The organism is Actinomadura sp. J1-007 (genome assembly GCF_009793335.1).
Taxonomy (GTDB): domain Bacteria; phylum Actinomycetota; class Actinomycetes; order Streptosporangiales; family Streptosporangiaceae; genus Spirillospora; species Spirillospora yumaensis.
This window is the reverse complement of the sequence record NZ_WING01000001.1, coordinates 1,594,082-1,651,752: the sequence shown is the minus strand read 5'-3', so window position 1 is coordinate 1,651,752 and position 57,671 is coordinate 1,594,082. Positions and strand designations below refer to the sequence as shown.

Sequence of the window (57,671 nt, the reverse complement as noted above, 5' to 3'; positions counted from 1 at the left end):
CGCCTTGTCCTTGGCGCCCGCGGCCACGACGGTCACCTTCACCTTGGCCGGTTCGAGCGCCTTCGGCTCCTGCTTCGCAGGGGCGGCGGGCTCGGCGGGCAGGTCGTTGTCGTGCCGGATCGCCTCGAATAGCGGCTTCGCCCGAGCCTGGTCCCACTGGACGCGGTTCGGGTCCGGCGCGTACCCCTCCACCGGAACGGTCACGAAGCGCACCTGCCCGGCGCTCATCCCCTTCAGCCCCTCGGCGAGTTTCCGCATCGCCGACAGGTCGAGGTCGTCGTCCGTCGTCACCGACTTGCTCGTGGCTTTCAGGAACTTGTAGAGCTTGGCGGGGTCGGACAGCACCTTTCCGCTGGTGGCCTTGTTGACGACCGAGGCCATGAACTTCTGCTGCCGTTCGATCCGTTCGAGGTCGGAGCCATCGCCGAGCGAGTAGCGGGCGCGGACGTAGCCGAGCGCGTCCTCGCCCTTGACCGACTGCTTTCCGGCCTTGAGGAACAGTTCGGCGCGCGGGTCGTTGACGGGTTTGTCGACGCAGATGTCCACGCCGCCGAGCGCGTCCACCATCCGTTTGAAACCCGAGAAGTCGACCTGGACGAAATGGTCGATGTGGATGCCGGTGAGCGACTCCAGCATCTTCCACGTGCAGGTCGGGCCCGCGTAGGCGAACGCGGCGTTCAGCATCCCGAACTGCGCCGGGACCGTTCCGCCCTTCTCCTTCTTGCACTCGGGGATCTTGACCATCGAGTCGCGCGGGAAGCTGATCCCGACGGCCTGGTCGCGGTTCGGGGAGAGGTGCAGCAGGATCGCCGTGTCGGAACGCGCTCCGCTCATCCCGGCGGACGCGCCGTATCGCGCGTTGTCGCCGTCCCGCGTGTCGGACCCGATCAGCAGGACGTTGAGCGACTTGTTCAGCTTCTTCGGACGGTTCGAGCCGAGCTGGCCGCTGGCGTCCTTGTGCTTGATGCCTCCGACGAGGTCGTAATAGAGGCCGACGGCGCCCGCAGTTCCGAGGAGGACGACGGCGGCGGCGCCCACGGCCGTCCAGCGAAGCACTTTACGGCGACGAGTGCGTGCCTTTCGCGGCTCGCCATTCTTCCCCGCCTCCCCGGATTTCTCCGGGTCTTCGGCGCCGCCCTCGTTGTTCTCCGTGCCTGCGTCGCCCTTGTTGTTCTCCGCGTCGGTCTCGTTCGGCTCGGGCTTCGCTTCGGGCGGTCCGGCCTTGCCCGCCTCGGCGCTGTCGGCGCCGGCGTCCTTCGGGGCGGGGTCCTCCGCGCGGTCGGCGCGGCCGGGGGTGTCGTCGCTCATCCGGTCCCGTCTCGGGCGGGCCCTGTCCAGGGCACGTGGTCTACGTGGTTTGTCAGTTTATGCAGGGTCTGCCGCCGGGTGATCAGGAGCAGCCGAACCCTCGGAACCCGCTGTGCGGGCATCGGCCCCCATCTTGGTGGATTTCCGTACGATCGTGGGCGTGCGAGCGGGGTGGGTGATCGGCGAGCGGTTCACCATGCTGGACCGCATCGGGACGGGCGGGACGAGCCGGGTGTGGCGCGCCTACGACCACGGGGAACGGGTGTACTGCGCGGCGAAGCTGGTGCGGCGGAACGGGCCGACGTCCGTGCAGCGAGTGGTGCGCGAACGGGCGCTCAGGCTGGCGCACCCGAACGTCCTCACGCCGTACGCGTCGTGCCTGGCAGGCGACGACGTTCTCCTCGCGATGGGGCTCGTACGGGGAGGGTCGCTGGAGACGTTGCTGGGCGATTACGGGCGGCTGCCTCCGGAGTACGCGGCGGAGGTGCTCGACCAACTGCTCGCGGCGTTGAGCCACATCCACGGCGCGGGCGTGGTGCATCGGGACGTGAAACCGGCGAATCTGCTGCTTGAGCCGAGCGCGCAAGGCGCGCCGCACGTCCGCGTGGCGGATTTCGGGATCGCGCTGGGCGAGGACAGGATGCGCCTCACGACGACCGGATTCACGGTCGGAACACCCGGATACCTGGCTCCGGAGGTGCTGGAGTGGAACCGGCCCGGCCCGCGACAGGACCTCTACGCGGCGGGCATGGTGGCCTGGCGGATGCTGACCGGCGCCGCGGACCCCGAGCCCCGGCAGCAGCTCGGAACGCCGCCGCCGGACGTTCCGCCGCCGCTGTGGCGAGTCGTCGCGCGGTTGTGCGCGGACGACCCGGAGCGGCGGCCGGCCAACGCGGACGTGGCGCGGCACGCCCTCGCCGCCTGCGGCCTGCGACTGCGCCTCCCCGCGCGCACGCTGGACGGCGAGCCGCTCCAGATCTTCGACCACCTCGGCCCCGCCCCCGCCCCGGTACCTCCGCCTCTGGTACCTCCGGCGCGTCCGGCCTGACCGTCGAGAACGTGTCGTCCGGCGCATACGGCCCGCCCGGCGCGTACGGCCCGTCCGGCACGTGCAGTCCGCCCGGCCTGAACGGGCCGCTCGGGCCGCCTGATCTGGATGGGCCGCCGGTTACTTCTGGAAGGTGATGTCGACGCGGCGGTTCTTGGCGCGGCCCTCGGGGTCGTCCTTGTCGCCCTTCTTGTTCGGCGCGACGGGTTTGGTCTCGCCGAAGCCCTCGGCCTTGACGGTGACGTTCGCGCCGTTCAGCGTGCGCAGCAGCTCGGCCTTGACGGCTTCGGCGCGCCGTTTCGACAGCCGCAGGTTGTAGCCGTCGTCGCCGACGGCGTCGGAGTGCCCGGACACCTCGACGGTGCCGGTGGCCTGCCGCAGCCTCGGCGCGAGGTCGCCGATGCGGCGCCGCGCGGCGTCGGTGAGGTCCGCCTTGCCGAAGTCGAACAGCACGTCCGCCGAGATCCGCACCGTGACCTCGGAGCCCTGCGCTTCCTCGGTCTCCAGCGGCTTGATCGAGGACGCGATGTCGATGCCGCGGACCGAGCCGGCGGCGTCCAGACCGCGGACGGCCCCGGAGGCGTCGAGGCCGCGTACGGCCGCGGTGAGATTGCCGTCTGGAACGTTCGGAGCGTTCAGGACGTTCGGGGCGCTCGGGGAAGGGGTCGGGCCCGCGGCGGACGCCGCGCAGGGCGTTCCGGCGGCGAGCGCGAGGACGGCCGCGGCGATCGTGGCGCGCCGCACCGGCCTCACCGCTCCACCGGAACGTTGCGGAACGTCGGCCACGAGCCGATCTGCACGTCCATGGCCTTCACGTTCTCCGGCGGGGCGGCGAAGGTGTAGTAGAAGTTCCCGGCCTGGTTGTTGGCGACGTGGGCGAAGATGTCGTCGGTCTGGAGCGGCTTGCCGTTGGAGTCGGACACCACGACGTAGCGCTTGAGGTTGACCGGGTCGATCAGCGAGGTGCCGAGGTTGTTGCCGCCGTTCAGGTTGTACGGGTTGGGGTTGCCGTCGCCGCCCGGCGGGATGTGCGGGGTGTACCGCACCGTCAGCGTCGCGAGCTTGCCGCGCGCCTTCAGCCCGAAGATCGCGATGTCGACCGTCGCGCCGCTGGAGATGGCGCTCGGGAACGTGCCCTGGACGACGGGCTTGCCGGCGCCGTCCACGCTGGGCTTGCCCTTCGCCACGTCGGCGCCCTCGGCGACGACGGACTTCGCCTGGCCGTGGCCTTCGGAGTCGGACCCGCCGAACACCGAGCAGCCGGTCAGGGCGCCGGTGAGCGCGAGGGCGACGGCCGCGAGCGCGGCGCGGTGGTACGTCGGGCGGTGCGTCGGGCGCGTCATGGCGTCCTCCTGGTCGGGGGGAGATCGCCGGTGTGAACCGGCGCATCGCATATGCAAACGCTGATGTCCGTGGCACGATGGAGCCACTGGCACCAACGCCTGTGCAGACGAGAAGGTAGCGTTTGCATTTGCGAATAGTCAAGGGGGTGACGGCGTGAGCGTGGCCGAGGAGACGGTCGTCCGGAACCGGGCGCTCCAGGCCGAGTGGTACGGCGAGCCGCTGGGGGAACGGGTCCGCCCCCTCCTCGAACGGCTCGGGCTCTCGCAGTCCGGCCTCGCCGGGGTGCTCGGGCTGTCGCCGCCGATGCTCTCCCAGCTCATGTCCGGCCATCGCGCGAAGATCAGCAACCCGGCCGTGCTGCACCGGCTGCTCGCCGTCGAGGAGCTCGCCGCCGCGCCCGAGTACGACGCGCTGCCCGCCGCCGAGGTGAAGGAGCGGCTGCGGCGGATCCGGGCCGAGTCGCCCACCACCACGTCCGGCCTGCGCCTCGGCACCGCCGAACGGTCCGCCGCCGCAGAACGGTCCGCCGCCGAACGGTCCGCCGCCGCGGGCGACCGTGCATCAGGCGCGGCCGACCGTTCGCCCGGCGGGGGCGAGGCGGGCGCTACGGGACGGGTGCCCGCCGGGTCGCCCGCGCGCGTGCTCCAGGCGCTGCTGCGCGAGGTCGCGTCCGCCGCCGAGATCGAGGACGCGGCGCGGCTGATCGAGGCCGGGCATCCGGGCCTCGCCGAGGTGCTGCGCGTCTACGGTACGGGCCGGACGGGCGACGCCGAGGCGCACCTCGACCGGACCCTCGGCCGTCACGGAGGGTGACGGCGGGCCGTCCGGCGGCGGCGCCCGCGGGGCCGCGAACCCCTCATGCCCGTTGGCGCTCGTCTCGATTCTGCTCTGCCATAACAACTGGTTATGGGAGAACTCTGCCTCCGGTACGGGTTTGCGGGGACAAACTCTGTGGTCAGCGTCACAGGCGCCGCCGCCTGTTATGTATGTCACAGTGCCTCCCGGGTGGCGTAGGGTCGCCTCGCTGGAAGCGCACACGAGGCGTCACCGTCCGGATGCGGCGCCCGTCTGAGGCCGGGGCGCGACGGCCGCATGAGTGCGCTCGCCCGTGGTACGGGGACCCGATGACCCGAGCTCAGGAGAGCGATCGATGAGCACTGTGGAGGCGCCCGCCAAGGCTCGCGCCCAGATCAAGGAACGCACGCTCCGCAAGGACAACTGGCGGCTGTATCCGATCACCACTTTCGTGATCTTCACGGCGTGGGTGGTGTACGCGACCGTGCGCGCGTTCTGGGGTTCGGCCTTCTACGTCCCCGAGTTCCACTACCTGACGCCGTTCTACTCGCCCTGCTTCAACGAGATCTGCAACAACGTCACGGTCGACGGGCACACGGGCGACGCGGCCGAGTTCGGCACGTTCCTGCCGTCCGGCCTGCGCGGCTGGATCCCGTTCGCGGTGATCTCGCTGCCGTTCCTGCTGCTGTTCCGCCTGACCTGCTACTACTACCGCAAGGCGTACTACCGGTCGTACTGGGCGTCGCCGCCCGCGTGCGCGGTCCAGGAGCCGCACAAGAAGTACACGGGCGAACGGCGCTTCCCCCTGATCGGCCAGAACCTGCACCGCTACTTCTGGATGGCCGCGTTCCTCATCTCCGTCGTCAACACCTGGGACGCCGTCCGCGCGTTCCACGGCAAGGACGGCGGGTTCGGCGTCGGCCTCGGCACGCTGATCCTGCTCGCCAACGTGATCCTGCTGTGGGGCTACACGCTGTCGTGCCACTCCTGCCGGCACATCGTCGGCGGCCGGCTGAAGAACTTCTCCAAGCATCCCGTCCGCTACTGGATGTGGGGGCAGGTCTCCAAGCTCAACCAGCGGCACGGCCAGTTCGCGCTCATCACGCTCGGCTCGCTCGTGGCAGCCGACCTGTACGTCGCGCTGGTCGCCAGCAACACCATCTCCGACCTGCGAATCTTCAACTAGGACCGGCGGATCATGACTGAGATCGAAAGGCACTCGTACGACGTCGTCGTGATCGGCGCGGGCGGCGCCGGACTGCGCGCGGCGATCGAGGCGCGCCTCCAGGGCAAGAGGACGGCGATCATCTCCAAGTCGCTGTTCGGCAAGGCCCACACCGTCATGGCCGAGGGCGGCGCCGCGGCCGCGATGGGGAACGTCAACCCCAACGACAACTGGCAGGTCCACTTCCGCGACACCATGCGCGGCGGGAAGTTCCTCAACAACTGGCGGATGGCGGAGCTGCACGCCAAGGAGGCCCCCGACCGGGTCTGGGAGCTGGAGCACTGGGGCGCGCTGTTCGACCGCACCAAGGACGGCAAGATCAGCCAGCGCAACTTCGGCGGGCACGAGTACCCCCGCCTCGCGCACGTCGGCGACCGCACCGGCCTGGAGCTGATCCGCACCGCCCAGCAGAAGATCGTCGCGCTCCAGCAGCAGGACCACGCGGAGACCGGCGACTACGAGTCGAACCTCAAGGTGTGGGCCGAGACGACGGTCACCCGGCTGCTGCTCGACGGCGAACGGATCTGCGGCGCGTTCGCCTACGTGCGCGAGACCGGCAGGTTCGTGGTGTTCGAGGCGCCCGCGGTGGTGCTCGCGACCGGCGGGATCGGCAAGGCGTTCAAGGTCACCTCGAACTCCTGGGAGTACACCGGCGACGGGCACTCCCTCGCCCTGCTCGCGGGCGCGACGCTGCTCAACATGGAGTTCGTCCAGTTCCACCCGACCGGGATGGTCTGGCCGCCGTCGGTGAAGGGCATCCTCGTCACCGAGTCCGTCCGCGGCGACCGGGGCGTGCTGAAGAACTCCGACGGCGAGCGCTTCATGTTCGACTACATCCCCGAGGTGTTCAAGTCCCAGTACGCGACCTCCCCGGAGGAGGGCGACCGCTGGTACGACGACCCCGACAACAACCGGCGCCCGCCCGAGCTGCTGCCCCGCGACGAGGTCGCCCGCGCGATCAACTCCGAGGTCAAGGCCGGGCGCGGCTCCCCGCACGGCGGCGTGTTCCTCACCGTCGTCGACCGGATGCCGGGCGGCGCCGCCGAGATCGTCCGGCGGCTCCCGTCGATGCACCACCAGTTCAAGGAGCTGGCCGACGTCGACATCACCACCGAGCCGATGGAGGTCGGCCCGACCTGCCACTACGTGATGGGCGGCGTGGAGGTCGACCCGGACACCGCGGCGGCGCTCGTGCCGGGGCTGTTCGCGGCGGGCGAGGTCGCGGGCGGCATGCACGGCTCCAATCGGCTCGGCGGCAACTCCCTCACCGACCTGCTGGTCTTCGGCCGCCGCGCCGGGCTCGGCGCGTCCGAGTACGTGGACGCCCTGGACGCCCGCCCGGCCGTTCCGGAGACCGAGGTCGAGGCGGCGACCGCCGAGGCCCTCGCCCGTTCGAGCGCGAGAACGGCGAGAACCCCTACGCCGTCCACGCCGAGCTCCAGCAGACGATGAACGAGCTCGTCGGCATCATCCGCAAGGAAGAGGAGCTCGAACAGGCGCTGGAGACCCTCGGCAAGATCCGCGAGCGGGTCGCGAACGTCAGCGTCGAGCCCGTCGCGGTGAACGACGGCCGCGGCTACCACCCCGGCTGGCACCTCGCGCTCGACCTGCGCAACATGCTCATCGTGTCGGAGGCGATCGCCCGCGCCGCGCTCGAACGGCAGGAGAGCCGCGGCGGCCACACCCGCGACGACTATCCGCAGATGTCGCCCGACTGGCGCAAGGTCAACCTGGTCTGCCGCCTCGCCGGCGACCCCGACTCCCCGCGGGTGGAGCTGAGGCGCCAGCCGATGGAGCCGATGCGGCCCGACCTGATCGGCCTGTTCGAGACCGACGAGCTGAAGAAGTACCTCACCGCCGAGGAACTGCCCGGCGGAGCCGGAGCGGGCGCCGCGGCCGGGGACGAGGACGCGACCGCCGAGACCGAGGAGGGCGACCGATGAGCTACGAGGCCAAGTTCCAGGTCTGGCGCGGCGACGAGGGCGAGGGCGAGCTGCGCGACTACGCCGTCGAGGTGAACGAGGGCGAGGTCGTCCTCGACATCATCCACCGCCTCCAGGCGACGCAGGCCCCCGACCTCGCCGTCCGGTGGAACTGCAAGGCCGGCAAGTGCGGCTCGTGCTCCGCCGAGATCAACGGCATGCCGCGGCTGATGTGCATGACGCGGATGTCGACGTTCGAACCGGAGGAGACCATCACGGTCACCCCGATCCGCACGTTCCCGGTGATCCGCGACCTGGTCACCGACGTGTCGTTCAACTACGAGAAGGCGCGGCAGATCCCGTCGTTCGACCCGGGCGGCGTCGAGCCCGGCGAGTTCCGCATGCAGCAGGTGGACGTCGAGCGCTCGCAGGAGTTCCGCAAGTGCATCGAGTGCTTCCTGTGCAACAACGTCTGCCACGTCATCCGCGACCACGAGGAGAACAAGCCGGGCTTCGCCGGCCCCCGCTTCCTCATGCGGATCGCCGAGCTGGAGATGCACCCGGCCGACGCCGCCGACCGCCGCGAGATCGCGCAGGAGGACCACGGCCTCGGCTTCTGCAACATCACCAAGTGCTGCACCGAGGTCTGCCCCGAGCACATCAAGATCACCGACAACGCCCTGATCCCCATGAAGGAGCGCGTCGTCGGCCGCCGCTACGACCCCGTCGTCTGGCTCGGCAGCAAGCTCGGCATCGTCAAGAAGGGCCAGGACACCCCATCCGCCTGAGAAACGTCGGATGTGGGCCCCCGCCTGGAGGACGTCGGATGTGAGCCCACCTGAGGAACGGCGCCCCTGTCGCTGGTGCGGCGGGGGCGTCGCCGTGGTCGGGGGGCGGATGACGGCGGGCGGCGTGTCCCCGTCACCGCCGCCCGCCGTACCGCCGTTCCCCAGAACGCCGTGGCCGCTGGGCGGCCTCTCGGCCGCGCACGCCGTAGTCCACGATCGCCCGGTCCCCGGCGGGCGTATAGGGAGAAGTTCACAGAACGCGTGATGCATTCGTAATTCTCGTGCGGGCCTCCATGCCGCGCGTTCCCTTTAGCGTTGAACGCATGAGCGCCCTCGAACCGGGCTCGTTCCTCTCCGAGCTCACGCCCGCGGAACGGGAGGACCTCCAGAGGAGGGGGAACGTCCGCGACTACGACCGGGGGCGGACGCTGTTCAACGAGGGGGAGGAGTCGGGCTGGGTCGCGGTCCTGCTGAAGGGGCGCGTGAAGGCGTTCTCCTACCGCGAGCAGGGCGGGGAGGCGATGCTCGCGGTCCGGGGGCCGGGCGCGCTGCTCGGGGAGGTCGCCGCGATCGACGGGCTGCCGCGGTCGGCGAGCGTGGCCGCGCTCGAACCCGCGCGGGTCCTCGCGGTGTCCTCCGGCGACTTCATGGCGTTCCTGCACGCGCACGGCCGGGTCAGCGTGCTGATCATGCAGACGCTCTGCCAGCGGTGGCGGGACGCCGACCGCAAGCGGATCGAGTTCGGCATGTTCGACGCGACCGGACGGGTCGCGCAGCGGCTCGTGGAGCTGGCCGAACGGTTCGGCGTGCGGCGCGAGGGCGAGGACAGCGTGCGGATCACCCTGCACCTGTCGCAGGAGGAGCTGGCCGGCTGGGTCGGCGCGTCGCGGGAGGCCGTGAGCAAGGCCCTGCGGACGCTGCGCAACGAGGGCTGGATCGAGACCGGCCGCCGCCGCGTGATCGTCCACGACCTCCAGGCGCTGCGCCGCCACGCCCACTGACCGCGGGGGGCGGCGACCCGGGGCCGGGGCGGGGGAGGCCCGGCCCGTACGCTGTGCAGGATGCAGTTGCAGCAGCTCGCGTACTTCGTCGCGGTGGCGGAGGTCCGGCACTTCACCCAGGCGGCGGAGATCCTCCGCGTGGCGCAGCCGTCCCTGTCCAAGCAGATCCGCGCGCTGGAGACCGAGCTCGGCGCGTCGCTGTTCAGCCGGGCGCGCGGCAACATCACGATGACCCCGGCCGGTGAGGCGCTGCTGCCGCTGGCCAAGCGCATACTGGCCGACGTCGACACCGCCCGGCTGGAGGTGCAGGAGCTCGCGGGCCTGCGGCGGGGCCGGGTACGGCTCGGCGCGACGCCGTCGCTGTGCGCGGGGCTGCTGGGGGACGTGCTGCGCCGGTTCCACGACGCCTATCCGGGCATCCGGCTCCTGGTGGAGGAGGGCGGCTCGCGCGACCTCGTCCGGGACCTGGTGCGGGGGTCGCTCGACCTCGCGCTGGTGATCCTCCCGCTGCACGGCGACCCGCCGCTCGACACGACCCCGATCCTGCGCGAGCACCTGGTGGTCGCGTCGCCGGCCGGGACGCCTGGGCGGGTACCGCGCCGTTCGCACCTGCGGATCGAGGACCTGCGCAACCGGCCGCTGGTGATGTTCCGGTCGGGCTACGACCTGCGGGAGGCGACGATCGGGGCGTGCCGCGCGGCGGGCTTCGAGCCGCGCTTCGCGGTCGAGGGCGGCGAGATGGACGCGGTGCTGCGGTTCGTGGAGGCGGGGCTCGGCATCGCGGTGGTGCCGAGCATGGTCCTCGCGGGACGGCCGGGACTGCGGGGGACGCCGCTCGTCCTGGCCGAGCAGGCCGCCGTCCACGACGTCCACGCGCGGGGCGGGCATCCGGGGCTGCTGCGGACGATCGCGCTCGCGCACCGCAAGGACGTCGACCTGACGCACGCGGCCCGCGCGTTCCAGGAGACGCTGCTCGCGTTCCTGGTCGAGGCGGGCGAGAAGGACAGCCTGCCCGCCGGGGTGGAGACGCTGGTCACGCCGTGACGCACGCGCACCGCGGAGTTGGAGCAGCCCCGCCCGGCTGAGGCCGAGCGGGGCTGGAACGGGGGGAGCGGCGGCTCCTCAGGCGGTCACTTCTTCCTGCCGCCCGCGGACGCCTTCAGGTAGTCGTGGTTCAGGCGGCCGATCACGTCGAGCGGGATCCCCTTCGGGCAGGCCACGGTGCACTCGCCGGTGTTGGTGCAGCCGCCGAAGCCCTCCTCGTCGTGGGTGTCGAGCATCCCGACGACGCGGTCCCAGCGCTCGGGCTGGCCCTGCGGCATCAGCCCGAGGTGGGTGATCTTCGCGCCGAGGAACAGCGCGGCCGAGCCGTTCGGGCAGGCCGCGACGCACGCGCCGCAGCCGATGCACTCGGCGGCCTCGAACGCGGCGTCGGCGTCCGGCTTCGGCACCGGCACCGAGTGCGCCTCGGGCGCGGTGCCGGTCGGCGCGGAGATGAACCCGCCCGAACGGATGATCCGGTCGAACGCGGAGCGGTCCACGACCAGGTCCTTGACCACCGGGAACGCCTTGGCGCGCCACGGCTCGACGTCGATGACCTCGCCGTCGCGGAACTTGCGCATGTGGAGCTGGCAGGTGGTGGTGCGCTGCTCGGGGCCGTGCGGCGTCCCGTTGATCACCAGGGAGCACATGCCGCAGATGCCCTCGCGGCAGTCGTGGTCGAACGCCACGGGGTCCTCGCCGTCGGCGATCAGCTTCTCGTTGAGGACGTCCAGCATCTCCAGGAACGAGGCGTCGGGGGAGATGTCGTCGAGCTCGTACCCGACCATGGCGCCCGAGTCCTCGGGGCCCTTCTGGCGCCAGACGCGCAGTGTGAGCTTCATGATTACTTGTACGACCTCTGAGTCGGGTGGACGTATTCGAACTCCAGGGCCTCCTTGTGGAGGACGGGCTGCTCGCCTTCCCCGGCCCACTCCCACGCGGCGGCGTAGGCGAAGTTGGCGTCGTCGCGCTTGGCCTCGCCGTCCTCGTCCTGGCTCTCGGCCCGGAAGTGGCCGCCGCAGGACTCGGTGCGGTGCAGCGCGTCGATCACCATGAGCTCGGCCAGCTCGAAGAAGTCGGCGACGCGGCCGGCCTTCTCCAGCTGCTGGTTGAGCTCCTCGCCCTTGCCGGTGACCTTGACCCGCGTCCAGAACTCCGCGCGGAGGGCCGGGATCAGCTCCAGGGCCTTGCGCAGCCCCTCCTCGGTACGTTCCATGCCGCAGTACTCCCACATGATGTGGCCGAGTTCGCGGTGGAACGAGTCGACGGAGCGGTCGCCGTCGATCGACAGGAACCGGTCGATCTGGGACCGCACCCGCTCCTCGGCCTCGGCGACCGAGGCGTCCTGGACGGGGGCGAGGTCGGTGCGGGCGATGTAGTCGCCGATGGTGTTCGGCAGGACGAAGTAGCCGTCGGCGAGGCCCTGCATCAGCGCGGACGCGCCGAGCCGGTTCGCGCCGTGGTCGGAGAAGTTCGCCTCGCCGATCACGAACAGGCCCGGGACGTTGGACTGGAGGTCGTAGTCGACCCACAGCCCGCCCATCGTGTAGTGGACGGCGGGGTAGATGCGCATCGGGACCTTGTACGGGTCCTCGCCCGTGATCCGCTCGTACATCTCGAAGAGGTTGCCGTACTTGGCCTCGACGGCCTTCAGGCCGAGCCGCTCGATCGCGTCGGCGAAGTCGAGGTAGACGCCGAGCCCGCCGGGGCCGACGCCGCGGCCCTCGTCGCAGACGTTCTTGGCGGCGCGGGAGGCGATGTCGCGGGGACCAGGTTGCCGAACGAGGGGTAGATGCGCTCCAGGTAGTAGTCGCGCTCGTCCTCGGGGATGTCGTACGGCTTGCGGGTGTCGCCGGCCTTCACCGGCACCCACACGCGGCCGTCGTTGCGCAGCGACTCCGACATCAGCGTCAGCTTCGACTGGTGGTCGCCGCTGACCGGGATGCAGGTCGGGTGGATCTGGGTGTAGCAGGGGTTGGCGAAGTACGCCCCGTGCTTGTGGGCCCGCCACGACGCGGTGACGTTCGAGCCCATCGCGTTGGTGGACAGGAAGTACACGTTGCCGTAGCCGCCGGAGGCGAGCACGACCGCGTCGGCGGTGTAGTGCTTGATCTCGCCGTTCAGCAGGTCGCGGACGACGACGCCGCGGGCCCGCCCGTCCTCCATGATCAGGTCGAGCATCTCGTGCCGCGCGTACAGCTCGACGTTGCCGAGCTCGACCTGCCGCATCAGGGCCTGGTACGCGCCGAGCAGGAGCTGCTGCCCCGTCTGGCCGCGGGCGTAGAACGTGCGGGAGACCTGGGTGCCGCCGAACGAGCGGTTGTCGAGCAGGCCGCCGTACTCGCGGGCGAACGGGACGCCCTGCGCGACGCACTGGTCGATGATCTGGGTGGAGATCTCGGCGAGGCGGTGCACGTTCGACTCGCGGGCGCGGAAGTCGCCGCCCTTCACCGTGTCGTAGAACAGGCGGTACACGCTGTCGCCGTCGTTGCGGTAGTTCTTGGCGGCGTTGATGCCGCCCTGCGCGGCGATCGAGTGGGCGCGGCGCGGGCTGTCCTGGAAGCAGAACTGCTGGACGTGGTAGCCGGCCTCGCCGAGCGTCGCGCCGGCCGAGCCGCCCGCCAGGCCGGTCCCGATGATGATGATCTTCTTCTTGCGCTTGTTGGCCGGGTTGACGAGCTTGGCCTCGAACTTGCGCGTGGTCCAGCGGTCCTCGATCGGTCCCTTGGGGGCCTTCTCGTCGGCGATCGGCTCGCCGGACTTGTAGAAGCTGTCGCTCATGTTCAGCTCACCCATCCGAAGGTGATGGAGACGGGCACGGAGATGAAGCCCGCGGTGATGACCACGGCGACCGCCAGGGCCAGCCCCCGCAGGAGGCCCTCGCTGCGCTTGCTGCGCAGGCCGAGCGTCTGGAACGCGCTCCAGATGCCGTGGTGCAGGTGCAGGCCGACCAGCAGCAGCGCCACGACGTACCAGACCGTGATGTACCAGCGGGACGGGTCGAAGTCGGCGACCATCCGGTCGTACGGGCTGGCGTCCGAGCCCTTCGGGTTCACCACGTAGAACGTCAGGTCCAGCAGGTGCCAGACCACGTAGAGCGCGATGATGATCCCGCCGTACCGCATGGTGTGCGTGGCGTAGCCCTGCGCGTGCGACTTCTTCTTCGACTGGTACTTCACCGGCCGCGCGGCGCGGGCCCGGCGGGCCAGCGACACCGCCGACCACATGTGCAGGACGACCGAGACGCCCAGCACGACCTCGATGACCGTCAGCACCGTCCGGTACGGCACCGCGGGCTCGCCCATCGTGCGCAGCCAGTGCGCGTAGTGGTTGAAGTCGTCCTCGCCGAGGAAGATCTTCAGGTTCCCGATCATGTGCGCGACCAGGTACAGCACGAGGATGCCGCCGGTCACGGCCATGACGGCCTTCTTGCCGACGGTCGATCGGTAGATCGCAGGTATCGCTATAGCCACATCGCGGACCGTACGTCCGCCTGGGACGAGAGCGCCAAGTCATGGCGGCACTCGTTGCGATAGCCGCAGGCTATGAACCGTGCAGCGGGGCCCTTTGCGTCCGACGAGTCAGGGGCTGGAGGTGAGGGAGTTCACAGCATGATCGGGAACTCGCGCTTCGGGTGATCCAGGGCACAGGACCGGGTCAGGAACGCCCGGTCAGGGCCCTTCCAGAAGTCTCCCATCCATCCCCGCCGACCCCGATCCGGGGTGGGCGCAGAGACCCCGGAACGGAGCGTCAGACCTCCGCCGGGCGCCGGGAGAGCAGGACCACCGCGAGGTCGTCGGTGAGCGCGTCGCCGTTGAGGTGCTCGACCTCGGTGACCAGGTCGTCGATCAGGGCGCGCCCGGCGGTGCCGCGGGCGCGCGCCCGCCGCGCCAGCCCGACCAGGCCGTCGGTGCCGAGGCGGGCCGAGCCCGCGCCGATGCGGCCCTCGATCAGCCCGTCGGTGTAGAGCATCAGGCCCCACGACTCGCCGAGGTCGATCTCGGTGGTCGGCCACTCGGCGCCGGGAACGAGCCCGAGCGCGGGCCCGTGCGCGTACTCGGGGAGCGCGTTCACCTGCCGGCCGTCCGGCCCGTCGCCCTCGCGGAACAGCAGCGGCGCGGGGTGCCCGGCCAGGTGCATCCGCGCCGTCCGCATGGACGGCGCGATGGTGATCATGCAGAGCGTGGTGAAGATCTCCTCGCTGCGCCGCTCGTGCCCGAGCACGGTGTCCAGGGTGCCGAGGAGCTGCTCGCCGGTGTGCCCGGCCAGCACCAGCGTGCGCCACGCCATGCGGAGCTGGACGCCGAGCGCGGCCTCGTCCGGCCCGTGCCCGGACACGTCGCCGATCATCATGTGGACCGCGCCGCCCTCGGTCTGCACGGTGTCGTAGAAGTCGCCGCCGAGCAGCGCCCGCCGCCGTCCGGGCCGGTAGCGGGCGTCGTGCCGCAGCGTCGGGTCGTCGATGATCGGGACGGGCAGCAGGCCGCGTTCGAGCCGGGCGTTCTCGCGGCCGAGGATGCGGGCCTCGACGAGGCGGCGCTCGGTCTCCTCGGCGTGCTTGCGCTCGATCGCGTAGCGGATGGCGCGGGCCAGCAGCGGCCCGTCCACCTCCTGCTTGACCAGGTAGTCCTCGGCGCCGAGCGCGACCGCCCGCACCCCGAGCTGGGTGTCGTCCAGGCCGGTCAGGACGATCACCGCGGCCCGCCCGGACATGGCGAGGACCTCGCGCAGCCCGGCGAGCCGGTCGGCCTCGGGCGCCGAGAGGTCGACGATGATGCACTGGGTACGGCGCGTCAGCCTCCGCCGCGCGGCGTCCAGCCCCTCCGCGACGGTCATCGCGATGTCCAGGCCGCTGTCGGCGAGCATCTTCTCGACGAGGAACACGTCGGACGGGTCGTCGTCGATGAGGAGCAGGTCGATCCTGTCCTCGACCGCATGGGAGAGGGCGTTGGTCTGGTAACTGGTAGCGCTCACAAAGCTTCCGGACTGTCGGCTGGGTGGCGGCACTGGCAACGACCGTGCCGTCCCGGGTATTCCCGCGCGAACGCGGGGCGGAAAGGCCGGACCGCGCCGGGGCAGCGGCATCTGCCTAGCCGCCTGGGTCCCGGCTCCTGGAGCATCGGAACTTCGCTCCGTACGCTCCCGACCCTAGCGCCTCCGATCGCGGTCACGCATCCCCGCGATCATCCTCTGAGCGGGTCGGGAGGGTGCGTCCAGCGGCCGTCCAGGTTGCGCGACGGGGGTCCGGAACGTTCCCGGCCCGCGCTCGGCGGGCCGCCGCCCGGCCAAGATCACCGCTTCGGCGCGGGCGGGCGCGCCGCGAAAAATCGGTCGAGATTCTCAGCGGCGCCTGCATAACCTTCGGCCGTGAAGTCGCTGCCGGTCAAAGATCCCGGGAGGCCGGACCATCGATCCCCGACACGGTACCTGGCCTGGCTGACGCGCGCCCAGGCGCGCAGCGTCGCGGCCGGCGCCGGCCTCGGCGTGCTCTGGATGCTCAGCCAGGCGCTGATGCCCGCCGTGATCGGCCGCGCCATCGACCAGGGGGTGGCGGCCAAGGACACCGGCGCGCTCGCCGCCTGGTCCGCGGTGCTGCTCGGCCTCGGCGCGGTGCAGACGGTGAGCGGCGTGACGCGGCACCGGCTCGCCGTCTACAACTGGCTGTCCGCCGCGTACCGCACCGTGCAGGTCGTCACCCGGCAGTCCACCCGCCTCGGCGGGACGCTGCCGAAGCGGCTGAGCGCGGGCGAGGTGGTCAGCGTCGGGATCTCCGACGTCGCCCACATCGGCGACGCCCTCGACATCGTCTCGCGCGGGTCGGGCGCGGTCGTCGCCGTCGTGGCCGTCGCGGGGATCATGCTCTACACCTCGCCGCAGCTCGGCCTGGTCGTGCTGGTCGGCGTCCCGCTGATCCTGCTGGCCGCCGCCCCGCTGCTGCGCCCGTACCACCGGCGCGAGGAGCGCCACCGCGAGCTGGTCGGCGAGCTCAACACGCACGCGACCGACCTGGTCACCGGGCTGCGGGTGCTGCGCGGCGTCGGCGGCGAGCGGCTGTTCGCCGACCGCTACCGGGCCGAGTCGCAGCGGGTGCGGCGCGCGGGCGTCGCGACCGCGCGGGCCGAGTCGCTGCTGAGCGGCGCCGAGGTGCTGCTGCCCGGCCTGCTGGTCGCCGTGGTGACGTGGGTCGGGGCGCGGTTCGCGGCGGACGGCGCGATCACGGTCGGCCAGCTCGTGTCGTTCTACGCGTACGCGGTGTTCCTGATCGGCCCGCTGAAGACGTTCGGGGAGGCCGCCGGGAAGATCACCAAGGCGCACGTGTCGGCGGGCCGGGTGGTGCGGCTGCTGGACATCGAGCCCGAGCTGCCCGAGACCGGCACGGCCCGTCCGGATGGCCCCGCGCCGCTCGTGGACCTGGAGTCCGGGCTGGTCGTACGGCCCGGACGGCTCACCGCGATCGCCGCCGCCGACCCGCGCGACGCCCAGGCGATCGCCGACCGGCTCGGCCGCTACGCCGACGGTGACGTCGACTTCGGCGGCGTGCCCCTGCGCGACGTCGCGGACGTGCGGCGCAGGGTGCTCGTCGCGGTCAACGAGGACCGGCTGTTCTCCGGCCCGCTCACCGCGTCGCTCGCGCCGCCGGGCGGGGCCGACGGCGAGACCATGGCCGGCGCGCTCCGCACGGCGTGCGCCGAGGACATCGTCGCCTCCGTCGGCGCGGACGCCCACGTCGCCGAGGCGGGCCGCGAGTTCTCCGGCGGGCAGCGGCAGCGGCTGCGCCTCGCGCGGGCCCTCGCCGCCGACCCGGAGGTGCTGGTCCTGGTCGAGCCGACGAGCGCGGTGGACGCGCACACCGAGGCCCGCATCGCGGGCCGGCTCGGGCCCGCCAGGCGGGGCCGGACGACGGTGGTCTGCACGACCAGCCCGCTCGTCCTCGACCGCGCCGACCACGTCGCGTTCGTGGCGGACGGCCGGGTCGTCGCCGAGGGCGCGCACCGCGACCTGCTGGACGCCGAGTCCCGCTACGCGGCGGTCGTCACCCGCGGCGAGGCGGCGGCCCAGCCCTGACGGCGTCCCGGCCCCGGCGGCGCCACCGCCCACCGCGCGACCGGCACGACCGCACGCACGAACGCACGAACACACGAACGAACCGTACGACCGGGTACGGCCGGATGGCCGGATGGCCGGATGGCCGGCATGACGAGGTGGGGGAGCAGTGAGCACGGAGATCCTGCCGGTGGCGTCGGCCGCGCAGGTGCGCGCCTACGCGCGGCGGCTGACGCTGCGGCATCCGCGCGCCCTCGCGGGGGCGCTCGGGCTGCACGCGATGGCGGCCCTGACCGGCCTCGTCACGCCGCGCCTGCTCGGCGACCTGGTCGAGGGCGTCCGCGACGGCACCGCGCACATCGACTCGGTCGGCCTCGCCATCGCCGCGTTCGTGATCGCGCAGGGCGTGCTGACCCGCTACGCCTACTACCTGTCGGCGCGGCTCGGCGAGCGCGTCCTCGCCGAGCTGCGCGAGGAGTTCGTCGAACGGGTCCTCGCGCTGCCGCTGTCCACCGTCGAGCGGGCGGGCACCGGCGACCTCGTCGCGCGGACGTCCCGCGACGTGGACATGCTGGCCACCTCCGTCCGGTACGCGGTGCCCGAGACGCTGATCGCGTTCGTCGTCACCGGGTTCACCGTCGGCGCGCTCGTGGTGACCGGGCCGCTCGTCGCGCTGCCGTGCCTGGTCGCCGTACCGCTGCTGTGGGGCGTGATGCGCTGGTACCTGCGCCGCGCCCGCGACGGCTACCTGCGCGAGAACGCGGCGTGGGCCGAGCTCACCGACGGCCTCGCCGAGACCGTGGGCGGCGCCCGCACCGTCGAGGCGTTCGGGCTCGCGGAGCGGCGGCACCGGCGCGGCGACCGGGACATCGCGGGCAGCTACGCCGCCGAGCGCTACACGCTCGGCCTGCGCACGGTGCTGTACCCGGTGATCGAGATCAGCTTCGTGCTGCCGGTCGCGGCGACGCTGCTCGCGGGCGGGTTCCTCTACGCCCACGGCATGGCCTCGCTGGCGCAGGTGACCGCCGCCACGCTGTACGTCCAGCAGCTCATCGGCCCGGTCGAGATGCTGCTGAGCTGGCTGGACGAGCTCCAGCTCGGCGGCGCGTCGCTCGCCCGCCTGCTCGGCGTCGGCGAGGTCCCGCCCGATCGCGCGCCGAACGGCCGCCGTCCCGAGGGCGAACGGCTCACCGCCCGCGGCGTCCGCTACGCGTACCGTCCGGGCAAGGACGTCCTGCACGGCGTGGACCTCGACCTGCGGCCCGGCGAGCGGCTCGCCGTGGTCGGGCCGAGCGGCGCCGGGAAGTCCACCCTCGGCCGCCTGCTCGCCGGGGTGGACGGCCCCGGCTCGGGCGAGATCACGGTCGGCGAGGGCGACGGCCGCGTGCCGCTGGTCGGGCTGCCGCTGGACGAGCTGCGCGGCCACGTCGCCCTGGTCACCCAGGAGCACCACGTGTTCCGGGGGACGCTCCGCGACAACCTCGTGATGGCCCGCGCCGGCGCGTCCGACGAAACGATCGCCGCCGTGCTGGAGGCCGTCGACTGGGACGGCCCCGGGCTGGACGCGGTCGTCGGCTCGGGCGGCGAGACGCTGTCGCCCGCGCAGGCGCAGCAGCTCGCGCTGGCCCGGCTCGTCCTCGCCGACCCGCACACCCTCGTCCTGGACGAGGCGACGTCGCTGCTCGACCCGCGCGCCGCGCGCCGCCTCGAACGGTCCCTGGCCGCCGCCCTGGACGGCCGCACGGTCGTGGCGATCGCGCACCGCCTGCACACCGCGCACGACGCCGACCGCGTCGCCGTGGTCGAGGACGGCCGCATCACCGAGCTCGGCACCCACGACGAGCTGATCGCCGCGGACGGCTCGTACGCCGCCCTCTGGTCGTCCTGGCACGGCTCCGGCGCCCCGGCCCAGGCCGACCGCTGAACGCCCCGGCCGCGAGTCGGCCCCGGCCCCGGCCGCACGTTCGCGGCCGGGGCCAGGGGCGCGGGGGCGCGGGGGCGCGCCTCAGCGGTCGGTGAGGTTGGCCTTGAGGAAGTCGACCTGGAGGACGAGGAGGTTCTCGGCGACGACCTCCTGCGGCGTCATGTGGGTGACGCCGGAGAGCGGCAGCACGGTGTGCGGGCGCCCCTGCGCCACCAGCGCGGACGAGAACCGCAGGGTGTGGGCCGCCACCACGTTGTCGTCGGCGAGGCCGTGGATCAGCAGCAGCGGGCGTTCCAGCCGTCCGGCCAGGCCGATGAGCGAGTTGGCGTCATAGACCTCCGGCTCCTCGTCGGGGTGGCCGAGGTAGCGCTCGGTGTAGTGGGTGTCGTACAGCCGCCAGTCCGTCGGCGGGGCGCCCGCGACGCCCGCGTGGAACACGTCCGGGCGGCACAGCACGGCGAGGGCGGCGAGCCAGCCGCCGAACGACCAGCCGCGGATGCCGACCCGGTCGAGGTCGAGCGCCGCCGGGTGCAGGCGCGCCGCCTCCATCAGCGCGGTGATCTGGTCCTGGAGGACGGGCTCGACGAAGTCGCGGTGCACGGCCCGCTCCCACGCGGGGCCCCGGCCGGGCGTGCCGCGGCCGTCGCCGATCACGACGGCGAACCCCTGGTCGGCGAGCCACTGCGCCTCGCAGTAGGCGCGCTGGACGGCCAGGACCCGCTGGGCGCCCGGCCCCCGTACGGGTCGAGCAGCACGGGCAGCCGGCCGTCGCCGGGCTCCCAGCCGGTGGGCAGCACCACGGCGGTGCGGATCTCGCGGTCCCCGGCGTTCAGCAGCTCCACCCGCGGCGTGATCACGGGCGTCTCGGCGAGGGAGGCGACCGGGTGGACGCCGGACGGCGCGCGCACCTCGGCGGCGGCGCCCGCGCTGTCGAGCCGGGAGCCGGTGATCACGGTGACGTCGCCGGACCGTACGCCGCCGAACACCCCGCGCCCCTCGGTGAGGCGGGTGAGGCCCTCCGGCGAGTGGTGCCAGACGTGCACCTCGGTCGGCTCCTCCGACGCGGTGAACAGGATCGCGTCGCCCTCCACGCCGAGCACCGAACGGACCTGGAGGCCGCCCGGGGTGACGGGCTCCCCGCCGACGGTGATCCGGCGGGTGTCGGTCTCGCGGTCCTCGACGAACCAGACCAGGTCGCCCTTGGCGGTACGGGCCGGGAGGCCGGGGACGATCTCCGACCACACCGCGTCGTGCGCGTTGTGCAGCAGGGCCGTCTCGCCGTTGGACGGGTCGACCTTGAGGACGCGCTGGGAGCGCTGGTCGCGGGACTGGACGACGATCAGCAGGCCGTGCTTGTCCCACACGGCGGTCACCACGTACGGGAACTCCCCCTTGTCCCAGGCGATCGCGGTGCGGCGGCCGTCCACCTTGAGCAGGACGAGCGACACGATCGCGTTGGGCGTCCCGGCGGCGGGGTAGGCGACCTCGGCCGGGGTGCGGTCGGGGTTGGCGGGGTCGGCGATGTGCCAGCGCAGCACGGGCGTCTCGTCCACCCGGGCGGCGAGCAGCGTGCCGCCGTCCGGCGACCACCAGTGGCCGCGCATCCGGCCCATCTCCTCGGCCGCGATGAACTCGGCGAGGCCGTAGGAGATCTGCTCGGTCTCGGGCTGGACGAGCGCCCGGTCGTCCGCGCCGTCCGGCAGGTCGATCACGCGGAGCGTCCGGCCCGACACGTACGCGACGCGGCGTCCCGCGGGTCGAGGCGCGGGTCGAAGACGGGCGCCCGCGCGGGCAGGTCGCGGACGCGCCCGGTCTCCAGGTCGGCGACGTACAGCCGCCCGCCGAGGGTGAACGCGGCGTTGCGCAGGTCGCGGTCCCCGGCGTAGCCGACGATGCCGCCGGCCTGCTCGCGGGCCCGCTCGCGGCGGGCGCGCTCCTCGGCGGGCAGGTTCTCCTCGCCGGGCACGTCCAGCGCCCCGGGGTCGGCGACGAGGCGCTCCTCGCCGGTCGCCGGGTCCAGCGTCCACAGGCAGGTGACCGGGTCGTCGCCCGCCTTGGTGCGCAGGAAGGCCACCCGCGAGCCGTCGGGCGCGATCTGGAAGGCGCGCGGGACGCCAAGGGTGAACCGGCGGGTACGGGCGCTCTGCCGCGGATAGCTGATGCTCATGGAAGCCGAGTCTGCCAGGGGTGGGCCTATGCTTCCCGTTCGTGCGCGCGGCTTCGGGGAAGGTGTCGCGGCCGGGACGCGCCGGTCGGGCTCTTGATCGACCGGATCGCCTCCGGGGCCGGGAACGGCCGGTGATCGGGTGCGCGCTCGCGTAAGCTCAAAGCTTCCCCAAGACTTGTCGCCGCGCTAAGGAGTGTCCATGCCGGAGCTGCAGCCGGGAGATCCCCGGCGGCTGGGGTCGTACGAGATCCTCGAACGGCTCGGTGAGGGCGGCCAGGGCGTCGTCTACCTGGGCGTGGACGCCTCCGGGAACCAGGCCGCGATCAAGCTGCTGCGGGCCGACCTCGCGGGGGACGCCTCGGCGCGCAACCGGTTCGTCCGCGAGGCGCAGGCGGCCAAGCAGGTCGCGCGGTTCTGCACGGCGCAGGTGCTGGAGGCCGACGTCGCCGGCGACCAGCCGTACATCGCGAGCGAGTACGTCCCGGGGCCGTCGCTGTACCGGCAGGTCACCGAGCAGGGGCCGATCACCGGGGCGACGCTGGACCGGCTCGCGATCGGCTCGCTGACCGCGCTGGTCGCGATCCACCGGGCCGGGATCGTGCACCGCGACTTCAAGCCGCACAACGTGATCATGGCGCCGGACGGGCCGCGGGTGATCGACTTCGGCATCGCGCGGGCCCTGGACACCGGGCAGACGGCGGCGACCAAGGCGATCGGCACCCCCTCGTACATGGCGCCCGAGCAGGTCGCGGGCGCGACGCTCACCGAGGCCGTGGACGTGTGGGCGTGGGCGACCACGATGGTGTTCGCGGCGACGGGCCGCCCGCCGTTCGGCGACGACACCGTGGTCGCGGTGATCAACCGGGTGATGCACGAGCCGCCGACGCTCCAGGGCGTCCCGGAGAACATGCAGCGGCTGATCGCGGCGTGCCTGGTCAAGGAGCCGGAGCGGCGGCCGAAGGCCGAGCAGCTCATGAGCGCGATGATGGGCGGCGGCACGGGCCAGGCGGCGCAGACCCGCATGGACGACCCGGCGCAGGCGACCGCGCTGCTGTCGCAGGGCGAGCACATGGCGCACGGCACCCAGGCGATGCCCGCGCACGGCACGCAGCCGGTCGGGGCGACGCGCCGGGTGTCGCCCGCGCAGTACGAGGGGGCGCTGCCGCCCGCGCCCGGCTACGCCGACCAGAGGCGCGGCGGCGGTGGCGGCGGCCACCGGGGGTACGAGCCGGAGCGCAAGTCCAAGTGGCCGATCTTCGCGGCGATCGCGGCGATCGCCGTGCTGGCGCTCGTGGTCGGGATCGCGATGGCCAACACGGGCGGCGACTCGCCGAACGCGCCGACCACGCCCACCACGAGCGAGTCCGACAGCGAGAGCCCGACCGACACGCCCTCGACCTCGGAGGAGGAGCCCTCCAACGAGCCGCCGAGCATCCCGACGCGGACCCGCACACCGCGGTCCGAGCGGCCGGAGCCCCCGCCGTCGACCAGGCACACGCCCCCGCCGACCAAGGACACCCCGTCCGGCGACCCGGGCTCCAGCCCGCCCGACACCGGCGGCGGCGGCAACAACGGCGGCGGCAACAACGGCGGCGGTGGCGGCGGCAACGGCGGAGGCGGCCAGCGCCCCGAGGACTGACCGACGGTTCGCTCGGCGGGACGGGGGGGCAGGGCGGCCAACCGTCGCGGTCCGGTCCGTTAGTAGGCTCGCTGTCTATGAAGGAGCCGCGGATCCTGTTCGTCCACGCCCATCCGGACGACGAGTCCATCGGGACCGGGGCCGTGATGGCCAAGTACGCAGCCGAGGGCGCCCACGTCTGCCTGGTCACGTGCACGCTCGGCGAGGAGGGCGAGATCATCCCCGCCGAGCTGGCGCACCTGGCCTCCGACAAGGAGGACCGGCTCGGCGAGTACCGGATCGGTGAGCTCGCCGAGGCGTGCGCGGCGCTCGGCGTCCGCGACCACCGGTTCCTCGGCGGGGCCGGGCGGTGGCGCGACTCGGGCATGATGGGCGCGCCCACCAACGACGACCCGCGCTGCTTCTGGCGCGCGGACGTGGACGAGGCCGCCGGGGCGCTGGTCGAGGTGGTCCGGGAGGTGCGCCCGCAGGTGATCGTCACCTACGACGAGCGCGGCAACTACGGCCATCCCGACCACATCCAGGCGCACCGGATCGCGCGCCGCGCGTTCGAGCTGGCGGCCGACCCGGCCTACGAGGGCGCGGGCGGCGCCGAGCCCTGGCGGGCCGCGAAGTTCTACGCCTACGCGACGCCCCGCACGGTGCTGGCGCGCGCGATCGCCGTGATGCGGGAGGCGCGGCTGCCGTTCGCCCGCGTCGCCGGGCTGGACGAGCTCGGCTCCGGCGTGCCGGACGGGCAGGTCACGACGGCCGTGGACGCCCGGCCGTACCTGCCGGCCAAGCTCGCCGCGCTGCGGGCGCACCGCACGCAGATCGTGGTGGCGCCCGAGCAGGTCGGGCCGTTCTTCGCGCTGTCCAACAACCTCGGCCAGCAGGCGTTCGGCACGGAGTACTTCATCCTCCAGACGGGCGAGGCGGCCCCGGCGGGGCCCGGCCGCCGCGAGAACGACCTGTTCGCCGGGCTGCCGGACACGCCCGCCTGAACGCCTGGATACGCTGACCTTCGTGGACAAGGACGACGACACCCCGCCGAAGGCGGCCCTCGCGAAGCAGGCTCCCGCCGAGGACGCCCCGGCGAAGGGCGCCGCGGCCGGCGACTCGGCGGACGCCGGCGCGACCGCGGGCGCGACCGCCGCGGCGCCCGCGGGGAGGGGCCGTTCGAGGCGTTCGTGGCCGGCGCGGCGTACGCGGCGCTCGGGCTGCTCGGCGGCGTCGTGGGGCTGCTCGGATCGTTCGCCCTCAACTGGTCCACCGGCGACGTGCCGGTCGCGGCGGTCCTGCTCGTGCTGCTGGTGTTCGCGATGGTGCGGCTGGCCGGATGGGGCATGGCCGGACGGCTCGGCGCGGCGGTCCCCGCGGTGGTGTGGGGCGTGGTCGTGATGGTGCTGTCGATGCAGCGGCCCGAGGGCGACCTGGTCGTCCCGGGCACGGCGGCCGGGTACGTCTACATCATCGGCGGGCTGGTCGCGGCCGTGCTCGCGGTGTCGCGGGTGCCGTCCAACCGCCCGCCGGGCGAGTGGCTGACGGTCGGGGCGGGCCGTAGCCGCGGGTAGCCGCCCGGGTACAGTGGTCGCGTTGTGAACGCCGAGCCAGCGCCGTCCGGGCACTCCGCCGCGCACGACCGGCGGGACGCCGACCGGCGGGACGCCGCTCGCGACGCCCGGCGAGGCACCGGCGGCGGCGTCGATCCGGCCCTCTACCGCGACGTGGCCGGACGGTTCGCGACCGGCGTCGCGATCGTCACCACCGTGGCGGACGGCTCCGACCACGCGATGACGGTCAACGCGTTCACCTCCGTGTCGCTCGACCCCCTGCTCGTGATGTTCTGCGCCGAGAAGGCCGCGCGGTTCCACGCCGTGGTGCTGGACAGCGGCGTCTGGGCGGTCTCGGTGCTCGGCGAGGAGCAGCGCGGCGCGTCCGACTGGTTCGCGACGCGCGGGCGGGCTCTGGACGGCCGGCTCGACGCGTTCGAGCACACCAGGGGCCCCGCGACGGGCGCCCCGGTCCTGGCCGGCGCCGTGGCCGCGCTCGAATGCCGCACGTACGCGGTGCACGACGGCGGCGACCACAGCATCGTGGTCGGCGAGGTCCTGAGCCTCGACGTGCCCGATCCCGACGCGCGCCCCCTGGTCTACTACCGGGGCGGCTACCGCTCCCTCGCCTGAACCGCCGGGACCGGCCCGAACGAGCCCGTACGGGACGAGCCGCCGTCCTCGTTCGGGAGGGCGGCGGCTCGTCGGGACGGTCGGCGGGGTCAGCCGGCGACGGGAGCGGGAGTGGGATCGTTCGCGTCGGTGGGAGCCGCCGGAGCGCGGTAGCTCTTCACCCCGAGGCAGGCGGCGGCGCCGACGAACATCAGCACGACGGGCAGGATCATCGTCGGCTTCATCGCGTGGACGAACCCGTGGCTGAACACCTGCCCGGCGATCTCCTGCACGCGGTGCGCGACGGCCGTCGGGGTGCCCGGCGGGAGCTTCTGCGCGCCCGCGTGCTGGCTCGCGCCGACCTCCAGGCCGCCCTTGGCGGCGCCGGAGAAGCCCTCCACGAACTTTTCGCGCATGCCCGGCGGCAGCGCCGCGGACCGCGAGGCCGCCTCGCTCTTCAGCGACTCGGCGAGCTGGTTCTGGAGCAGCGCGCCGACGGCCGCGCTGCCGAGCACCGACCCGACCTGCCGGGTCGTGTTGTTGACGCCGGACGCGGCGCCGGCCAGGCGCGGCGGGACGTTGCGGGTCGCCTCGGTCGCCATCGGCGCGAACACCCCGCCGACGCCGAGTCCGGCGACCACCAGCGGCGCGATGAACGCCGTCCAGGACGTGCCCGGCTCGACGATCAGCACGATCCACGCCATCGCGACGCCGTACAGGGTGAGCCCCGCCATCAGGATGAACTTGCCGCCGATCCGGTCCGACAGCTTCCCGGCGACCGGCGCGAGGAACATCGAGACCGCCGAGGACGGCGCCATCACCAGGCCGGCCTTCAGCGCGCTGAAGCCGAGCACCGACTGCATGTAGATCGTCATCGGCAGGAACATGCCGATCATGCCGATCGACACGATCGCGCCGACGAGGTTGAGGATCGTGAAGTTGCGGTCCTTGAACAGCGCGAACGGCACCAGCGGCTCGCCGGACTGCTGCGTCCGCTGGTGTGCGAGGAACGTTCCGAACAGCACGAGCGCGGCCGCGATCAGGGTCCAGATCCAGACGTTCCACTCGTACTTCTGGCCCTCGGTGAGGGCGAACGTCAGGCAGAACAGCGACGCGCTCACCAGCGCGACGCCGACGACGTCGAAGCGGTGCCGGACGGTGCGGGCGTTGGCGGGCAGGATCGGCACCGCGAGGGCCAGCACGAGCACGCCGATCGGCAGGTTCACGAAGAAGATCCACCGCCAGTCGAGGCTGGTCACCAGCAGGCCGCCGATGGTCGGCCCGGCGATGGTGGACACGCCCGCGACCGCGCCCCAGATGCCGAGCGCCGCGCCGCGCCGTTCGGCCGGGAACGTGTCGATGATGATCGACATGGTCTGCGGCATCAGCATCGCGGCGCCGAGGCCCTGCACGGCGCGCGCGGCGATGAGCTGGGTCGGGTCCTGCGAGATCCCGCACGCGAGGCTGGCGAGGGTGAACAGCGCGACGCCCGCGATGAACAGGTTGCGCTTGCCCCACAGGTCGCCGAGTCGGCCGGCGGTGATCAGCAGGACGGCCAGCACCAGGATGTAGGAGTTGTTCACCCACAGCACCTCGTCCAGCGAGGCGTCCAGCTTGTCGATCATGTTGGGGATCGCGATGTTCACGATCGTCAGGTCGAGCAGGGTCATGAAGAACCCCAGGGACAGGGTGATCAGGATCGCCCAGGGGTTGCCACGCCATCTGGTCATGGTCTCGTCGTCTCCTCAGCGACGGGCTCGTCGCGTTCGTGGTCGGGATGGCAGGCGGTCACGCTGTCGTCGTCCTCCCAGGTCAGCCGGCCCGCCTCCAGGTCGCCCGCCAGGCCGCGGACGAACTCCAGCTCGCCGCGCACCCGCGTGATCGTCCACTCCTGGTCGAGCAGCTTGTGGCGGGCGAGCCCGCGCTTCAGCAGCGCCTCGTGGGCGGTCTGGTGGGCCGCCAGCAGCGACTCCAGGGCCACCTCGCGGGCGCGGAGCTGGACCAGCGCCTCGGTCTCGGGGAGCAGGTTGACGAACGCGAGCGCCGTGCCGAGCAGCGGGAACTCCTCGGCGGGCTTGGCGAGCAGGTCGCTCATCCGCATGTGCGCGGTGTCGCGGCCGGCGGCGGTGACGGCGTACACGGTGCGTTCGGGCCGGCGCCCCTCGCGGCTGGTCTCCATCGGCTCGATCAGGCCGGACGCGGCGAGCCGTTCCACCGTGTGGTAGAGCGCCCCGTGCGTGATCTTGACGGCGTGGTCGTAGGCGTGGTCCCGGATGCGCTGCTGCATCTCGTACGGGTGCATGGGCCCGCCGCACAGCATGCGCAGCACGGTCAGCCCGAGCGGGGTGATCGGTCTGGACATGGCGGCGCCCTCGAATGTGGTCGGGTTGGATTAGTCCACTCAGACTAATCCAACCGGATGCCACCTGTCACATCCGGGGCGAACCGGACGGACCGGGAGAGGGGCGCCAGGGGTGTGGCGCGGGAGACCTCGGTGCTCAGAGGTGTTGCGGCGGTACGGGCCGTGGCGCGGGGAGGAGCAGGCCCGACATGCCCTCGGCGCGCCCCACGGCGACGTGCAGGGAGCGGAGGGCCATCGGCCACCGCCCGCACGCCGTGTGGACGGCGACGGCGGCCAGCGGGCGCACGACCGCCCGCGCGCACGCGTAGGCCCCGCAGTGCCGCCGGTGGACGCGCCCGGCGCCGCGCGCCGCGTGCCGCGCCTTCGCGCGGTGCCCGCGGTCGGAGGCGCCCCGGTCCTCGGGATTGTGCCCGTACGCCCGGACGTCCGGGTCGGAGGCGAGTTCGCGCCCGGCCCGCAGCCCGCGCAGCAGCAGGTCGGGTCCCGCGCCCGACTGCCACGGGGCCGCGCAGCCGATGCCGAGCGACTCGTCGAAGCCGCCGACCTCGGCGAGGAACGCGGCGCGGAAGAAGCAGGTGCCGGTCGGCGCGTGCGTCCACACCGTGCGCGCGTCGAGCGGGCCGGGCTCGTCCTCGATCGGCGCGGTCGCGGGCCGCCGCCCGGACGCAAGGAGCCGTCCGGCCACCACGTCGGGTCCCGCCCCGATCGCGCGCGCCGCGCGGGCGAACGCGTCGGGCTGGTACCAGATGTCGTCGTCGGCGAAGACCACGATGCCGGGACCGTCCCGTTCGATCACCGCCGTGCCGCCGGTGCCGCTGGTGCCGCTTGGCTCGTCCGCGCCGTCCCGGGCGGCGAGAGCGGCTCCCGCGGACGCGGACGCGGACGTGGCGGCGAGGTCGAGGGCCGCGAGGCCGGCGTTGCGCGCGGCGGAGAGGCCGGGGCGCGTCCCGGCGGGCAGGGCGAGGCGGCGGACGGGGAGGAGCGCGGCGCGTTCGGCGACGACGACGCGCGTGCCGGGGCCGGGGTCGCGGTCGACCACGACCACGTCGGCCGGGGGCAGCGTCTGGCCGGCGAGGGAGAGCAGCAGCCGGTCCAGGAGCCTCGGCCTGCCGACGGTGGCGACGACGACCGCGACGCGGGGGCCGGAGGAGGGTGCGGGCGACATGCGGATCATTCTGGGAGGCGCGGGCCCGCGCGGCCCCGAGTCCAGAAAGAGCGTGTCGACCTGCTTTATAGGGATTCCTGGGGATCTAAACGGGCCGCCGCCGGGCGCCGTTGACCGGCGGCGGCCCTGGTCCGCGCGTCCCCCGCGTCCCGGCGGTCAGCCCTTGAGGGCGATCTCCAGCTGGTACAGCGCCCAGTCCAGGTCCTCGCGGCTGATCACCAGGGGCGGCGCCAGCCGGATCGTCGTCTCGTGCGTCTCCTTCGCGAGCACGCCGAGGTCCATCAGCCGCTCGCTCACCGGGCGCGCCCGGCCGTACAGCTCGATGCCCGCCCACAGTCCGCGCCCGCGCACCTCGCGGACGGCGTCGGACGGCAGCTTGCGCAGCCGCTCGTGCAGGTGCGCGCCGAGCTCGCGGGAGCGTTCCTGGAACTCGCCGGTCTTCAGGATCGCGATCACCTCGCGGCCGATCGCGCAGGCCAGCGGGTTGCCGCCGAACGTCGAGCCGTGCTGGCCCGGCTTGAACACCCCGAGCACGTCCACGTCCGCGACGACCGCCGAGACGGGCATGATGCCGCCGCCGAGCGCCTTGCCGAGGATGTAGACGTCCGGCACGACGCCCTCGTGCTCGCAGGCGAACGTGGCGCCGGTGCGGCCGAGCCCGGTCTGGATCTCGTCGGCGATCATCAGGCTGCCGTTGGCCGTGCACAGCTCGCGCACGGCGGTCAGGAACCCGTCCGGCGGCACGACCACCCCGGCCTCGCCCTGGATCGGCTCGACCAGCACGCCGACGGTCGCCTCGTCCATCGCGGCCCGCAGCGCCTCGACGTCGCCGTACGGGACGGTGCGGAAGCCCGGCGTGTACGGGCCGTAGGACTCCCGGGCCTCGGCGTCGGTCGAGAAGCTGACGATCGTGGTGGTGCGGCCGTGGAAGTTGCCCTCGAACGTGACGATGTTGGCCTGCCCGGCGGGCACGCCCTTGACCTCGTACCCCCACTTGCGGGCGGTCTTCAGCGCCGTCTCGACGGCCTCGGCGCCGCTGTTCATCGGCAGCACCATGTCCTTGCCGCACAGGTGCGCCAGCTCGGCGGTGAACGGGCCGAACTGGTCGTGCTCGAACGCGCGGCTGACCAGGGTGGCGCGGCCCAGCTGCCGCTGCGCGGCGGCGGTCAGCCGGGGGTTGCGGTGGCCGAAGTTGACCGCGGAGTACGCGGCGAGCATGTCCAGGTAGCGGCGGCCCTCCACGTCGGTGACCCAGGCCCCGTCGGCCTCGGCGATCACGATCGGCAGCGGGTGGTAATTGTGCGCGCTGTGCTCCTCGGACAGGGCCCGCAACTGGTCGGATCGGCTCACGACGCTCCTTCGCGGATCGGCCCGGCCGGTCCGGCCGGGATCGCTGAACGCACCGGACGGTGGCCCGGTGCCGAGGGGAGGGGGTGGCACGCGGCCCGGTGGCCGCGGGCCCTGCTCACAGCGTATGTTCGGGATCAACCAACGACCAATGACGAAAACCGACTTCGGGGGTGTTATTTGTTGCGTCTTGACGAGCTGGACCGGCGGATCGTTGCACGGCTCCTGGAGGACGGCCGCGCCTCCTACGCGCAGATCGGCGATCAGGTCGGGCTGTCCGCGCCGGCGGTCAAGCGGCGCGTCGACCGGCTGCGCGCGGACGGCGTGATCAACGGCTTCGCCGCGGTCGTGGACCCGGCCGCGCTCGGCTGGACGACCGAGGCGTTCATCGAGATCTTCTGTACCGGCGCGACGTCCCCCGAGCAGATCTACTCCAGCGTCCGGGGCCATCCGGAGGTCGTCGCCGCCTACACGGTGAGCGGCGACGCGAGCGCGCTCGTGCACGTCCGCGCCCGGGACATCCAGCACCTGGAGCAGGCCCTCGAACGGCTCCGGCGCGAGGACAACATCACCGCGACCAAGACCGCGATCGTGCTGTCCCGGCTGCTCGGCCGCCCCATCGACGCGCCCTCCTCCGCCTGACCCCGCGCCGTTCGCCCGCCGGTCCGCGCACCCTGATTACCCACCAGTAGGCTGCGGGCATGGACTTCGCGACCGCCGACCTCATCGACGACTTCGGGGACGAGCTGCGCAGCTGCGAGACGCAGTTCCGGCAGTACGGGGGGCGCGCCGCGTTCGCCGGGCCCGTCGTCACCGTCCGCTGCCACCGCGACAACGGCCTGGTGAAGAGGCTGCTCAACGGGCCCGGCGAGGGCCGGGTGCTGGTCGTGGACGGCGGCGGCTCGCTCGCCTCCGCGCTGATGGGCGACCAGATCGCGGCGGCGGCCGTCCGCAACGGCTGGGCGGGCGTGGTGATCAACGGCGCCGTCCGGGACGTGGCGGCGCTGCGCGGCATGGACCTCGGCGCGAAGGCGCTCGGCTCCAACCCGCGCAAGAGCGCCAAGGACGGCGCGGGCGAGGTGGACGTGCCGGTGGAGTTCGGCGGCGTGCGGTTCGCGCCCGGCGACCGGCTCTACAGCGACGAGGACGGCATCGTCGTCGCGGGCCGTGACCTGCTCTGACGGCGTGAGCTGCCAGGGCCGTCCCGCCAAGATCGGCTAACTCGGCCATTGCCGTGTGACCCGGGTCTCCTTAGCGTCGCGGTCAACGACGGAGACAGGGGTGACATGCGCGCCAAGAAGAGTTGGCTGGTGCCCGTCGCGGCGATCGCGCTCGCCGCGGGGCTGGGGGCCGTTCCGGCCGCCGCGCAGCCGAAGCCGCCGATTCCGAAGCCCACCGCCAATCCCTGGCAGATGCGGCACTGGCCGCAGACGCAGCCGTGGCAGCAGGGCCAGCGGGCGCGCGCGTTCGCGGCCGGCGCGCCGCGGCCCATCGACCCGCAGAACTACGAGCTGCCCGACACCATGACGTGGGACGACTACAAGCCCGTCCCCGGCACGTCGTGGGTGGACCCGTCCCGCCGCGGCTCGATCAAGGACTTCAAGGGCGCGGTCGTGCTGGTCGACTACCCGAACCAGCCGTTCGTGGTGACGCAGCCGAAGAACTCCACCATCTTCGGCAACCCGACCGTCGTCGGGGACGTGCCGCGCGACAAGGTCGCCAAGTTCTACCAGGACTTCCTCAACAAGCCGCAGGACCTCAACCACGGGCACACGCTGCACGAGTACTGGATGGAGGACTCCGGCGGCCGCTACGGCGTGGACCTCACCGCGTTCGGCGCGTACCGGATGCCGGCCAAGGACCACGAGTACGGCGTGGACGACTTCCAGGAGGGCACCGGCTGCCCGGCCGGCGACAAGTGCGAGCGCGACATCCGCGAGGACGCGCGCGCCGCGTGGGTCGCGGACGTGGGGGAGGAGACCGCGAAGAAGTACGACTTCGTGTTCTTCCTCTCCGCCGGGCAGGACGAGTCGTCCACCTGGCAGGAGTTCGGGCAGATGAAGTTCACCACCAAGGAGGACGTCCCGCCGGAATGGGGCTCGGGCGACCCGGCCCTGCCCAACTGGATCAAGACCCGGTACGTGGACTGGACGTCCTGGCAGGCGGGCTCGACCCTGTGGCCGAACGCGGTGCCCGGCAGCTCCACCCAGGCGGAGAGCTCGGGGCAGGGCGTGTTCGCGCACGAGTTCAGCCACATCCTCGGCATCGGCGACAACTACAACAACCCGTACGGCGTCCCGCCCCGCCGCGCGTACACCGGGCCGTGGGAGATGCTGAGCCGCGGCAGCTTCAACGGGCCGGGCGGCCCGCACAGCCGGTGGATGATCCCCGCGACGGGCGGCGCGTCCATGGGCTCGCAGCACACGCTGCGCAACAAGCTGAAGCTCGGCATCGTGGACGCCGGGAAGGTGCTCCAGCTCGACCGCGACGCCCTCGCCGCGTCCGGGACGGTCGTGGCGAAGGTGACGGCCCGTGCCGCCGAACCGGGGAAGAACGAGCTGGCGGGCATCAACCTCAAGTTCGGCGCCGGCGGTGACAAGAGCCCCGCGTGCGACCCGCGCCAGGACCCGCTGTGCGACGGCGACGCCAAGCACAAGTACGACAACTACACGGTCGAGGTCGTGGACCGGATGGGCTTCGACTCGTTCACGCCCGACTCCGGCGTGCTGCTCTCCAAGACCAAGAACAGGGACGACGCGCCGTTCATCTGGGTGAAGGACGCCAACCCGCAGGACATCGACAAGGTCGACTTCGTCCGGCCGGACGGCACGCCGCAGAAGATGACGATCGGCGACTACCGGCAGCTCTCCGACGCGCTGTTCCACGCGGGCACGAACAGCGGCAGCCAGTACGAGTACGTGGACAAGGAGAACCGGCTGCACTTCTACGTCCTGGACCTCAAGCGCGACCGCGCGGGCGTGCTGTCCTACACCGTCGCGATCCGTTCGCTCGACGGCGCGGGGCCGCAGAAGCGCGGCGTGAAGGTCGACTCGGGCACCGCCAGGCCCGCGGGCTCCGGCTGGACCAAGTGCACGATGGCGCTGCACAACCGCGGCAAGGGCGGCAGCGGCCACTACGGCTCCGACGTGTTCCGCCTGAAGGCCGACGTGGCGGGGAGCGGCTGGCGGACCTGGCTGCCCAACGAGCTCGCCACGGCCGCGAACGGCGGCGGCCAGAACGTCGAGGTGTGGGCCAAGCCCGCCCCCGGCGCCGACCGCAAGGCCAAGCTCCGCCTGACGGCCAACTCCGAAAGCGACCCGACCAAGACCGACTACGGCACCTGCCGCCTCCCCTGACCCGAGGCCGGACCCCTGAGGGGCGGCTCCCCGATCACTCGATCGGTGAGCCGCCCCTCCCGCTTCCCCGTTCGTTCAGGTGCGTGCGGGGACGCGCTTGGCGGTCGTCTCGCGCGCCCGCGCGGGGGTGCGGGTTTGGAGGGTGTGGGAGAGTGCGACGGCGGCGAGGGCCGCGAGGGCCATTGCGGCGCCGACCCAGCCGACGGAGCGGTAGCCGAACCCGGCGCCGATCACCAGGCCGCCGAGCCACGGCGCGAGGGTGTTGCCCACGTTGAACGCCGAGGTGACCGACGCGCCGGGCAGCGTTCGCCCGTGGCCCGCGCGGGCGTAGACCAGGACGTTCGCCGCCGGGTTGGTGGCCATGCCCGCCGCGCCGAGCAGCGGCACGAGCACGATGACGGCCGCGGGAACGGACGCGAGGAGGGCGAGCGCGGCGGAGATCGCCACGACGCCGGCCATCCCGGCGGCGAGGAGGGCGTGCGGGCGCGCGTCGGCGATCCGGCCGCCGGCGGCGATGCCGATCAGCGAGCCGACGCCGAACAGGGCGAGGACGGCCGGGACCCACGCCTCGGGCAGGCCGGTGGTGCCGGTGAGCAGCGCGCCGAGGTAGCTGAACGTCGCCATCATCGAGCTGAAGCTGAGCGCGACGATCGCGTACGCGACCCAGATCCGGCCGTCCCGCATCGGGCGCAGCTCGTCGCGCAGGCTCGTGGCGCGCCGTTCCGGGCCGGTCCGGCTCTTGGCGGGGACCGCCGCGAACACGCCGATCATCGCGATCGCCGACAGGGCCGCGACCGTCCAGAACGCCGCGCGCCAGTCCGCGTACTGGCTGATGAGCGTGCCCGCCGGGACGCCGAGCACGGTCGCCAGCGTGATCCCCGCCGTGACGATGGCGAGGGCCCGTCCGCGGGCGCCCGCCGGGACCATGTCCGCCGCGGTGACGGCCGCGACCCCGAAGAACCCGGCGTACACGAACGCGCCCGCGACGCGGGTGGCGAACAGCGGCGCGTACCCCGGGGCGAGCGCTCCTGCGACGTGCGCGAGGACGAACGCGCCGAGGAACGCGAGCAGCGTCGTGCGGCGCGGCAGGCGCAGCGTGGCGAGCGCGAGGACGGGCGCGCCCACCACCATCCCGACGGCGAACGCGGAGATCAGCAGTCCCGCGTCGGGGACCGAGACGCCGAGGTCGGCGGCCAGGTCGGGCAGCAGCCCGGAGAGCATGAACTCCGAGGTGCCCATGGCGAAGATCGCCAGGCCCAGCACGTGGACGGCCGGTGGCATGCGGTGCATGCGGGAGCCTCCTGTATTAGATAGGTCAGTACAAAACAAGGGCGTGAGAAAGGGCGGCCGTCGCGGTGCGGGCGGCCGCCCGTGGGGTCAGAGCGCGTTCATGGCCGAGGCGGCGATCCCCTCCAGCGCGCGGCGGTCCGCGCCCGCGCGGGCCGCGACGCGCATGCCGCTGACCGTGGCGATGACGAAGTGCGCGAGGCCCGCCGCGTCGCGGTCGGCGGCGATCTCGCCCGCGCGCCGCCCCGACTCGATCGCGGCCTCCAGGGCGTCCCGGCGCACCGCGTAGTCGCGTTCGAGCATCGCCGCGACCCGCGCGTCGCGGGGCGCCAGCTCCACCATCGCGTTGACCACCAGGCAGCCGGGCAGGTCGCCCGCCTCGGTGTCGACGGCGCGCCGCAGCACCGCCCGCACCCGCTCGCGGACGGGCAGGTCGCTCTCCAGGATCGCGACGACGTCGCCGGTCATCTCGTCCATGTAGCGGCGCAGCGCCTTCTCGAACAGGTCGTGCTTGCTCTTGAACGCGTTGTAGATGCTGCTGCGGCCGAGCCCGGTGGCCCGGCACAGCTCCTCGGTCGAGGTGGCCTCGTAGCCGGACGCCCAGAACGTCCGCATCGCCGCCTCGACCGCGCGCTCCTCCTCGAAGGTCCTCGGCCGTGCCATGGGATCACCGTAACACGTTATGTACTGAGCTGCACAAAACCCTCAGCGGGTCCGCGGCGCCAGCGCGACCTGCACCGTCCGCGTCCGGTGGTTCTGGACGAGCACCGCGCGGCCCTTCACCCGTTCGGGCGCGGCGGCGCCCCACAGCGCCTCCTCCACACCGTGCCCGTACGCCATGAGCAGCAGCGGCGACTCCATCTCGTGCAGCTTGAGCACCAGCGGGTCGGGGACCTCGCCGCCCTCGGTGCTGCGGCGGGCGGCGACGAGGTGCAGGCCGAGCTCCGCGCCCGACCCCAGCAGCGAGTGCAGCGGCGTCAGCGGATCGTCGCCCAGCAGGTCGTGGTCGTCCACGACGACGTACACGCCCGGCCCGCCCGGCGCGTTCGGCGCGGCCAGGCGTTCGCGGACGATCCGCCGGACCTCGGCGACGATCTCCGCGACGCGTTCGGGGAGCCGCCGTAGACGATCCGGTCGTCGCCGTCCGCGAGCGCGGCCAGCGCGCCGCCCGGGTCGATGACGAAGACCAGCGCTCGTCCGGCCGCGGCCGTCCCGGCGAGGGACGCGAGGACGAGGCGCAGCACATTGGTGCGGCCGATCCCGGGCGGGCCGACGACGAGCACGTGCGGGTCGAGCGCCAGATCCAGCCGTACGGGCGCGAGGCGCTCCTCGTCGATGCCGATCGGTATGCGGTTCCCGGACGCGGCGGGCAGCGCGTCGGTCGTCACGAGCCTCGGCAGCCCGCCCGCCTCGCCGGGCGCCTGCCCGGTCACGCGCCGCATCTCGCGCGCGACGGCCTCGGCGGCGGCGGGCGGCGGCCACGGCGCGAGCCGGGCGCGCGCCACCGGTCCGGAACCGGCCCGCAGATGGACGACGCCTTCCCCGACGTCGGACGGCGCGAGGGTGCGGCCGAGGACGGTCCGCGTCTCGCGCGGCGGGAGCGCACCGGCCAGGACCCGCCACGTGAGCAGGGCGAGCAGGCGGCTCCACGCGGCGCTGCTCTCCACCGAACCCGCCGCGACCACCACGTGGACGCGGTCGCCCCGGCCGCGCTGCGCCAGCCGGACGAGCAGGTCGGCCACCTCGCGGCGCCCGGCCGGGAGGGTCAGCGACACGTCCACCACGACGAGCAGGGCCGGACGGTCCGCCGCGTCGCCCGCGCGGCGGTCGAGCTCGTCCGTGACCGCCGCCGCGAACCGTTCGAGCCGTTCGGGGAAGCCGAGCATCTCCTCTTCGGAGAACGCGACGTGCGGGAGGGGCGGGAAGCCCTCGCCGAGGGGGTGCTCGCCGACTCCCGCGGCGAGGACGCGCAGGTGGTGCGGGGCGTGCCGGGCGGCCAGCGCGAGGACGAGCCGCCGCACGACCTCCTGGCGCTCGGCGGTGCCGCCGACGACGAGGCCGTGCCGGTCCGCGCCCGCGAGCACGTCGAGGGCTACCGCGTCGCCGCCGTCCGCCGCCAGGGCGATCGCGGCGGGGCGCGGCTCGTCCCTGGGCCGCGCCCACTGGTCGAGGAACGCGTCGGGCTCCGCGCCGCCGTTCAGCGTCAGCAGGTCGGGCGGCGCGGCGGGAGCCGGGGGCTGCGGATCGGGCGCGGGCACGGTGACGGGCCCGGGGCCGGGGCCGGGGCCGGGGGGCGGGGCGGACGTGCGGTCGAGGATGGCGCGGGCCTCGGGGCTCAGGAGGGCGAACTCGGGTCCGCCGGCCGGGGAGGCGGGGTCGCGGTCCAGGGGGCGCAGCAGGGCGGGGAACGTCTCGGCGGACGTTCCGGCGCGGCGCTCGATCTCGGCGGACACCGCTTCCAGGACGTGCCGCGTGTGCTGGGCCTCCGGCCGGGGCAGCGTGGCCAGCAGCGCGCTGCGCGCCCCCTCGACGAACTCGTACCGTCCGTCGGCGTCGGCGTCACCGGCTGCGTCGGTGTGCGCGCCGTCGCGGGGGCGGACGGGCCGCAGGAGGCCGCTCAGCAGCACCTCGGCGAGCTGGCCCGGCCCGGACGCGCCGAGGATCCGCCGCTGGACGAGCCGCATGACGGGCAGCGACGGCACCGAGACGGCGATGTGCGCGGCCAGCTCCGCCGCCTCCGGCGACGCCGAACGCAGGAACCGGCGGACGCGTTCCTCGATCGGCAGCGCGCGTTCGCGGCGCACGGGCGCCGCCGGGTCCGCCCGGTCCGCGCCGTCCGCGCCGTCCGTCCGGCTCGGCCGGTGCGGGGGGAGCGCCGCGACGGCGGCGGGACGCGGCGCGCCGCCCGCGACGAGCCCGGCCCAGCCCGCGAGCCAGCGCGGCGCGACCTCCAGCACCGGCACCGGGACGCCCGGCGCGCGGGCCCCGTCGAACGGGTCGAACAGCAGCTCGGTGTTCGGCGCGCCGGGCCGGGGCAGCGCGGCGAGGCCGGGGGCGGGCGGCAGGGCCGAGCGCCGCCACAGCCGTTCGGGCAGCGGTTGCAGGACGGCGACCGGCCCGGCCTCGGCCCACCGCCGCACGGTGCCCGCCGCCGCGCCGTTCCACCAGTGCGGGCCCGAGCAGTCGCTGAGCACCAGCACCGCGTGGCGGCCGGACGGGTCCAGCAGCGTCCGCGGGTCGCGGGCCCGGACGCGCGCGCCCGGGGCCGGGGCGACGCCGCCGTCCGGGCGCAGGTAGACGGCCCGGACGTCGCGGAACGCGCCCTGCCGCAGGAGGTTCTCGACCAACTCGCGGGCGAGGGGCCGCCACAGCCGCATGGTCGGGCCGGTGTCGACGGCCAGCGTCAGGCTCAGCCAGCGCTCGGGCTCCGGGACGAGGACCGGCGTCCAGACGCCGGTGTCGGCGATGCGCGCGGCGGTGGCGTCCTCGTCCAGGACGAGCCGCCGCCGCGACGGCAGGTGCCGTTTGAGGGGGCGCAGGGCGCGCTGGAGGCCGAGCGGGTCGCCGAGCATCGGCGCCGTCGGGACCAGGACGCGCGACGCCTCACCGTCGTCCGCGCCGTCCCGGCCCCCGGCGCTGGACGGACGGCGCGTCGCGGCGTCCGGGGCCGGGGCCGCGTGCAGGGCCGCGCCGGACGGCGGCCGCGGCGGTCGCGGCGGCTCCGGCTCGCCCTCCCCGGCCTCGCCGCCCTCCGCCGGTCGCCCGGCCTCCGGTCCGGCGGGCTCGCCGTCCCGCGGCGGCCGGGCGGGCGGGCCGCCGAGGTGGCAGGCGAGCCACAGCATCTCGCTCAGCTCGCGCGCGTCGGCGTCCACGCCCGCCGCGCCGAGGACGGCGCTCAGGCGCTCAGTCGTCATCGGCGGCCCCGGACAGGTACGGCATGATCCGGTCGGCCAGCTCCCTCCGGTCGCTCACGTCGGCGTGCCGGCACAGGTACACGGCGTTCAGGAGCTGGTCGGTCGCGAGCGTGCCGCCGGAGGAGCGTTCGAGGAACCGGCGGACGAGGTCGTCGCTCCGGTCGGCGAGCGGCCCGAGGTGCTCGCGGACGATCGCGGCCAGCTCCGCCGCGTCCGCGGGCTGCCTGAGGTCCACGGTGACGCAGCGGCGCAGGAACGCCGGCGGGAACTCCCGCTCGCCGTTGCTGGTCATCACCACCAGCGGGAACGCCGCGCAGGCGACCCTCCCGCCGGTCACCGCGACGCGCGCGCCCGGCCCGCCGCCGTCGGCGGTCAGCACCCGCGCCTCCGGCTCGTCCCGCCGCGACAGCTCCGGGATCTCGTACTCGCCCTTCTCGAAGATCGTGAGCAGGTCGTTCGGCAGGTCGATGTCGCTCTTGTCGATCTCGTCGATCAGCAGCACGCGCGGGCGCCCGTACGGGAGCAGCGCCGTGCCGAGCGGGCCGAGCCGGATGTAGCGGCCGATGTCATCGTCCGCCGCCGCGTCGCCCGTGCGGTCCGCGTGCCCGCCGCCCGGACGGCCCGCCGCGTACAGCCGGGTCAGCGGGTCGTACTGGTAGAGCCCGTCGCGCAGCGTGGCGCGGCTCGTGATCGGCCAGTGCAGCACGGGCCCGAGCTTCAGCTCGTGCGCGACGGCGTACGCCAGCGTCGACTTGCCCGTGCCGGGCGGGCCCGTCACCAGCAGCGGCCTGCGCAGGTACAGCGCCGCGTTGACCTGCTGGACGGCGTCGTCCGACGGCCGGTACGCGGTCGCGTGGTGGTCGGCGCCCGAGCCGCCCTCCGGGACCGGCAGCGGCGGGCCGCCGCCGAACGACCGCCACGGCGGCGGGGGCGGCAGCCGGTCGACGCCGTCGTGCGGACGGCGGCTCCCGGTGTAGAGGAGCCAGTCGGGCACGTCACACCTCCATGCCGAGCGGGGGGTCGGGCAGCCGGGACGGATCGTCCCACAGCAGGGTCAGGTCGCGGCCGCAGTGCTGCTCGTCCTTGGGCGCGGCCAGCGCCTTCTTGCGCAGCGCGAGCGCCAGGTTCGGCAGGTCGCCCGGGTGCCGCCCGGCGACGGCGCGGGCCAGCTCGTCCAGCACGCGGGCGCCGCCGCAGTCGTCGTGCGAGGGGCCGTCGCAGCGGGTCCGCGTCCACAGCATCACCGGGACGCCGGTGTTGAGCGCGGCGCTGAGCCAGCCCTTGACCGGCCGCGTCCCGTACACCAGGACGCAGAAGTCGGTGTTGGCCTCCAGCCAGTCCTGGAACGCCGTGCCCGCGCGCGGCGCCCCGCACCGCACGAGCTGCGGGTCGCTGCGCCCGCGCTCGTGCAGCAGCCGCCACCGGTGGTGGGCCTGGTCGCGGCGGATCGAGTCGGGCCGCAGCCGCTCGACGTCGCGCACCACCACCGGGTACATCCGCATCCGGATCCGGTGCTCGCGGTCGACGTACCACTCCTCGAACGGCTTGCTGAGCCACGTCTCCGGCACCGCGAACTCGATCATCCAGTCCCGCCCGACGACCGCGCCGCGCGCCCGCGCGACGCCCTCCTCCACGGCGGGCCGCACGCGCCGTTCCGGCACGCGGACGGTGCGCTGCGCGGGCCCCTCCGCGCCGTCCACCCACGTGTGCACGGTGAGGTCGTAGGCGTTGTCGAACGTCACGCGCTCCAGCCGTACGATCACCGACGCCATCCCGGACCCGCCGCCCTCGGGCCGGGGCGCGGCGCCCGGACGCGGCGCGGCGCCGCTCTCGGCCTCGGCGTCCTCGGCGTCAGGAAGGTGCTCGGCCGACCACGCCTCCAGCGCGGCGCGGGTCCGTTCGTCCAGGTGCGGGGCCGCCGCGCGCAGGAACCGGGGGAGCGCGCCGCCGGGCCAGCCCTCCGCGACGTACCGCACCGCGTCCCACGCCGACCGGAACCGCCGGTGCGACGCGCTGCCCGTCACCTCGGCGAGGCGCGCCTCCAACGGGTCGCTGGAGCGCACGCCGTCCAGCAGCGCCCGCAGCGCGCGCCGCGCCTCAGGCGTCAGCCACGCGAGCGGCAGCAGGTCGTCGAGCCCCTCCCAGTACATCCGGATGCTGGTCAGCGGCAGCATCCGCCCCTTGGACGCCCGGCCGCCGTCTCCGCCGTCCTCGCGGCCGCCGAGTTCGGCGTCCGTCACCATCCCGACGACCTCGCCCGTCGCCGGCGCGTACACCGCCGAGCCGCTGAAGCCCTCCTCCAGCCAGTCACCCGCCTCAGCCTTGAGCTGCCACCACTCCTGCCGCAGCACGAGGTCCGGGCCGGTCGTGACGGTGGCGTAGCGCTCGTCGTCGTCGCGGCGCCGGGGGAAGCCCCAGATCCCGAACGTGCGGCGGCCGAGCGGGTCGGCGCCGGACCCGTCCCGGCGCGGCTCGGTCAGGTCGCCGGGCCCCGCCAGCCGCGCCGGGGCGAACGGGACGGGCGCGGGCAGCTCCAGCAGCGCCACGTCACCGGGGTCGCCGGGCCGCCGCCAGTCGCTCAGGCGCCTGACCCGGGCGACCAGGTCCTCGCTCAGCCCGGGGAACCCGACCCGCGCCTCGTCCATGCCCGCGACGGTGTGCGCGCACGTCAGCAGGCGCGCGGGCGAGACCAGGAACGCGGCGCCGAGCTTCCCGCCGTCCGGATGGCCGACCCAGGCGCGCCACCGCCAGCCGTCCACCGCGCGGTCAGCTCCCGTCCGGCCGCGTCTCGCCCCACGACAGCCGGACCCGGAGCTGGCCCTCCACGGACGTCTTGGCGATCACGGCCCCGGCCTCGGCGTTGAGCTTGACGCTGAACTCCAGCTCCACCCCGTCCGGCCGCAGGTCGCCGTCGCGGAACGTGGCGAGCGCGGACAGCGCCACGTCCCGCACGCTCTGGAGCGCGTCCTCGAACTTCACCCGCGCCTCGCGCGCGATCGTCTCGCCGCTGCGCGCCACCGACCGGAACCCCGGTTCCAGCTCGTCGGTCTCGACGACCACGGGACCCCGGTCGGTCTCCCAGCGCACCAGTTCCGCCATGCCGCGTCCCCTCGTCCCGCCGTCTCGTCCCGCCGTCCGATTCGCCAGCAATGTAACAAGATCATGGAACGTCGCGGGAGGGCGCGGAGGGAATCCGGCCGCCGGGCCGGGACCGGCCGTCAGGAACGCGGCGCGAGCGTGACGGCCACGGGCCGGTGGTCGGACCCCGTCACCGCCGGGCTCGCGGGATCGCTCGCAACCAGGTCGGGCGTCACCAGCACGTGGTCGAGCTGCTCGTCCGGACGGGGCGAGGCCGGGAAGGTGCGCAGCGGGCGCACGGACGCGAACGCGTCGGTCAGGCCCGCGCCGAGCAGCACGTCCCAGGGCCGGTCGCCGGGCTGGAGGTTGAGGTCGCCCGCCAGGACGACCGGCCGCCCGCCCCTCGCGGCGTCCCGCGCCATCCGGGCGAGCTGCTCGGCCTGCCCGAGGTCCTTCCAGCCGTCCGGCGGCTGCGTGTGGGTGGCGATCACCGCGACGTCCCGCCCCCGCCAGCGCACCCCGACGCGCAGCGCCTGCGCCCCGGTCGGACCGCCCTCGACCAGCGGTTCGTTCCGTACGGACGTGACGGGCAGATCGGTGAGGACGGCGTCGCCCCACACCTCGTCGCCCGCCGGGGCCCAGACCGCGTGCCGCAGCCCGAGCCGTCCGGACAGCAGGCGGAGCTGGTCGCGGCCGCCGTTCAGCATCCACGCGCGGTCCACCTCCCCGAGAACGACCACGTGCGGACGCAGGGACCGCAGCGCGTCCGCCTGCCGGGCGACGGACATCGTGCCGTCCATCCCGTACCCCATGCGCAGGTTGTAGGCGGCGACCCGCAGCCCGCCGGACGGCGGCGCCCACTCCGGAGCATCGCCGCGCCACAGCGGCACGGCGGCCACGGCGAGCACGGCCGCCCCCGCCGCGGCGACCACCCGCAGCCCGCCGGGACCTCCGATCTCCGCGAGGCGCCCCTCCGACCCCCGACCGCCGCCGCGAGCGAAGCCGCCGGCGGTGTCGCCGACCTCGCCGCGTGCGGTGCCGCGGACGGTGAGCAGGGCGACGCAGAGCGCGGTGGCGACGGGGACCCAGCGGTTCGGGACGCCCAGGTCGTACGCGGCGTAGTAGGCGAAGACGAGCAGGACGAACAGCAGCGTTCCGGCCGCCACCGCGATGCCGCGCCGGGACGGGCGGTCGGGGCCGGGGAGCGCGGCGGCCCAGCCGAGGCAGCCCGCCAGCGCGAGCTGGCCCAGCACCTGCGCGATGACCGTCCACCAGGGCGAGACGCCGTGCACGCCGTCCACCGTCGCGCGGCCGAACGCGAAGCCGAGCGCCGACACCACCAGCGCCGCCGCCGGAACGGCCGGATGCCGCGTCAGCGAACGGGGCGCCGCGGCGACCGCCACCGACAGCACGGCCCCGGCCGCGATCACGGCCGCCGCCGCTCCGCCGGACCAGCCGGAGCTGGCCTGGGCGTGCGCCTCGTTCCCTGTGTAGACGCCCCAGAGCAGGAGCGCGGGACCGGCCGCCGCCCACGCGCGCGGAGCCGTCGCCGCGCCCTCGCCGTCCGGCGCCCGGAGGAGCGCGGCGGCGAAGAGGCCGAGGTAGACCGCCAGCGGAACCCACGGCCAGACGCCCGCCCGCCACACGAGATCGACGCCGTCGAGCGCCGCGTGCAGCGCGGTCGCCGCCGCGAGGCCCGCCACGAACCCGCCGAGCGCGGGGCCCGCGTCCCGCGCCGCCATCGCCGTCGCGACCAGCCAGACGAGCCCGGCGAGGAGTCCGGCGCTCGCCGCGTACAACTGCGCGTCGCCGCCGTCCGTCGCCTGCAACGCGATCCGGGCCAGTACGAGCGCCGCGCCCGCGCCCGCCGCCAGCCCGCGCGCCGGGACGATCCGGGCCAGCGGCACCGCCAGGAACGCCGCCGCGAACCACGACAGCGCGTACGCGCCCATCAGTTCGGCCGGGGTCTCGCCCGCGCTGCCGACCAGCGTGATCAGCGACGGCAGGAACACCCGCAGCACGTCCACCAGGACGACCGCGCCCAGCAGCACGTCGAGCCGTACGCGACCCCGCATGGCCGCACCTCCCACGGTGAGAATGTGAGAGATCCTCACGTATGGGGGCGGCTCCGCGCAACAGGCGTTCAGGTGGCGGCCGGCTCGGCCTCCCGCTCGGCCGCGCCGGGCACCGCCGCGGCCTCGTCCTCGCCCGGCCGCCCGCGGCCCCACGCCGTCGCCGCCGCCAGGAACGCGAACGGCATCGCGGGCAGCACGTACCGGTAGTCGAAGTCCGCCGTGACCGGCGGGACGGCGAGCAGCGCCACCCCCGACAGCCAGAACAGCCCGCTCTCCGGCCGCCCGCGCCGCCCCGGCCGCCCCCGCCGCCGTCCCCGCACGAGCCCGGCCGCGCCGAAGACCAGCACCAGCCCGAGCATCGTGCCCCGGACGTTCACGACCTCCTGGTAGACGCGGACGACGTCGGAGAACGGCCGGACGATCCGCGTACGGCCCGACCCGTGCTCGTACTCCCGTACCACGGAGAAACGGCTGCCCCCGCCGATGACCGGCAGATCCTTCATCCGTTCCGCGCGTTTCGGGAATTTGTACTTGGCCGCCGTTCCCGGTGTCGGGTAACCGCTGCGATACCAGGAGAACGTCCGCACGAAGAAGTCGTACGCGACCGCCTTGACGTAATCGACGGGCTGCTCGCGAATGGCCCACATCGCGAATCGTCCGGCCCGGTCGTTCATCTCCGGGGTGAACGCGTAACCGTTCCTCCACCCGGTCGGCGAGCCCTCCACCCAGATCTGGTTGGACGACGAGCCGCGCTCCTCCGGCGGCTTGGGAGGGCACATGTAGACCAGGTCGCCGGACGGCATCCGCTTCGAGCAGTCGGCGAACGCCGACGTCCGGCCCCACAGGAAGACCCCGTCGGCCTGCGTCAGCGAGTACCGGCCGTGCTCGGCGTGGAACCACACCGCGTACCCGCCGACCGGCACCGCGAACGCCAGCGCCAGCACCGCGACCGACACCCACCGCGCCCGCCTGACCAGCAGGAACAGCATCGCCAGCACGATCAGCGGCCCGCCCACCGTCCGGGTGAGGGTCGCCGCGCCGAGCAGCCCGCCGACCACCGCCGCCTGCCGCCACCCGGCCGCCCCGGGCCGCGCCAGCAGCAGCACCGCCACGACGATCAGCGCCGTGAACAGCGTGTCCGACAGCAGCAGATGCTCGAGCTCGATCTGGTTGCCGTCCAGCAGCAGCGGCGCGGTCGCCGCCGCGGCCCACCGCTTGCGCACCCCGAAGTCGCGCACCAGCGCCCGGTAGGCGAACACCGCCACCGCGACGATCATCAGATGCTGGAGCGCGACCACCAGCCCCAGGCTGTGGAACGGCCTGAGCAGCCACAACGCGATCCCGTACCCCTCCGACCTCAGCGGATGGGGAAACGGCGCGTTGCCGATGCGGACGTAGTCGTAGCTGTCGTTGAACCAGAGCGCCGGCCGGTAGCCGATCATGGCGACGACCCGGAGCAGCACCCCGGCGCCGAGGATCACCGCGAACACCGCGTTGCCCCCGGCCATGGCCCGCGCGGCGGTCAGGATCCGCCCCGGCGGGCTCCGTCGCAGGGAAGGCGCCACCGAAGACCCTAACTCTGGATGATTGCCCGGATCGCCCGCATCCTAGCCGCTCAGCACCTGGAACACCGGCAACGACCCGACAGTCCGCGCCTCCGCCGCCTCCGGCGGTACATCGGCGTGGTCCAGTTCCAGGGTTGTCAGGTGGGGTGGAGCGGCGACCGTTATCAGGTACCGGCCGGGCCGCAGAACCTTCTTCGGAGGCACCGTGAACGTGTAGGTGCCGGTCCACGTGCTGAGGAAGGCGCAGATCGAGGGGATGAACGGTTCCTTCTTGTTCTCCTCCTTGACCTTAGCGGGGATCGAAAGCTCGCCCTTCCAGGGGAGTTCGTCGATTCTCGCGGGAGGCGACCGGTACAGGGAGACCTCGTTTATTCCGTCGTTGGGCTTGCTCCCTTTGGGCGCAGAACCTCCCATGGCGAAATGGTAGTAGCCGATCACGTCTTTGCGGTCAGATTTCTCGCCGAAGCACTCGCGGCGGCCACCTGGAAGATACTTGGCCTTTCCGGGGCTTCGCGCCTTGAACTTCATGACGAGTGTGACGCGCGTGCCCGCCTTGGCCCGGGCCGGTCTGACGGTGTAGTCCTGCCCCATGTACGGGGTGTCGCTGGCAGGCATGAAGGGCTGGTTGAGCCAGGCCCCGGGGCGGCCGAACGTCACGAGCACGGAACCGTGGTCCACACCGCCGACCTTCTGTTCGGACGGCCACAGCAGGAATCCCGCCGCGACGGTGGCGGCGACGGCCGTACCACCGATGCCCGCCACCCCCTTGGTTCCGCCGACCTTGACGAGAACGCCCTTAGAGGTGGAGGCGGTGGTCTCTCCCAGTGCCAGTGCGCTCTGGCTCGCTGTCCCTGCTGCGCCCGTTGCGGCCGTCGCGGCGGTGCCGGTGGCGGCGGTGCCTGTGACGGCCGTCGCGGCGGGGGCGGCGGTCATGGCGCTGCCGATGGCGACGAGCGGGACGGCGGTGGCCAGCGCGGACGCGATCCCGGCGAGCACGACGGCGCCGCGCCGTTCCCAGTCGGCCCCGTACGACTGGACGGCGATCGCTTCCAGTTCCGCGATGAACGTGCCGGCGTCGGGGTAGCGGTCGATCTGGCGCTTGGCGAGCCCCCGCGACAGAAGCGGCCACAACGGCTCGGGCAGCAGGTGCAACGGGATCGGCGCCGTGGTGTGGAGCGCGCGCAGAGCCTCGACGGTGTCGCCCTGGTACGGCTTGGCCCCGGTCGCGCATTCGAAGAAGACGCAGGCGGCCGCGTAGATGTCGGTCGAGGGCGAGGAGGGCTGTCCGTTCCACTGCTCGGGAGCCATGTAGGACGGCGTCCCGCCCGTTCCGCCTTGCCCGGTGAGGACGGCCACGCCGAAGTCGATCAGCTTGCTCTGCCCGTTCTGCTGGACGAGCACGTTGGCGGGCTTGTAGTCGCGGTGCACGACCCCGGCCGCGTGCGCCGCCGACAGACCGACCAGCGAACCCTTCAGCGTCGCGAGGGCCGCCTCGGGCGTGAACGGCTCGTCCCGGCCGTCCAGGATCGTGCGCAGCGAGGTGCCCGGCACCGCCTCCAGGATGATCGCCGCGCCCTGCGGCGTCTCCATGAAGCTGTAGAACTGCGCCACGAACGGGTTCACGACGCGTTTCAGCAGCGCGGCTTCGCTCCGGAACGTGTCGCGGGCGTACGCGTCGTTCAGCAGCTCGGGCGCGAGGTACTTGATGGCGACCTGGTAGCCGCTCGTCTCGTGCCGCGCGAGGACCACACGGCCCTGCGCACCGGAGCCCAACTCCTTGTCCTCGATGAATCCAGGCAGCCGCCAGCGTTCCGTGCTCATCCGGTCGATCGGCTCACTGCCGGCTGTTCGTCTGGATCTCGCCCACGGTCAGCGGGGTCGGCGCGGAGGTCATCTGCATGGTGCCGAGCGCACCGCCGTCGTCGTCGCACGCTGCTCCTTCGCAGGTCCAGGAGACGTTCCAGATGACCGTCGCCGTGATCTTGTACGAGCCGCCCGGCTGCTGCGCGGAGGAACGCCGGTAGGTGTAGTTGCAGGACTTGCCCTCCTTGCTGCCTCCGTCGTCGCAGTCGGCCGTCGTCTCACCGAGGTTCCACACGACCTTGTCGGGTTCGGCGGTGGCCTGGATCGTCTGCCCGTCCACGGTGAAGGGAGTGGTGGACTTGGTGACGAACCCGTCGACCCACAGCGATGTCCGGACCCTCACGTAGGTCTTGCCGTTCGGGGCGGTGTGCACGACCGGGGTCGGTACCTGGAGCTCCGACCGCGCCCGTTGCGCGAGCGTGATCGTCGGCACCGCGGGAGCCGGAGGCGGGTCCTGGGCGCCGGGGACGGGTACGAACCCCGCGCCCTGGTCCGGGTTGAGGCCCATGGGAGGCGGTGGAGCGACGTCGCCGCCGCCCCCGCCTCCGCTCCCTCCGCCTCCACCGGCGGAGCCGCCGCCACCGGACGTACCGCCCGGGACGCTCTTGTTGCAGTTGCCTTTCCCGGGCCCGGTGATGGAGCAGGGGGCGGCCTGAGCCGAGGCGACGGCCACGAGCGGGGCGATCAGAGCCGTCGCCGCGAGGACCGTGGACCCCCGGGCCAGGGGGCGGGAGGGGGTTGGCATCGTGGGTCCTTCCCTACGTCCGTAGGTCAGCATTTCTTGTCCCGGACGATCTCGGCGACCTTCCAGGTGCCGGAGGCGTTCTGCACGGTCGTCCGGTAGAGGAACGAGTCGCCGGGACCGCCTCCGGTGCGTTTGCCGGTCTTGGCGGCGAAGCGGTAGGCGGCGAGCGTGCGAACGCAGTCGGAGACGTAGACGGCGGAGCCGTCCTTGGCACGCGCGTACACCCGGGGGTTGTACGCGTGGGTGAAGCGCCAGATCTCCCCCTTGGCCTTCGTCGCGGCGATGTCGTTGGTGACCCGGGTCAGGATGGGGTCCGCCGCGACCGAGGCGAGTTCGGAGGGGTCGTTGTTCTCGTAGGCGCGCTGGTAGACGGTCTGGTACTCGCGGTAGACCTTCAGGGCCGCCTTGTCCATCTGGTCGGTGGGGAGGGGCGAGGGGGCCGCGGAGGCGGACGGGTCGCCGGGGGAGGCGGAGCCGAACGAGCCGTTGGGCTGGAACGATCCGCCGGACGAGGAGCCGGACCCGCACGCGGCCAGGAGGACGGACAAAGCGGCCGAGGCGGCGAGCAGGTGCGGCCGGGCGGCGCGAACCGGGCGGACGGCACGGGTGCGGACGGCGCGGCGGGGTGCGCCGGGGGAGGGGCGTACCAGCCGGGGGCGCATCGCTATCCCTGATCGTTCAGCCGACAACGGGGGCGGAGTACGCGCGAAAGCTTACAGAGGTGCATGTGGCGAGAAAAGAGCTTCGTTGCCGGAAGGCGGCGCGCCGTCCGGGACCGGCTTGACCTCAAGGCTGGTCGAGGTTGCACGGTGGGCGAAACGATCTTTGGAGGTCGCGTTGCGCGCGGTGTGGTTGAAGGAGTTCGGCGGGCCCGAGGTGCTCGTCATGGCGGAGGCCCCGGAGCCGGTCGTGGGGCCGGGGCGGGCGCTGGTGGAGGTGGAGCACGCCAACATCACGTTCGTGGAGACGCAGTTCCGGGCGGGGCTGCCGGGGCCGTTCAAGGCGGTGCCGCCGGTGATCCCGGGGAACGGGGTGGGCGGGGTCGTCAGCGAGGTGGGCGAGGGCGTCGATCCGGCGCTGGTGGGCAAGCGGGTCGTGAGCTCGACCGGGGGGTCGGGCGGCTATGCGGAACGGGCGGCCGTGGACGCGGCGGGCGTGTTCGTGGTGCCGGACGGGCTCGCTCTGGACGAGGCGGTGGCCCTGCTGGCCGACGGCCGTACGGCGTCGATGATGTTGGACGCCGTACGGGCCCGCGCGGGGGAGCGGGTCCTGGTGGAGGCGGCGGCCGGCGGGGTGGGGACGCTGCTGGTGCAGCTCGCCAAGGCGGCCGGGCTGCGGGTCGTCGCTGCGGTGGGCGGCGAGCGGAAGGCCGAGGTCGCGCGCGGGCTCGGCGCCGATGACGTGGTCGACTACACCGAGCCCGGCTGGACGGAACGGGCCGGGGCCGTGGACGTGGTGTTCGACGGGGTCGGCGGCGAGATCGCGCGGGCGGCGTTCGGGCTGCTCCGCCGGGGCGGGCGGATGGTCAGCTTCGGGTTGGCGAGCGGCGAGTGGAGCGCGGTCTCCGAGGAGGACGCGGCGGAACGGGGCGTGGCGCTCGTCCAGGCGGCGGCGACGCCGGAGGAGATGCGGGCGTTCACGAGGGACGTGCTGGAACGGGCGGCGGCCGGGACGGTCCGGCCGGTGATCGGGCAGCGGTTCCCGCTCGAACGGGCCGGCGAGGCGCACGCGGCGATCCAGTCGCGCGCCACCGTGGGCAAGACGCTGCTGGACGTGGTCCGATGACCGCCCTCAAGGTCGGCGTGAACCTGCCGTCGTTCGGCGTGGACCCCGTCGCGGGCGTCGCCGAGCACGCCCGGCGCGCGGAGGCCGCGGGGCTGGAGTCGCTGTGGGTGGGCGATCACCTGATCCCGGTCGGGCGGCCGTTCCTCGACAGCACGCTGGTGCTCGCGACGGCCGCCGCGGTGACCGAGCGGATCCGGGTCGGCTTCGGCGTGATGGTGGTCGCGCTGCGGCAGCCGGCGTGGACGGCCAAGCAGGTCGCGAGCCTCCAGCACCTGTCCGGCGGCCGGGTCCTGCTCGGCGTCGGCAGCGGCGGGCCGGTGCACGGCGACGCGGCGTGGCGCGCGGTCGGCGTCCCGTACGCCGAGCGGGGCAGGCGCACCGACGCGGTCCTGGACGTCCTGCCGGGGCTGATCCGGGGCGAGCCGACGGAGGTGAACGGGGAGCGGGTCACGCTGTCGCCGGGCGCGGACGTCCCGCCGATCCTGATCGGCGGCGGCCTCGGGACGCTGCGCCGCACCGTCCTGTACGGCGACGAGTGGTACTGCGCGCTCTCCGGTCCGGACGCGATCAGGGCGGGCGTGAAGCGGATGCGGGAGGTCGCGGACGAGCTGGGACGGCCCGTCCCGAAGCTGACGGCCGGCGCGAGCGTCGGCCTCGGCGACGTCCCTGCGGCCGAGGTGGACGCGCAGGTGCGGGCCCTGACCGGCTACGGGATGAGCGAGGACGAGGCGCGCGCGGGCCTGATCGTCGGGAGCCCGCGCCAGGCCGCCGAACGCTTCGCGGAGCTCGCCGACGCCGGCGCGCACCGCGTGATCGGCATGCCGTTCCCCACGGACCGCCTCGGCCAGACGGACCTGCTGGCGGAGACCGCCTCCTTGCTGGCCTGATCCGTCGCGTCAGGGGTGGGTGGCGCGGGTGAGGAAGGAGGTCAGGGCCTTCTCGTAGAGCGGGGGGTCGGCGTTCCACGCCTCGGTGTGGTCGGCCCGCGCGGACAGGTGGGCCACCATGCCGGGCGGGGCGGCCTTGGCGAACGCCAGGGCCGGGCCGTTCGCGACCGTCGAGTCGTCGGTGGTGGTGAACAGCAGCGTCGGCGTCTTCAGGCGGGGCGCGTAGCGGGGCTGGTCGTAGTCGTCGAGGTCCATGCCGGTGCGCCGTTCCAGGACTTGTTCGGCGACGTCGACCACGAATCCCGGGAGGCCCCGCGCCGCGCCCTGCTTGTGCAGGGTGGCGTCCCAGTCCATGACCGGCGAGTCCAGGACGACCCCGCGCACGGGCAGCGGCGGGCCGTGCCGCAGCGCGGTCATCACCATCGCGCCGCCCATGGACCAGCCGTACAGGACGACGCCCGTCGCCCCGCGCGTGCGCGCGTAGGCGATGGCGGACGCGACGTCGTTCCACTCGGTGTCGCCGAGGTGGTTCTTGCCGTCGGGCGACGCGGGCGCGCCCACGTCGTTCCTGTACGCGATGGACAGCATCGGGAGTCCGAGACCGTGCACGGTCCGCATCGCGCGGAACGTCTCGGCCTTGTCGGAGTTGTGCCCGTGCACGCCGATGACCCACGTTCCGGAGAGTCCTCCGCCCGGGGCCGCGGCGGGGAGGAGCCAGGCGGGCATGGGGCCGAGCTTGGACGGATAGGCGACGTTCTCGAAGTCGATGCCGAGCGCGCTCTTCGGATCGCCGCCGTACACCCAGTGGTCGATGGACGCCCGCGCGCCCTTGACCGGCGTCCCTTGGGGAACGGCGGTGACCTGGCGTACGACCGTGCGGGCGTCGCCCCCGGTGACGCGGCCGAGCACGGCGCGCCCGTCGCGTCCGGAACGTTCCTTCCAGACCAGGCCCCAGGTGCCGGGACGGGCCGTGTGGGCGTTGCGGGGGAGCGTCACGGTGCCGTTCGCGGCGTCCACGATGGTGATCGGGTAGTCGTCGCCGTGCGCGACCTCCGTCGCCACGTCCGAGAAGTACCAGCCGATGCCGCCGAGCGCCGCGCAGGCGAGGACCGCGAGGGCCACGGCCGCGGCCACGAGCGCCCGGACGCGCCGGCGGCGTCCCCGCCGGGCCCGGCGCGGTGGATCGGACTCTGCGGGCGCGGGGGGCGCGGCGGTTTCACTCGACACGGCACCCGACGTTAGGCGAGTGCGCCCGCCGTCGCGAACCGCCCTCTCCGGGCGATCTCCCTCTCTCCCGGTGAAGCGTCCCCTTCCCTCGGTAATCTCCGATGATCGACCATCGCATCTCATAGGGGGACTCGTCCGTGACGGGGCAGAACGAACGCATCGGCGGGCTCGAAGCGCGGATCGCCGGGCTCGCGCGCGGGCTCGCCCCGCCGGGGTGGCGGCGCATCGACCTGCGGTGCCTGGCGACGGTTGCGGTGAACGACCTCGCGATCACCGTCCTCATGGAGGACGGCAGGACGGTGGCGCCCGCGGACCCGCCTCGGGACCTGCTCGAACTGTTCGCGGAGCTGCGGCGCGCGCACTACCTCTCCGAGCAGGGCACCTGGTTCTCGATGCTGCTGTTCGTCGAGCCGGACTCCGCGCACCCGCTCTACAACTACGACTTCGACCCCCGGTGGACGCCGCCCATCCCGGTCGAGTGCTGGCGCCGCGACCAGACCGTCATGCCGCGCGACGGCGCGCACCTGCCGCGCTGGCTGCGCGAGCGCCTGGACGGCCGCGAGCCGTCCGTGCCGGTCCCGGGCGGCGCGCCCGGCGACGCCCTCAACCCGGTCGAGCAGATGGAGCTGCTGTCCGGGCCGTTCACGATCGCGCTCGCCGACCAGGCCCCGCCGCTCTGGGTGAAGATCTTCGGCTACTACCAGGCGGCGGGCGGGCACGTGGAGTTCCCGCCGCCGATGGTCTACCGGGCCGACGGCACGATGGGCGTCTGGACGCCGAGGGACGTCACGGACGGGTGGTCCGCCGACGCGGCCCTCGCGCCCGCCCGGGCCGTTCTCGAACGGCTCCGCGCAGGCACGCACGGCTTCCAGGGCAGCACCTGGTCGCGGATGGACTTCGAGCTGCTGTGCGAGAACGGCGCCGTCCGCTGCCGCGCGAGCTTCACCTTCGACGAGCCCCGCTGGAACTCCGTCCCGTCGGCCGACGACGTGCGCCGCGAGCTCGAACGCTTCCCCAACCCCGACCCGCCCGAATGGATGACCCGCGTCCTCGGCTCCGCCGCCCCGCCGCCCCCGGCCCCGGCGAACGGCGCGGCCGGTGCGAACGGCGCGGCCGGGGAGGCATCGCGCGCCGGGATCCGCAGGGCCCGCGTGTTCGACCGTATGGGAGCGGACGGCGAATCGCCCTCGGTGTCGCGCCCGTACGTGGAGCCCGCCGAGGCGGCGCGCGTGGTCGAGTACCTGCGGTCCGCGCCGGTCGTCCTCGCGGCCCGTTCGTACGCGCCGGACCAGATCGACCCGTCGCGCGGCCCGCGCGTGCCGCTCACCTTCCACACCGACGGCGAGTGGGTCTGGTCGGGCTCGGTCGCGTACTACCTCGCTGAGCACGAGATCCCGCCAGAACCCGACCTCGTCGCGCACATCCGTTCCCGCGGATTCCGGGTGCCGGAGGTCAGCGACGACGCGATGCGGGCCGCGACCGACGCGGCGACGGGCGCGCCCACCCCGCCTCCCGCGTCCGTCGTCCCCGAGGCCGCGGCCCCCACCTCCGTTCCGCCGCCCGCGCCCGCGGCGCACACGCCGGACGGGGCGCGCGAGGCGGCCGGGCCGGAGCCTCAGCCCATGCCCGCCGAGCATCTGCGCCGCAAGGTCCACGTGCGCCCGACGCGGCACGCGCACGCCTTCACCCGGCTCCGCGAACGCCTGGACGAACTCGGCGTCGATCCCGCCTCGTACCGGATCAGGGGCGCGGCGGAGGGCGCCTGGTGCCTCGTCGGCGGGAAGCGCGACTGGACGGTGTTCCGCCTCAAGGACGGCGAACGCGGCAAGGAGATCACGTTCGAGGACGTGGACCAGGCATGCGCCCACCTCCTCGGCAGCCTCCTCCTGACCCGGCCTGCCGCTCCCGCGACACCCGGAGGGCCGCCGCTGCCGCCGCCCGAGGCCCCTGGGACGCCGCCGCCGCTGGTGGACGGGGCGGGAGCGGGGCCCGGAGCGTTCGCGCCGGTGCCGCCTGCCGCGCCGCCCGCTCCGGGGACGCCTCCGGCGGCGCCGCCTCCCGCGCCTCCCGGATTTCCCGGCGGGGCGGGCGCGCCGTTCGCGGGACCGGCACCCGCGCCCGCTACGCGGCTTGAGGGGTTTGTTCCGCCGCCCATGCCGCAGCCCGCGCAGCCGCCGTTCGCAGGGGCAAGGCCAGGATCGGTGAACGGGGACGCGCCGATCGAGCCCGTGCAGGGCGAGCCGCCGCTGAGCCTGTTCAGGGACCGGCGGGTCGTCGAGCTGGCAGCGGGAACGGCCGTCGACCGCTACGGGCCGCCGGACGGGAACGTCGCCTACGCGGCGCGCACGCCGTTCCCCGAACGGTCGCTGCCACCCGACTGGCTCGCGCTCGGCTACCGCGCCTTCCGGGTGCTGAGGCCCGTGGAGGTGCTGGCGGGCGTGGCGGTGCCGTGGTTCGGGCAGCCGGGCGGCGGAACGGGATACGTGTTCCGCCGCCCGTTCTCCGAACTGCTCGCGGACGGCACCCTCACCGAGGTCCGCGAGCCCTGACGCGAGCCCCGACGCGAGCCCTGACGCGGGCCCCGTCGCGAGCCCTGACGCGGGTCCTGGCGGGATGCGGGCCGCGGCGGCGGGCCGGGGCTTCGCGCGCCCCGGCCCGCCGACGGACCCGTTCGGCCGGGGCTACCAGCGCGGCCGGGACGGCACGTGCGGTGCGCTGCGCGTCCGGGCGCTGTAGTTCGGCGGTACGGCCGGGCAGCGTGCGCCCGGCAGCGGGGTGCGGCCCGCGAGGAGGTACGCGTCCACGGCCTTGCGGGCGCAGGGGCTCAGCCCGTACGCGCCGTGGCCGGTGCCCTCGTACGTCAGCAGCGCCGAGCCCGGGACCTGCCGGTTCACGCTCAGCGCCCACGGGTACACGGTGGCGGGGTCGCCGACGCCGTTCACCACGAGCGACCGCGGGATGCCCGCGATCCGGTACGGGCGCTGCGGGTCGCGTGCGCCGCGCGGGCGGCCGAGGCACGCGGTGACGGCCTCCCAGCCGAGCGGGTTGACCCGCACGTGCGGGGCCGCCCGGCGCGTGCGCGCGCGTACGTCCGCCAGCTCGGCGTAGTTCTTCATGGGGAACGACCAGTCGGCGCACAGCATCCCGACGAACGCGCCGTCGGGCTCCTCCTCGCCCTCGCGGCCCCGGACGGGCTTCTCCTTCTGCCGGGACAGCTCGTTCAGCTCCTCACCGAGCTGCGCCCACGCCAGCGGGTCGTAGCTCGACGCGTGGATCATCCGGGCGAGGCCGGGCGGGCTCAGCCACTGCTTGGGCGAGTCGATCTCGTGCAGCCGGCCGCGCTGGGCGCGCGTCATCAGCGTGTCGAGCACCTTGACGGGGTCGCGCCCGCGCAGCGCGCACTCCTTCGCCGTGGCGCACCACTGCGCGAACTGCCCGTACGCCACTTCGAGGCCCTGCGCCTCCTCAGCCGAGAAGCGGGCCGCGCCCGCGACGCTGTGGTCCATCGTGCTGTCCAGCGCGAGCGAACGCACCCGCCCGGGGAACAGCTCCGCGTAGCGCTGGCCGAGCCACGTGCCGTACGAGACGCCGTAGTACGACACCTTCCGCTCACCGAGCGCGGCGCGGATCGCGTCCATGTCGCGCGCCACGTCGGCCGCGCCGAGGAAGTCGTACACCGGGCCCGTCTTGGCGCGGCACGCCTTGTGGAGCGCGGCGAGGTAGGCGGTCAGCTTCGTGAACTCCGCCTGGTTGCGGGGGTACGCCTGCGGACGCGCGGCGCGGACGGGACCGCACTCCACCGGGTGGCTGCCGCCGACGCCGCGCGGGTCGAACCCGACGATGTCGTACCGCTGCCGGACTTGCTTGGACAGCCCGCCGCCGTCGAGCGCGAAGTCCACGCCCGACCCGCCGGGCCCGCCGGGGTTCACGAACAGCACGCCGAGGCGCTGCTTCGGCGCGGCGGCCTTCAACCGGGCCACGGCGATCTTCACGCTGCCGCGCCCGGGCTTCGCCCAGTCGATCGGCACGGTGATCGAGCCGCACTGCGCGGAGCGCTGGTCGGGGCACTTGCGCCACGAGATCTTCCGCGCGGCCGTCGCGGCGGACGAGGCTCTCGCGGCGGCCGCGGCGGAGGCCGCGGGGATGGGGTCGGTCGCGGGGGGTGCGGGGCGTGGTGCTGCCTGCGCCGGGCTGGGGCCGAGCGCTCCAGCGGCGACGGCGGCGGCGGCGAGCACGGCTCCGGCCTTCCGGCCCTTTCGAGTCACGTAGAGGGACTCCCTGTCCTTCGGATGCGCATGGGGGACGGGGGAGATCATGGTGAACGGAGATCACGATTGCGTCATCTCTTAGGACGACATGTGCGTAAATGCCAGGACGCCCCGCCGGTCCGCAGCGCACTGCGGGACCGGCGGGGCGTCCGGTGGTCATCGCGCCGGGGCGGCAGGGCCGTGCCGTCCGGCGCGCGGGATCAGCCCGAGATCGCCTTGTAGACGCTCACCGCGGCCGAGCCGTGGTACGGCGAGTTCATCTGGAGCGTGCGCAGGCTGTGCGTGCTGTTGAGGCCCGCGATCCGGCCGAGGCCGTTGCCCTTCATGCCGTAGATCCACGGGCCGCCGCTCGCGCCGTTGCCCATGCTGCACCACATGCCGAGGCCGACGCTGCCGCCGCCGTAGTTCACCCCGAACGTGGTGCCGGAGCAGTACCAGAGGCGGTTGCTGTTCATCGCCTTCTTGGACGGCAGGGCGCGCGCCGGGTAGCCGAAGCTCCGCATGTAGTACTTGCGGTTCTTGTAGCCGAAGCTGTAGCCCTGGCTGCCGGTGTACGCCTGGATGCCCTTGCCCTTGTACTTCTTCACGGTGAACGCCGCGATGTCGTACCGGAGGTCGCCCTTGGTGGTCCAGCCCTTGAGCGCCACGATGCGGTCGGCGACCCACGAGCCCTGCGACTTGCCGTTGATGAAGTCGGGCCGGAACATCAGGTAGCGCGAGAACCCGGCGCTCCCGCCCGCGCCCGCGTGCACGCAGTGACCGGCGGTCCAGACCGTGCGCTTGTTCTTGGAGTTGATGACGGTCGCCGAGCAGGTGTACTGGCGGCCCCGGTTGTCCACGCCGAACAGCTTGCCGATCGTCCGGGCGGGCGCCTTGCCGTGCTTGGTCCACTGCTTGGCGGTCTTGACCGCCTGGGTCGAGGCGGTGCCGCCCGCCTGCGCGGACGCCGTGCCCTCGGGCAGGGTGCCGTCGCTCTCGACGGCCGGTCCGGCGCCGAGCGCGTTCGCCTGCGGGACCGCGCCGGGCGCCGCGTTCGACGCCGGCGTCGGGAGCGGCTTGGCCGCGCGGACGCGGGCCGCCGTCCAGAACCTCTTGGTCGCCTCGGGCGACTGGCCGATCGCCTGGGAGACGACCGCGGCGTTCGGGTCGGCGGGCGTGCGCGCCCCGGCGACGGCCGCCGGCTTGGCGTCCGGGCCGGACGAGGCGGCGACCGCGACGCCGCCGGCCACGGCGACCGCCGCCGCCGCGGTGCCCGCGATGAGAAGACGAGGTGATGAAAGACGCAACCTGGTGCCTTTCCGTGTCTGGGGGGAGAACGATGACGAGCGTTACGAACGGGAAAGCCAACCGGGTCCGC

The 57,671-nt window shown here is 73.7% G+C and carries 43 protein-coding genes and 3 pseudogenes (1 of these 46 cut by a window edge); 19 read left to right on the top strand and 27 right to left on the bottom strand.

Features of this window, described 5'->3' with window-relative positions; genetic code table 11:
• Positions 1–1,308, bottom strand: partial view of an LCP family protein gene (locus GEV43_RS07455; protein WP_160820047.1) — the 5' portion only. The gene continues 288 nt to the left of window position 1, outside the view; the window shows 1,308 of its 1,596 coding nt (coding positions 1–1,308); it begins with the start codon at positions 1,306–1,308; its stop codon lies off the left edge, out of view.
• Between the two features lie 160 nt (positions 1,309–1,468).
• On the opposite strand from GEV43_RS07455, the gene GEV43_RS07450 reads away from it, so the two are divergent.
• The gene (locus GEV43_RS07450) at positions 1,469–2,356 is read left to right on the top strand and encodes a serine/threonine-protein kinase (RefSeq protein ID WP_160820046.1); all 888 of its coding nucleotides are present in this window, start codon (positions 1,469–1,471) and stop codon (positions 2,354–2,356) included.
• A gap of 120 nt (positions 2,357–2,476) precedes the next feature.
• Here GEV43_RS07450 and GEV43_RS54650 read toward each other — a convergent pair whose 3' ends face one another.
• Together GEV43_RS54650 and GEV43_RS07440 are read right to left on the bottom strand one after the other, a co-directional pair.
• Positions 2,477–3,109, bottom strand: a complete 633-nt coding sequence (locus tag GEV43_RS54650) for an OmpA family protein (RefSeq protein ID WP_160820045.1) — start codon at positions 3,107–3,109, stop codon at positions 2,477–2,479.
• The gene (locus GEV43_RS07440) at positions 3,106–3,699 is read right to left on the bottom strand and encodes a hypothetical protein (protein WP_160820044.1); all 594 of its coding nucleotides are present in this window, start codon (positions 3,697–3,699) and stop codon (positions 3,106–3,108) included. The genes GEV43_RS54650 and GEV43_RS07440 overlap by 4 nt, the downstream gene beginning before the upstream one ends.
• Positions 3,700–3,853: 154 nt before the next feature.
• On the opposite strand from GEV43_RS07440, the gene GEV43_RS07435 reads away from it, so the two are divergent.
• The 6 genes and pseudogenes from GEV43_RS07435 (at position 3,854) to GEV43_RS07410 (ending at position 10,475) form a co-directional block, all read left to right on the top strand.
• A complete protein-coding gene (locus GEV43_RS07435; protein ID WP_160820043.1) occupies positions 3,854–4,513 on the top strand; it encodes a helix-turn-helix transcriptional regulator in 660 nt (219 codons plus the stop codon).
• Between the two features lie 337 nt (positions 4,514–4,850).
• A complete protein-coding gene (locus GEV43_RS07430) occupies positions 4,851–5,681 on the top strand; it encodes a hypothetical protein (protein WP_160820042.1) in 831 nt (276 codons plus the stop codon).
• A 12-nt stretch (positions 5,682–5,693) separates the two neighbouring features.
• Positions 5,694–7,663 (top strand): annotated as a pseudogene (locus tag GEV43_RS07425) (fumarate reductase/succinate dehydrogenase flavoprotein subunit).
• On the top strand, positions 7,660–8,430 hold the full coding sequence (locus GEV43_RS07420) for a succinate dehydrogenase/fumarate reductase iron-sulfur subunit (protein ID WP_160820041.1): 771 nt from the start codon (positions 7,660–7,662) through the stop codon (positions 8,428–8,430). The pseudogene GEV43_RS07425 and the gene GEV43_RS07420 overlap by 4 nt, the downstream one beginning before the upstream one ends.
• Positions 8,431–8,753: 323 nt before the next feature.
• On the top strand, positions 8,754–9,431 hold the full coding sequence (locus GEV43_RS07415) for a Crp/Fnr family transcriptional regulator (RefSeq protein WP_160820040.1): 678 nt from the start codon (positions 8,754–8,756) through the stop codon (positions 9,429–9,431).
• A gap of 60 nt (positions 9,432–9,491) precedes the next feature.
• Positions 9,492–10,475 carry a LysR family transcriptional regulator gene (locus GEV43_RS07410; protein WP_160820039.1) on the top strand — a complete coding sequence of 328 codons (984 nt, stop codon included), beginning with the start codon at positions 9,492–9,494 and terminating at the stop codon, positions 10,473–10,475.
• An 86-nt stretch (positions 10,476–10,561) separates the two neighbouring features.
• On the opposite strand, the gene GEV43_RS07405 is transcribed toward GEV43_RS07410, so the two are convergent.
• From GEV43_RS07405 to GEV43_RS07390, 4 genes and pseudogenes are all read right to left on the bottom strand, one after another.
• Positions 10,562–11,314, bottom strand: a complete 753-nt coding sequence (locus tag GEV43_RS07405; RefSeq protein ID WP_160820038.1) for a succinate dehydrogenase/fumarate reductase iron-sulfur subunit — start codon at positions 11,312–11,314, stop codon at positions 10,562–10,564.
• 2 nt (positions 11,315–11,316) lie between these two features.
• Positions 11,317–13,253 (bottom strand): annotated as a pseudogene (locus tag GEV43_RS07400) (fumarate reductase/succinate dehydrogenase flavoprotein subunit).
• Between the two features lie 2 nt (positions 13,254–13,255).
• Positions 13,256–13,945, bottom strand: coding sequence for a succinate dehydrogenase cytochrome b subunit (locus GEV43_RS07395; RefSeq protein WP_160820037.1), 690 nt, complete (start codon positions 13,943–13,945; stop codon positions 13,256–13,258).
• A 277-nt stretch (positions 13,946–14,222) separates the two neighbouring features.
• Positions 14,223–15,446: a SpoIIE family protein phosphatase gene (locus GEV43_RS07390; RefSeq protein ID WP_309239508.1), complete on the bottom strand. Its 1,224-nt coding sequence runs from the start codon at positions 15,444–15,446 to the stop codon at positions 14,223–14,225.
• Positions 15,447–15,839: 393 nt separating this feature from the next.
• Between GEV43_RS07390 and GEV43_RS07385 the strand changes: the two genes are divergently transcribed.
• Together GEV43_RS07385 and GEV43_RS07380 are read left to right on the top strand one after the other, a co-directional pair.
• Positions 15,840–17,537: an ABC transporter ATP-binding protein gene (locus GEV43_RS07385; RefSeq protein WP_160820035.1), complete on the top strand. Its 1,698-nt coding sequence runs from the start codon at positions 15,840–15,842 to the stop codon at positions 17,535–17,537.
• Between the two features lie 148 nt (positions 17,538–17,685).
• Positions 17,686–19,440: an ABC transporter ATP-binding protein gene (locus tag GEV43_RS07380; protein WP_160820034.1), complete on the top strand. Its 1,755-nt coding sequence runs from the start codon at positions 17,686–17,688 to the stop codon at positions 19,438–19,440.
• An 81-nt stretch (positions 19,441–19,521) separates the two neighbouring features.
• Here GEV43_RS07380 and GEV43_RS07375 read toward each other — a convergent pair.
• A pseudogene (locus GEV43_RS07375) lies at positions 19,522–21,607 on the bottom strand (prolyl oligopeptidase family serine peptidase).
• A gap of 199 nt (positions 21,608–21,806) precedes the next feature.
• Here GEV43_RS07375 and GEV43_RS07370 point away from each other — a divergent pair.
• The 4 genes from GEV43_RS07370 (at position 21,807) to GEV43_RS07355 (ending at position 25,411) form a co-directional block, all read left to right on the top strand.
• Positions 21,807–23,246 carry a serine/threonine-protein kinase gene (locus GEV43_RS07370; protein WP_160820033.1) on the top strand — a complete coding sequence of 480 codons (1,440 nt, stop codon included), beginning with the start codon at positions 21,807–21,809 and terminating at the stop codon, positions 23,244–23,246.
• Between the two features lie 77 nt (positions 23,247–23,323).
• Positions 23,324–24,229, top strand: coding sequence for an N-acetyl-1-D-myo-inositol-2-amino-2-deoxy-alpha-D-glucopyranoside deacetylase (gene mshB / locus GEV43_RS07365; protein ID WP_160820032.1), 906 nt, complete (start codon positions 23,324–23,326; stop codon positions 24,227–24,229).
• Positions 24,230–24,415: 186 nt separating this feature from the next.
• Positions 24,416–24,799 (top strand): DUF6113 family protein, encoded by a 384-nt coding sequence (locus tag GEV43_RS07360; RefSeq protein WP_160820031.1) that lies wholly within the window; start codon positions 24,416–24,418, stop codon positions 24,797–24,799.
• A 24-nt stretch (positions 24,800–24,823) separates the two neighbouring features.
• Entirely contained in the window at positions 24,824–25,411 is a 588-nt protein-coding gene (locus GEV43_RS07355; protein ID WP_160820030.1) for a flavin reductase family protein, read from the top strand.
• An 89-nt stretch (positions 25,412–25,500) separates the two neighbouring features.
• On the opposite strand, the gene GEV43_RS07350 is transcribed toward GEV43_RS07355, so the two are convergent.
• The 4 genes from GEV43_RS07350 to rocD all read right to left on the bottom strand — a co-directional run bounded on the left by GEV43_RS07350 (position 25,501) and on the right by rocD (position 30,267).
• Positions 25,501–27,120: a DHA2 family efflux MFS transporter permease subunit gene (locus tag GEV43_RS07350; RefSeq protein WP_160820029.1), complete on the bottom strand. Its 1,620-nt coding sequence runs from the start codon at positions 27,118–27,120 to the stop codon at positions 25,501–25,503.
• The gene (locus tag GEV43_RS07345; protein WP_160820028.1) at positions 27,117–27,752 is read right to left on the bottom strand and encodes a PadR family transcriptional regulator; all 636 of its coding nucleotides are present in this window, start codon (positions 27,750–27,752) and stop codon (positions 27,117–27,119) included. The genes GEV43_RS07350 and GEV43_RS07345 overlap by 4 nt, the downstream gene beginning before the upstream one ends.
• Positions 27,753–27,888: 136 nt before the next feature.
• Positions 27,889–28,917, bottom strand: a complete 1,029-nt coding sequence (locus GEV43_RS07340; protein ID WP_160820027.1) for a glycosyltransferase family 2 protein — start codon at positions 28,915–28,917, stop codon at positions 27,889–27,891.
• A gap of 156 nt (positions 28,918–29,073) precedes the next feature.
• On the bottom strand, positions 29,074–30,267 hold the full coding sequence (gene rocD, locus GEV43_RS07335) for an ornithine--oxo-acid transaminase (RefSeq protein ID WP_160820026.1): 1,194 nt from the start codon (positions 30,265–30,267) through the stop codon (positions 29,074–29,076).
• Positions 30,268–30,447: 180 nt separating this feature from the next.
• Here rocD and GEV43_RS07330 point away from each other — a divergent pair, with 180 nt between their 5' ends.
• The 3 genes from GEV43_RS07330 (at position 30,448) to GEV43_RS07320 (ending at position 33,620) form a co-directional block, all read left to right on the top strand.
• A complete protein-coding gene (locus GEV43_RS07330; protein WP_160820025.1) occupies positions 30,448–30,906 on the top strand; it encodes an Lrp/AsnC family transcriptional regulator in 459 nt (152 codons plus the stop codon).
• Between the two features lie 59 nt (positions 30,907–30,965).
• A complete protein-coding gene (rraA, locus tag GEV43_RS07325) occupies positions 30,966–31,445 on the top strand; it encodes a ribonuclease E activity regulator RraA (protein WP_160820024.1) in 480 nt (159 codons plus the stop codon).
• 105 nt (positions 31,446–31,550) lie between these two features.
• On the top strand, positions 31,551–33,620 hold the full coding sequence (locus tag GEV43_RS07320; protein WP_160820023.1) for a M6 family metalloprotease domain-containing protein: 2,070 nt from the start codon (positions 31,551–31,553) through the stop codon (positions 33,618–33,620).
• Between the two features lie 75 nt (positions 33,621–33,695).
• Here the strand turns inward: GEV43_RS07320 and GEV43_RS07315 are convergent, their stop codons facing one another.
• From GEV43_RS07315 to GEV43_RS07260, 12 genes are all read right to left on the bottom strand, one after another.
• Positions 33,696–34,910 (bottom strand): Cmx/CmrA family chloramphenicol efflux MFS transporter, encoded by a 1,215-nt coding sequence (locus GEV43_RS07315; protein ID WP_241682824.1) that lies wholly within the window; start codon positions 34,908–34,910, stop codon positions 33,696–33,698.
• A gap of 87 nt (positions 34,911–34,997) precedes the next feature.
• Complete coding sequence (locus tag GEV43_RS07310) at positions 34,998–35,570, bottom strand: TetR/AcrR family transcriptional regulator (protein ID WP_160820022.1); 573 nt, start codon at positions 35,568–35,570, stop codon at positions 34,998–35,000.
• A gap of 42 nt (positions 35,571–35,612) precedes the next feature.
• On the bottom strand, positions 35,613–35,933 hold the full coding sequence (locus GEV43_RS07305; RefSeq protein WP_160820021.1) for a hypothetical protein: 321 nt from the start codon (positions 35,931–35,933) through the stop codon (positions 35,613–35,615).
• Positions 35,885–38,821 (bottom strand): SAV_2336 N-terminal domain-related protein, encoded by a 2,937-nt coding sequence (locus GEV43_RS07300; protein WP_160820020.1) that lies wholly within the window; start codon positions 38,819–38,821, stop codon positions 35,885–35,887. Before GEV43_RS07300 ends, GEV43_RS07305 begins: the two co-directional genes overlap by 49 nt.
• Positions 38,811–39,815 (bottom strand): MoxR family ATPase, encoded by a 1,005-nt coding sequence (locus GEV43_RS07295; RefSeq protein WP_160820019.1) that lies wholly within the window; start codon positions 39,813–39,815, stop codon positions 38,811–38,813. Before GEV43_RS07295 ends, GEV43_RS07300 begins: the two co-directional genes overlap by 11 nt.
• A gap of 1 nt (position 39,816) precedes the next feature.
• Positions 39,817–41,580 (bottom strand): trypsin-like peptidase domain-containing protein, encoded by a 1,764-nt coding sequence (locus GEV43_RS07290; RefSeq protein WP_160820018.1) that lies wholly within the window; start codon positions 41,578–41,580, stop codon positions 39,817–39,819.
• Positions 41,581–41,587: 7 nt separating this feature from the next.
• Complete coding sequence (locus GEV43_RS07285) at positions 41,588–41,920, bottom strand: CU044_2847 family protein (RefSeq protein ID WP_160820017.1); 333 nt, start codon at positions 41,918–41,920, stop codon at positions 41,588–41,590.
• 119 nt (positions 41,921–42,039) lie between these two features.
• Positions 42,040–43,974: an endonuclease/exonuclease/phosphatase family protein gene (locus tag GEV43_RS07280; RefSeq protein WP_160820016.1), complete on the bottom strand. Its 1,935-nt coding sequence runs from the start codon at positions 43,972–43,974 to the stop codon at positions 42,040–42,042.
• Between the two features lie 68 nt (positions 43,975–44,042).
• Positions 44,043–45,539 carry a hypothetical protein gene (locus tag GEV43_RS07275; protein WP_160820015.1) on the bottom strand — a complete coding sequence of 499 codons (1,497 nt, stop codon included), beginning with the start codon at positions 45,537–45,539 and terminating at the stop codon, positions 44,043–44,045.
• 42 nt (positions 45,540–45,581) lie between these two features.
• Positions 45,582–47,360 (bottom strand): serine/threonine-protein kinase, encoded by a 1,779-nt coding sequence (locus tag GEV43_RS07270; protein WP_160820014.1) that lies wholly within the window; start codon positions 47,358–47,360, stop codon positions 45,582–45,584.
• 13 nt (positions 47,361–47,373) lie between these two features.
• Complete coding sequence (locus GEV43_RS07265) at positions 47,374–48,147, bottom strand: hypothetical protein (protein ID WP_160820013.1); 774 nt, start codon at positions 48,145–48,147, stop codon at positions 47,374–47,376.
• A 26-nt stretch (positions 48,148–48,173) separates the two neighbouring features.
• A complete protein-coding gene (locus GEV43_RS07260; protein ID WP_160820012.1) occupies positions 48,174–48,809 on the bottom strand; it encodes a hypothetical protein in 636 nt (211 codons plus the stop codon).
• A gap of 184 nt (positions 48,810–48,993) precedes the next feature.
• Between GEV43_RS07260 and GEV43_RS07255 the strand changes: the two genes are divergently transcribed.
• The gene (locus GEV43_RS07255) at positions 48,994–49,932 is read left to right on the top strand and encodes a zinc-binding dehydrogenase (protein ID WP_309240002.1); all 939 of its coding nucleotides are present in this window, start codon (positions 48,994–48,996) and stop codon (positions 49,930–49,932) included.
• Positions 49,929–50,819 (top strand): LLM class flavin-dependent oxidoreductase, encoded by an 891-nt coding sequence (locus tag GEV43_RS07250; protein ID WP_160820010.1) that lies wholly within the window; start codon positions 49,929–49,931, stop codon positions 50,817–50,819. The genes GEV43_RS07255 and GEV43_RS07250 overlap by 4 nt, the downstream gene beginning before the upstream one ends.
• 9 nt (positions 50,820–50,828) lie before the next feature.
• Here GEV43_RS07250 and GEV43_RS54645 read toward each other — a convergent pair whose 3' ends face one another.
• A complete protein-coding gene (locus GEV43_RS54645; protein ID WP_160820009.1) occupies positions 50,829–52,046 on the bottom strand; it encodes an alpha/beta hydrolase in 1,218 nt (405 codons plus the stop codon).
• A 137-nt stretch (positions 52,047–52,183) separates the two neighbouring features.
• Between GEV43_RS54645 and GEV43_RS49610 the strand changes: the two genes are divergently transcribed.
• Entirely contained in the window at positions 52,184–54,595 is a 2,412-nt protein-coding gene (locus tag GEV43_RS49610; RefSeq protein WP_309239507.1) for a TNT domain-containing protein, read from the top strand.
• 132 nt (positions 54,596–54,727) lie between these two features.
• On the opposite strand, the gene GEV43_RS07235 is transcribed toward GEV43_RS49610, so the two are convergent.
• A complete protein-coding gene (locus GEV43_RS07235) occupies positions 54,728–56,311 on the bottom strand; it encodes an alpha/beta hydrolase (protein ID WP_160820008.1) in 1,584 nt (527 codons plus the stop codon).
• Positions 56,312–56,514: 203 nt separating this feature from the next.
• Positions 56,515–57,600, bottom strand: a complete 1,086-nt coding sequence (locus GEV43_RS07230) for a serine protease (RefSeq protein WP_160820007.1) — start codon at positions 57,598–57,600, stop codon at positions 56,515–56,517.
• Positions 57,601–57,671 lie beyond the last annotated feature (71 nt).

Coding starts and splice junctions, on each gene's coding strand:
- GEV43_RS07420 (WP_160820041.1), top strand. CDS start 7,660: ATGAGCTACGAGGCCAAGTTCCAGGTCTGGCGCGGCGACGAGGGCGAG.
- GEV43_RS07260 (WP_160820012.1), bottom strand. CDS start 48,809: ATGCGCCCCCGGCTGGTACGCCCCTCCCCCGGCGCACCCCGCCGCGCC.
- GEV43_RS07345 (WP_160820028.1), bottom strand. CDS start 27,752: ATGTCCAGACCGATCACCCCGCTCGGGCTGACCGTGCTGCGCATGCTG.
- GEV43_RS07280 (WP_160820016.1), bottom strand. CDS start 43,974: ATGCGGGGTCGCGTACGGCTCGACGTGCTGCTGGGCGCGGTCGTCCTG.
- GEV43_RS07300 (WP_160820020.1), bottom strand. CDS start 38,821: ATGACGACTGAGCGCCTGAGCGCCGTCCTCGGCGCGGCGGGCGTGGAC.
- GEV43_RS07265 (WP_160820013.1), bottom strand. CDS start 48,147: ATGCCAACCCCCTCCCGCCCCCTGGCCCGGGGGTCCACGGTCCTCGCG.
- GEV43_RS07270 (WP_160820014.1), bottom strand. CDS start 47,360: ATGAGCACGGAACGCTGGCGGCTGCCTGGATTCATCGAGGACAAGGAG.
- mshB (WP_160820032.1), top strand. CDS start 23,324: ATGAAGGAGCCGCGGATCCTGTTCGTCCACGCCCATCCGGACGACGAG.
- GEV43_RS07320 (WP_160820023.1), top strand. CDS start 31,551: ATGCGCGCCAAGAAGAGTTGGCTGGTGCCCGTCGCGGCGATCGCGCTC.
- GEV43_RS07440 (WP_160820044.1), bottom strand. CDS start 3,699: ATGACGCGCCCGACGCACCGCCCGACGTACCACCGCGCCGCGCTCGCG.
- rraA (WP_160820024.1), top strand. CDS start 30,966: ATGGACTTCGCGACCGCCGACCTCATCGACGACTTCGGGGACGAGCTG.
- GEV43_RS07370 (WP_160820033.1), top strand. CDS start 21,807: ATGCCGGAGCTGCAGCCGGGAGATCCCCGGCGGCTGGGGTCGTACGAG.
- GEV43_RS07415 (WP_160820040.1), top strand. CDS start 8,754: ATGAGCGCCCTCGAACCGGGCTCGTTCCTCTCCGAGCTCACGCCCGCG.
- GEV43_RS07250 (WP_160820010.1), top strand. CDS start 49,929: ATGACCGCCCTCAAGGTCGGCGTGAACCTGCCGTCGTTCGGCGTGGAC.
- GEV43_RS07410 (WP_160820039.1), top strand. CDS start 9,492: ATGCAGTTGCAGCAGCTCGCGTACTTCGTCGCGGTGGCGGAGGTCCGG.
- GEV43_RS07340 (WP_160820027.1), bottom strand. CDS start 28,917: ATGTCGCCCGCACCCTCCTCCGGCCCCCGCGTCGCGGTCGTCGTCGCC.
- GEV43_RS07310 (WP_160820022.1), bottom strand. CDS start 35,570: ATGGCACGGCCGAGGACCTTCGAGGAGGAGCGCGCGGTCGAGGCGGCG.
- GEV43_RS07285 (WP_160820017.1), bottom strand. CDS start 41,920: ATGGCGGAACTGGTGCGCTGGGAGACCGACCGGGGTCCCGTGGTCGTC.
- GEV43_RS07350 (WP_160820029.1), bottom strand. CDS start 27,120: ATGACCAGATGGCGTGGCAACCCCTGGGCGATCCTGATCACCCTGTCC.
- GEV43_RS07315 (WP_241682824.1), bottom strand. CDS start 34,910: ATGCACCGCATGCCACCGGCCGTCCACGTGCTGGGCCTGGCGATCTTC.
- GEV43_RS07430 (WP_160820042.1), top strand. CDS start 4,851: ATGAGCACTGTGGAGGCGCCCGCCAAGGCTCGCGCCCAGATCAAGGAA.
- GEV43_RS07405 (WP_160820038.1), bottom strand. CDS start 11,314: ATGAAGCTCACACTGCGCGTCTGGCGCCAGAAGGGCCCCGAGGACTCG.